General features: G+C 70.5%; 45 protein-coding genes, 4 tRNA genes and 4 pseudogenes (1 of these 53 cut by a window edge). 27 read left to right on the forward strand and 26 right to left on the reverse strand.

Annotated features, from left to right (window positions below):
• The 3 genes from ACT4N7_RS02990 to leuC all read right to left on the reverse strand — a co-directional run.
• On the reverse strand, nucleotides 1-327 hold the beginning of the coding sequence (locus ACT4N7_RS02990; protein ID WP_444826992.1) for an HU family DNA-binding protein. 357 nt of this gene lie to the left of the window's left edge; only the first 327 of its 684 coding nucleotides appear in the window; the start codon lies at nucleotides 325-327; its stop codon lies off the left edge, out of view.
• 249 nt (nucleotides 328-576) lie between these two features.
• Entirely contained in the window at nucleotides 577-1,179 is a 603-nt protein-coding gene (gene leuD / locus ACT4N7_RS02995; protein ID WP_444826993.1) for a 3-isopropylmalate dehydratase small subunit, read from the reverse strand.
• A gap of 14 nt (nucleotides 1,180-1,193) precedes the next feature.
• Nucleotides 1,194-2,606, reverse strand: coding sequence for a 3-isopropylmalate dehydratase large subunit (gene leuC / locus ACT4N7_RS03000; RefSeq protein WP_444826994.1), 1,413 nt, complete (start codon nucleotides 2,604-2,606; stop codon nucleotides 1,194-1,196).
• 64 nt (nucleotides 2,607-2,670) lie between these two features.
• Here leuC and ACT4N7_RS03005 point away from each other — a divergent pair, with 64 nt between their 5' ends.
• A complete protein-coding gene (locus tag ACT4N7_RS03005; protein WP_444826995.1) occupies nucleotides 2,671-3,372 on the forward strand; it encodes an IclR family transcriptional regulator in 702 nt (233 codons plus the stop codon).
• A 70-nt stretch (nucleotides 3,373-3,442) separates the two neighbouring features.
• Here ACT4N7_RS03005 and ACT4N7_RS03010 read toward each other — a convergent pair whose 3' ends face one another.
• From ACT4N7_RS03010 to ACT4N7_RS03030, 5 genes are read right to left on the reverse strand one after another with little or no spacing between them, the layout of a single operon-like run.
• Entirely contained in the window at nucleotides 3,443-4,669 is a 1,227-nt protein-coding gene (locus tag ACT4N7_RS03010) for a M50 family metallopeptidase (RefSeq protein WP_444826996.1), read from the reverse strand.
• On the reverse strand, nucleotides 4,666-5,682 hold the full coding sequence (locus ACT4N7_RS03015) for a thiopeptide-type bacteriocin biosynthesis protein (protein ID WP_444826997.1): 1,017 nt from the start codon (nucleotides 5,680-5,682) through the stop codon (nucleotides 4,666-4,668). Before ACT4N7_RS03015 ends, ACT4N7_RS03010 begins: the two co-directional genes overlap by 4 nt.
• Nucleotides 5,682-8,450: a lantibiotic dehydratase gene (locus ACT4N7_RS03020; protein ID WP_444826998.1), complete on the reverse strand. Its 2,769-nt coding sequence runs from the start codon at nucleotides 8,448-8,450 to the stop codon at nucleotides 5,682-5,684. The genes ACT4N7_RS03015 and ACT4N7_RS03020 overlap by 1 nt, the downstream gene beginning before the upstream one ends.
• Before the next feature lie 16 nt (nucleotides 8,451-8,466).
• Nucleotides 8,467-10,077, reverse strand: coding sequence for a SagB family peptide dehydrogenase (locus ACT4N7_RS03025; RefSeq protein ID WP_444826999.1), 1,611 nt, complete (start codon nucleotides 10,075-10,077; stop codon nucleotides 8,467-8,469).
• A gap of 12 nt (nucleotides 10,078-10,089) precedes the next feature.
• Nucleotides 10,090-12,033: a TOMM precursor leader peptide-binding protein gene (locus ACT4N7_RS03030; RefSeq protein WP_444827000.1), complete on the reverse strand. Its 1,944-nt coding sequence runs from the start codon at nucleotides 12,031-12,033 to the stop codon at nucleotides 10,090-10,092.
• Between ACT4N7_RS03030 and ACT4N7_RS03035 the strand changes: the two genes are divergently transcribed.
• Nucleotides 12,019-12,375, forward strand: coding sequence for a hypothetical protein (locus ACT4N7_RS03035; RefSeq protein ID WP_444827001.1), 357 nt, complete (start codon nucleotides 12,019-12,021; stop codon nucleotides 12,373-12,375). The two genes, ACT4N7_RS03030 and ACT4N7_RS03035, sit on opposite strands and share 15 nt — an antisense overlap.
• Nucleotides 12,376-12,422: 47 nt before the next feature.
• On the opposite strand, the gene ACT4N7_RS03040 is transcribed toward ACT4N7_RS03035, so the two are convergent.
• From ACT4N7_RS03040 to ACT4N7_RS03060, 5 genes are all read right to left on the reverse strand, one after another.
• The gene (locus ACT4N7_RS03040; protein ID WP_444827002.1) at nucleotides 12,423-12,602 is read right to left on the reverse strand and encodes a thiazolylpeptide-type bacteriocin; all 180 of its coding nucleotides are present in this window, start codon (nucleotides 12,600-12,602) and stop codon (nucleotides 12,423-12,425) included.
• A 31-nt stretch (nucleotides 12,603-12,633) separates the two neighbouring features.
• Nucleotides 12,634-12,819, reverse strand: coding sequence for a hypothetical protein (locus tag ACT4N7_RS03045; protein WP_444827003.1), 186 nt, complete (start codon nucleotides 12,817-12,819; stop codon nucleotides 12,634-12,636).
• Nucleotides 12,820-12,824: 5 nt separating this feature from the next.
• Nucleotides 12,825-15,023: a TOMM precursor leader peptide-binding protein gene (locus tag ACT4N7_RS03050; RefSeq protein ID WP_444827004.1), complete on the reverse strand. Its 2,199-nt coding sequence runs from the start codon at nucleotides 15,021-15,023 to the stop codon at nucleotides 12,825-12,827.
• 145 nt (nucleotides 15,024-15,168) lie between these two features.
• The gene (locus ACT4N7_RS03055; protein WP_444827005.1) at nucleotides 15,169-15,453 is read right to left on the reverse strand and encodes a LysR family transcriptional regulator; all 285 of its coding nucleotides are present in this window, start codon (nucleotides 15,451-15,453) and stop codon (nucleotides 15,169-15,171) included.
• 117 nt (nucleotides 15,454-15,570) lie between these two features.
• Nucleotides 15,571-16,650 carry a 1-aminocyclopropane-1-carboxylate deaminase/D-cysteine desulfhydrase gene (locus ACT4N7_RS03060; RefSeq protein WP_444827006.1) on the reverse strand — a complete coding sequence of 360 codons (1,080 nt, stop codon included), beginning with the start codon at nucleotides 16,648-16,650 and terminating at the stop codon, nucleotides 15,571-15,573.
• A gap of 112 nt (nucleotides 16,651-16,762) precedes the next feature.
• On the opposite strand from ACT4N7_RS03060, the gene ACT4N7_RS03065 reads away from it, so the two are divergent.
• Nucleotides 16,763-17,707, forward strand: coding sequence for a LysR family transcriptional regulator (locus ACT4N7_RS03065; RefSeq protein WP_444827007.1), 945 nt, complete (start codon nucleotides 16,763-16,765; stop codon nucleotides 17,705-17,707).
• A gap of 44 nt (nucleotides 17,708-17,751) precedes the next feature.
• Nucleotides 17,752-18,549 carry an SDR family NAD(P)-dependent oxidoreductase gene (locus tag ACT4N7_RS03070; RefSeq protein WP_444827008.1) on the forward strand — a complete coding sequence of 266 codons (798 nt, stop codon included), beginning with the start codon at nucleotides 17,752-17,754 and terminating at the stop codon, nucleotides 18,547-18,549.
• A 31-nt stretch (nucleotides 18,550-18,580) separates the two neighbouring features.
• Here the strand turns inward: ACT4N7_RS03070 and ACT4N7_RS03075 are convergent, their stop codons facing one another.
• Nucleotides 18,581-19,723, reverse strand: coding sequence for a CaiB/BaiF CoA transferase family protein (locus ACT4N7_RS03075; RefSeq protein ID WP_444827009.1), 1,143 nt, complete (start codon nucleotides 19,721-19,723; stop codon nucleotides 18,581-18,583).
• 123 nt (nucleotides 19,724-19,846) lie between these two features.
• Between ACT4N7_RS03075 and ACT4N7_RS03080 the strand changes: the two genes are divergently transcribed.
• The gene (locus tag ACT4N7_RS03080; RefSeq protein WP_444827010.1) at nucleotides 19,847-21,019 is read left to right on the forward strand and encodes an acyl-CoA dehydrogenase family protein; all 1,173 of its coding nucleotides are present in this window, start codon (nucleotides 19,847-19,849) and stop codon (nucleotides 21,017-21,019) included.
• A 21-nt stretch (nucleotides 21,020-21,040) separates the two neighbouring features.
• Here ACT4N7_RS03080 and ACT4N7_RS03085 read toward each other — a convergent pair whose 3' ends face one another.
• Complete coding sequence (locus ACT4N7_RS03085) at nucleotides 21,041-22,210, reverse strand: thiolase family protein (RefSeq protein WP_444827011.1); 1,170 nt, start codon at nucleotides 22,208-22,210, stop codon at nucleotides 21,041-21,043.
• A gap of 100 nt (nucleotides 22,211-22,310) precedes the next feature.
• Between ACT4N7_RS03085 and ACT4N7_RS03090 the strand changes: the two genes are divergently transcribed.
• Complete coding sequence (locus ACT4N7_RS03090) at nucleotides 22,311-22,940, forward strand: TetR/AcrR family transcriptional regulator (protein ID WP_444827012.1); 630 nt, start codon at nucleotides 22,311-22,313, stop codon at nucleotides 22,938-22,940.
• Nucleotides 22,941-22,953: 13 nt separating this feature from the next.
• On the opposite strand, the pseudogene ACT4N7_RS03095 reads toward ACT4N7_RS03090, so the two are convergent.
• Nucleotides 22,954-23,674 (reverse strand): annotated as a pseudogene (locus ACT4N7_RS03095) (hypothetical protein).
• A 98-nt stretch (nucleotides 23,675-23,772) separates the two neighbouring features.
• Here ACT4N7_RS03095 and ACT4N7_RS03100 point away from each other — a divergent pair.
• A complete protein-coding gene (locus ACT4N7_RS03100; protein WP_444827013.1) occupies nucleotides 23,773-24,591 on the forward strand; it encodes an enoyl-CoA hydratase/isomerase family protein in 819 nt (272 codons plus the stop codon).
• Between the two features lie 11 nt (nucleotides 24,592-24,602).
• Here ACT4N7_RS03100 and ACT4N7_RS03105 read toward each other — a convergent pair whose 3' ends face one another.
• Together ACT4N7_RS03105 and ACT4N7_RS03110 are read right to left on the reverse strand one after the other, a co-directional pair.
• A complete protein-coding gene (locus tag ACT4N7_RS03105; RefSeq protein ID WP_444827014.1) occupies nucleotides 24,603-24,902 on the reverse strand; it encodes an AMP-binding enzyme in 300 nt (99 codons plus the stop codon).
• 5 nt (nucleotides 24,903-24,907) lie between these two features.
• Nucleotides 24,908-25,174 carry an AMP-binding protein gene (locus ACT4N7_RS03110; RefSeq protein ID WP_444827015.1) on the reverse strand — a complete coding sequence of 89 codons (267 nt, stop codon included), beginning with the start codon at nucleotides 25,172-25,174 and terminating at the stop codon, nucleotides 24,908-24,910.
• Between the two features lie 140 nt (nucleotides 25,175-25,314).
• Here ACT4N7_RS03110 and ACT4N7_RS03115 point away from each other — a divergent pair, with 140 nt between their 5' ends.
• From ACT4N7_RS03115 to ACT4N7_RS03140, 6 genes are read left to right on the forward strand one after another with little or no spacing between them, the layout of a single operon-like run.
• The gene (locus ACT4N7_RS03115; protein ID WP_444827016.1) at nucleotides 25,315-26,616 is read left to right on the forward strand and encodes an aromatic ring-hydroxylating oxygenase subunit alpha; all 1,302 of its coding nucleotides are present in this window, start codon (nucleotides 25,315-25,317) and stop codon (nucleotides 26,614-26,616) included.
• Nucleotides 26,616-27,128 (forward strand): aromatic-ring-hydroxylating dioxygenase subunit beta, encoded by a 513-nt coding sequence (locus tag ACT4N7_RS03120; protein ID WP_444827017.1) that lies wholly within the window; start codon nucleotides 26,616-26,618, stop codon nucleotides 27,126-27,128. The genes ACT4N7_RS03115 and ACT4N7_RS03120 overlap by 1 nt, the downstream gene beginning before the upstream one ends.
• Before the next feature lies 1 nt (nucleotide 27,129).
• Nucleotides 27,130-27,363 (forward strand): hypothetical protein, encoded by a 234-nt coding sequence (locus ACT4N7_RS03125; RefSeq protein WP_444827018.1) that lies wholly within the window; start codon nucleotides 27,130-27,132, stop codon nucleotides 27,361-27,363.
• Nucleotides 27,360-28,136, forward strand: coding sequence for an enoyl-CoA hydratase/isomerase family protein (locus ACT4N7_RS03130; RefSeq protein WP_444827019.1), 777 nt, complete (start codon nucleotides 27,360-27,362; stop codon nucleotides 28,134-28,136). The genes ACT4N7_RS03125 and ACT4N7_RS03130 overlap by 4 nt, the downstream gene beginning before the upstream one ends.
• 1 nt (nucleotide 28,137) lies before the next feature.
• Nucleotides 28,138-28,941, forward strand: coding sequence for an enoyl-CoA hydratase/isomerase family protein (locus ACT4N7_RS03135; protein ID WP_444827020.1), 804 nt, complete (start codon nucleotides 28,138-28,140; stop codon nucleotides 28,939-28,941).
• 31 nt (nucleotides 28,942-28,972) lie between these two features.
• Nucleotides 28,973-29,836, forward strand: coding sequence for an SDR family NAD(P)-dependent oxidoreductase (locus ACT4N7_RS03140; protein ID WP_444827021.1), 864 nt, complete (start codon nucleotides 28,973-28,975; stop codon nucleotides 29,834-29,836).
• 94 nt (nucleotides 29,837-29,930) lie between these two features.
• Here the strand turns inward: ACT4N7_RS03140 and ACT4N7_RS03145 are convergent.
• The 3 genes and pseudogenes from ACT4N7_RS03145 to ACT4N7_RS03155 all read right to left on the reverse strand — a co-directional run.
• Nucleotides 29,931-30,005 (reverse strand): annotated as a pseudogene (locus tag ACT4N7_RS03145) (K+-transporting ATPase subunit C); the annotation flags it as partial.
• Nucleotides 30,006-30,258 (reverse strand): annotated as a pseudogene (locus ACT4N7_RS03150) (potassium-transporting ATPase subunit KdpA); the annotation flags it as partial.
• Nucleotides 30,259-30,379: 121 nt separating this feature from the next.
• Entirely contained in the window at nucleotides 30,380-30,730 is a 351-nt protein-coding gene (locus ACT4N7_RS03155) for a VOC family protein (protein ID WP_444827022.1), read from the reverse strand.
• Nucleotides 30,731-30,783: 53 nt separating this feature from the next.
• Here ACT4N7_RS03155 and ACT4N7_RS03160 point away from each other — a divergent pair, with 53 nt between their 5' ends.
• The 5 genes from ACT4N7_RS03160 to ACT4N7_RS03180 all read left to right on the forward strand — a co-directional run bounded on the left by ACT4N7_RS03160 (nucleotide 30,784) and on the right by ACT4N7_RS03180 (nucleotide 34,101).
• Nucleotides 30,784-31,299 carry a TetR/AcrR family transcriptional regulator gene (locus ACT4N7_RS03160; protein WP_444827023.1) on the forward strand — a complete coding sequence of 172 codons (516 nt, stop codon included), beginning with the start codon at nucleotides 30,784-30,786 and terminating at the stop codon, nucleotides 31,297-31,299.
• A 271-nt stretch (nucleotides 31,300-31,570) separates the two neighbouring features.
• Nucleotides 31,571-32,488: a hypothetical protein gene (locus ACT4N7_RS03165; protein ID WP_444827024.1), complete on the forward strand. Its 918-nt coding sequence runs from the start codon at nucleotides 31,571-31,573 to the stop codon at nucleotides 32,486-32,488.
• Entirely contained in the window at nucleotides 32,485-33,057 is a 573-nt protein-coding gene (locus tag ACT4N7_RS03170) for a VUT family protein (RefSeq protein ID WP_444827025.1), read from the forward strand. Before ACT4N7_RS03165 ends, ACT4N7_RS03170 begins: the two co-directional genes overlap by 4 nt.
• Entirely contained in the window at nucleotides 33,054-33,716 is a 663-nt protein-coding gene (locus ACT4N7_RS03175; protein WP_444827026.1) for a deazapurine DNA modification protein DpdA family protein, read from the forward strand. Before ACT4N7_RS03170 ends, ACT4N7_RS03175 begins: the two co-directional genes overlap by 4 nt.
• Before the next feature lie 151 nt (nucleotides 33,717-33,867).
• Complete coding sequence (locus ACT4N7_RS03180) at nucleotides 33,868-34,101, forward strand: helix-turn-helix domain-containing protein (protein ID WP_444827027.1); 234 nt, start codon at nucleotides 33,868-33,870, stop codon at nucleotides 34,099-34,101.
• A 436-nt stretch (nucleotides 34,102-34,537) separates the two neighbouring features.
• Here ACT4N7_RS03180 and ACT4N7_RS03185 read toward each other — a convergent pair whose 3' ends face one another.
• Entirely contained in the window at nucleotides 34,538-34,810 is a 273-nt protein-coding gene (locus ACT4N7_RS03185) for a hypothetical protein (RefSeq protein WP_444827028.1), read from the reverse strand.
• A 106-nt stretch (nucleotides 34,811-34,916) separates the two neighbouring features.
• On the opposite strand from ACT4N7_RS03185, the pseudogene ACT4N7_RS03190 reads away from it, so the two are divergent.
• Nucleotides 34,917-35,225, forward strand: a pseudogene (locus tag ACT4N7_RS03190) (tyrosine-type recombinase/integrase); the annotation flags it as partial.
• 101 nt (nucleotides 35,226-35,326) lie between these two features.
• Here ACT4N7_RS03190 and ACT4N7_RS03195 read toward each other — a convergent pair.
• Together ACT4N7_RS03195 and ACT4N7_RS03200 are read right to left on the reverse strand one after the other, a co-directional pair.
• Nucleotides 35,327-35,398, reverse strand: a tRNA-Val gene (locus ACT4N7_RS03195).
• Between the two features lie 49 nt (nucleotides 35,399-35,447).
• The gene (locus ACT4N7_RS03200; RefSeq protein WP_444827029.1) at nucleotides 35,448-35,855 is read right to left on the reverse strand and encodes a TIGR02611 family protein; all 408 of its coding nucleotides are present in this window, start codon (nucleotides 35,853-35,855) and stop codon (nucleotides 35,448-35,450) included.
• Nucleotides 35,856-36,231: 376 nt separating this feature from the next.
• Between ACT4N7_RS03200 and ACT4N7_RS03205 the strand changes: the two genes are divergently transcribed.
• The 4 genes from ACT4N7_RS03205 (at nucleotide 36,232) to ACT4N7_RS03220 (ending at nucleotide 37,041) form a co-directional block, all read left to right on the forward strand.
• Complete coding sequence (locus ACT4N7_RS03205; protein ID WP_018687187.1) at nucleotides 36,232-36,657, forward strand: SsgA family sporulation/cell division regulator; 426 nt, start codon at nucleotides 36,232-36,234, stop codon at nucleotides 36,655-36,657.
• A gap of 110 nt (nucleotides 36,658-36,767) precedes the next feature.
• Nucleotides 36,768-36,839: transfer RNA gene (locus tag ACT4N7_RS03210), tRNA-Gly, on the forward strand.
• 54 nt (nucleotides 36,840-36,893) lie between these two features.
• Nucleotides 36,894-36,965 (forward strand) — tRNA-Cys (locus ACT4N7_RS03215).
• A 1-nt stretch (nucleotide 36,966) separates the two neighbouring features.
• A tRNA-Val gene (locus ACT4N7_RS03220) sits at nucleotides 36,967-37,041 on the forward strand.
• Nucleotides 37,042-37,138: 97 nt separating this feature from the next.
• On the opposite strand, the gene ACT4N7_RS03225 is transcribed toward ACT4N7_RS03220, so the two are convergent.
• A complete protein-coding gene (locus ACT4N7_RS03225; RefSeq protein ID WP_444827030.1) occupies nucleotides 37,139-37,675 on the reverse strand; it encodes a TetR/AcrR family transcriptional regulator in 537 nt (178 codons plus the stop codon).
• 144 nt (nucleotides 37,676-37,819) lie between these two features.
• Between ACT4N7_RS03225 and ACT4N7_RS03230 the strand changes: the two genes are divergently transcribed.
• Both ACT4N7_RS03230 and ACT4N7_RS03235 read left to right on the forward strand, forming a co-directional pair.
• Entirely contained in the window at nucleotides 37,820-38,674 is an 855-nt protein-coding gene (locus ACT4N7_RS03230) for an N-acyl homoserine lactonase family protein (protein ID WP_444827031.1), read from the forward strand.
• On the forward strand, nucleotides 38,671-39,234 hold the full coding sequence (locus ACT4N7_RS03235; protein WP_444827032.1) for a carboxymuconolactone decarboxylase family protein: 564 nt from the start codon (nucleotides 38,671-38,673) through the stop codon (nucleotides 39,232-39,234). Before ACT4N7_RS03230 ends, ACT4N7_RS03235 begins: the two co-directional genes overlap by 4 nt.
• A 77-nt stretch (nucleotides 39,235-39,311) precedes the next feature.
• On the opposite strand, the gene ACT4N7_RS03240 is transcribed toward ACT4N7_RS03235, so the two are convergent.
• A complete protein-coding gene (locus ACT4N7_RS03240; protein ID WP_444827033.1) occupies nucleotides 39,312-42,191 on the reverse strand; it encodes a proprotein convertase P-domain-containing protein in 2,880 nt (959 codons plus the stop codon).
• A 262-nt stretch (nucleotides 42,192-42,453) separates the two neighbouring features.
• Between ACT4N7_RS03240 and ACT4N7_RS03245 the strand changes: the two genes are divergently transcribed.
• Both ACT4N7_RS03245 and ACT4N7_RS03250 read left to right on the forward strand, forming a co-directional pair.
• Entirely contained in the window at nucleotides 42,454-43,266 is an 813-nt protein-coding gene (locus ACT4N7_RS03245; protein WP_444827034.1) for a carbohydrate ABC transporter permease, read from the forward strand.
• Nucleotides 43,263-44,375, forward strand: a complete 1,113-nt coding sequence (locus ACT4N7_RS03250) for an ABC transporter substrate-binding protein (protein ID WP_444827035.1) — start codon at nucleotides 43,263-43,265, stop codon at nucleotides 44,373-44,375. Before ACT4N7_RS03245 ends, ACT4N7_RS03250 begins: the two co-directional genes overlap by 4 nt.
• Nucleotides 44,376-44,435: the final 60 nt, after the last annotated feature.

Below are 44,435 nucleotides of genomic sequence, written 5' to 3' on the forward strand. Positions count from 1 at the left end.
GCCGCGTGCCGCGGCTGCCGCCGGACGCGCCGCCGCCACCTTGGGCAGCTTCTTCGCCCCGCTCACGACCTCCTTGAACATCGTGCCCGCGCGGAACGCGGGAACGTTGGTCTTCTTGACTTTCACCGTCTCGCCGGTACGCGGGTTGCGCGCGGTACGGGCAGCACGGGCGCGCTTCTCGAACACGCCGAAGCCGGTGATGTTGACCTTCTCGCCCTTGTTGACCGTACGAACGATCACGTCGACGAGACCGTCGACCGCAGCGCCTGCGGCCTTCTTGTCGCCAAGGCGCTCGGACAACGCCTCGATGAGTTGGGCCTTGTTCACCCTTCAGTCCTCCGTAAGAGACCACACTGCCGTTTACGGCCGAAACAGGCCGACTTCTCGCCACCGTATGCCTATAGGCGCGTAATTTCCACGCGACGCGCCCGATTTTTCCTTGCATCGTGCGATGTTCGGCCCTTTGGCGGGGGTCGAATCGGGACATTCGGTCGTCGCGCGGCTCCGGCGAGGTCGATTTTCCGGTGCCGCGGCGGGCGCCGGAACCCCTTACGAGAAGGGATTCCGGCCCGCCCATCAGGCCGTCGGCACGGGTGTGGTCACCGGCTTCCACTTGGGCCTGGCCTGCTCGAACTCGGTGACGGCGGTCTCGTGGCGCAGGGTCAGGGCAATGTCGTCGAGCCCTTCGAGCAGCCGCCAGCGGGTGTAGTCGTCGACGAGGAACGGGGCGGTGAAGTCCTTTGCCCGGACGGTCTTCTCCCGAAGGTCCACGGTGACCTCGGTTCCCGGCTCGGCTTCGAGCAACTTCCACAGCAGCTCGACGTCGGACTGCGCGCACTCGGCGGCCACCAGGCCCTGTTTTCCGGCGTTGCCCCGGAAGATGTCGGCGAACCGGGCGGCGACGACGACCCGGAATCCGTAGTCCGACAACGCCCAGACCGCGTGCTCCCGCGAGGATCCGGTGCCGAAGTCGGGGCCCGCGACCAGCACACTGCCCGATCGGTACGGCTCCTGGTTGAGCACGAATTGCTCGTCGGCGCGCCAGGCCGCGAACAGCCCGTCCTCGAACCCGGTGCGGCTGACCCGCTTCAGGTAGACCGCGGGAATGATCTGGTCGGTGTCCACGTTGGACCTGCGCAGGGGTACGCCTACTCCGGTATGCGTGGTGAACGGCTGCATCGGTTGTCAGTCCCTCAGGTCGTCGCGAGCAGGTCTTCAGGCGAGGACAGCGTGCCGCGCACCGCGGTCGCGGCGGCCACCAGCGGGGACACCAGGTGCGTGCGGCCGCCCTTGCCCTGCCTGCCCTCGAAGTTTCGGTTCGATGTGGACGCACTGCGCTCGCCCGCGGCGAGTTGGTCGGGGTTCATGCCAAGGCACATCGAGCAGCCCGCCTGCCGCCATTCCGCGCCCGCGGCGAGGAACACCTGGTCCAGACCCTCGGATTCGGCCTGCGCGCGGACCCGCATCGAGCCGGGCACCACCAGCATTCGCAAGCCGTCGGCCACCTGCCTGCCGCGCAGCACATCCGCGGCGGCGCGCAGGTCCTCGATCCGGCCGTTGGTGCAGGAGCCCAGGAACACGGTGTCGACGCTGATGTCGCGCAGCCGCGTGCCCGGCGCGAGGTCCATGTACGACAGTGCCCGCTCGGCCGCCACCCGCTCGTTCTCGTCGGCGATCTGCTCCGGGTCGGGGATGCTCGCCGACAGCGGCAGTCCCTGGCCGGGATTGGTGCCCCACGTGACGAACGGGGTGAGCGCGGCGGCGTCGATGACCACCTCGGCGTCGAACTCGGCGTCGTCGTCGGTGCGCAGTTCGCGCCACGCGGCGACGGCGTCGTCCCAGTCCACTCCAGACGGCGCGTGTGGACGGCCCTTCAGATAGGCGAAAGTCGTCTCGTCGGGGGCGATCATCCCGGCCCGCGCGCCCGCCTCGATCGACATGTTGCACACCGTCATCCGGGCTTCCATCGACAGTGTCGCGATAGCCGGGCCGCGGTACTCCAGCACGTAGCCCTGCCCGCCGCCGGTGCCGATGCGGGCGATGACGGCGAGGATGACGTCCTTCGCGGTGACCCCTGGGCGAAGTTCGCCATCGACGGTGACGGCCATGGTCTTGAAGGGACGCAGCGGCAGCGTCTGGGTGGCGAGCACGTGCTCGACCTCGGAGGTGCCGATACCGAAGGCCAGCGCGCCGAACGCGCCGTGCGTGGAGGTGTGGCTGTCGCCGCAGACGACCGTCATGCCGGGCTGCGTGAGCCCGAGCTGCGGGCCGACGACGTGCACGATGCCCTGTTCGATGTCACCCATCGGGTGCAGCCGGACACCGAATTCCGCGCAGTTGCGGCGAAGCGTGTCCACCTGAGTGCGCGACACCGGGTCCGCGATTGGGAGATCGATCCCAATTGTCGGAACGTTGTGGTCCTCGGTCGCTATCGTCAGGTCGGGCCTGCGCACCGGCCTGCCACCCGACCGAAGACCGTCGAACGCCTGCGGACTGGTCACCTCGTGCACCAGGTGCAGGTCGATGTAGAGCAAATCAGGTTCGGCGCCGCTGCCGCGCCGCACCACATGCTGCTCCCACACCTTCTCGGCGAGCGTCTGAGCCATCGCTCATCACCATCAGCTTCCCACGGACTGGACTTCCCACATGACGGGAAAGTAGTATCGAGACGTGGGACAGCATAGCGGCATCGGTGTTCTGGACAAGGCAATGGCCGTACTGCAGGCCGTGGCCAAGGAGCCCTGTGGGCTGGCGGAGCTGTGTACCAAGACCGGACTGCCTCGGGCCACGGCCCACCGGTTGGCGGTCGGCCTGGAGGTGCATCGTCTGCTGCGCAGGGGAACCGACGGCAGGTGGCGGCCTGGCGCGGCGCTCGGCGAACTGGCGGGAGGGGCGACCGACCCGCTGCTCGACGCCGCGACCGCCGTGCTGCCGCGGCTTCGCGACCGCACCGGCGAGAGCGTGCAGCTCTACCGCCGCGACGGTCTACACCGGATCTGTGTGTGCTCCGCGGAGCCGCCCAGCGGCCTGCGCGACACCGTCCCGGTCGGCGCGCGCCTGCCGATGACGGCCGGTTCCGGCGCGAAGGTGCTCGCGGCGTGGGCCGATCCGGCGACACAGCGGAGTCTGCTGGTGGACGCGGTGTACGGGGAGCGCGCCCTGCTGGAAGTCCGGCGGCGCGGGTGGGCGCAGAGTGTGGCGGAGCGGGAACCGGGAGTGGCGAGCGTGTCGGCGCCGGTGCGGGACGCGTCCGGGGCGGTGGTCGCGGCGGTGTCGGTGTCCGGGCCCATTGATCGGATGGGGAGGCGACCGGGGGCACGGTGGGCGGCGGACCTGCTGGCGGCGGCCGATGCCCTGCAGAACCGGTTGTAGGGGGCGGCACGGGTGTCCGCCGGGGCGATCAGCGGCGGCGGGGCGAGGTCGACCAGTCCGGGCAGGCGGTTCAGCCGGTCGAGCGCTCGGCGCGGGCGGACCGGACTCGGGCGTAGGCGACGAAAGCCGCGGCGAGACCCACTTCCGCGGTGAGGATCGCCGCGGCGGCGGCCGGTCCCACCCACGAGGTGAGCGTGACGTACCACAGGCCGACCAGGAACCAGGCCAGCGCGGCGAGGAAGACCGCGGTGGCCACGCCGTAGCCGACGTACGCGGCGTGGTCGGCGGCGCGGTAGGACCTGGACTGCCCGCGTCTGCGGTGGACGACAAGCCATGCCCAGTACCGGTAACTCTGCCGCCGCAGGTCATCCATGCCGAGCGCGTGGTTGATCATGTGGTAGCCGTCCATCTGCAGGAACGGGATGAGGTTCATCAGCGCCCCGGCGGTGCCGAACAGAACGATGGACGCCGCCGCGCCGCGCCACCAGCTGTCCGGTTCGGCCGACAGCCACCACAGCGCGAAGGGCACCATCGCCAGCAGGCTGGTGAACACGCCCGCGAACGCGGTGTAGACCCGCTCGCGGCGGCGTGGGAAGAACCTGGTGTCCTCGGTGTTGCAGAACGGCGCGAAGATCGGAAACCGCCACAGCAAGCCGATCTCGCGCACGGTGCCGCCGAAGTGCTTGCAGGCCAGGCCATGCGCGCACTCGTGCAGGGCGATCACCAGCCAGGTCACCGGGAACGACAGCGGCAGCGCCGCCCACCGCCCGCCCGTGGCGAAGTCGGCGACCATGTCCTCGGCGCGCACGGCGACCAGGACCACCAGGGCGACCGCCAGCGCGGCGCCGGGCAGCACGAAGAACGGCGAGAACAGCCAGGACAGTCGTCTCGCCAGTACCGACAGCCACCGGTCCGGGTTCACCAGCACGAACCGGCGCTGCAACAGAGAACTCCGCCTGCTCGCGGTGTCCCCCTCCTGCCGGAGGCGAGCCAACTCCTGCTCATCCACCTCCCCCGCCATGAGCTGCCGCGCGCCCAGCATGGTGAAGATCTGCCGCCAGCTCTGCGGGCCGAGCATGCGCCCGTAGTGATCGGCATAGGCGTGCTCGATGTCGGCGGCGGTGTGCCGTCCGTCCATTCGGGACACGACGAAGAACTCTTTCTCGCCGAGCCGGTACACCCGGTTCGTCCGCCGGTCCTTCACGTGGTGGACGAGCGCGTCATCGCGCCGCTGGGCAGGCCCGAAGATCACCTCTGGACGGAGGGTCGGGCGCGCCGCCGTCCGGGCGTCGGTCACGCCCGCACTGCCGAATCGAGCACGGCCTTGCGGAGGATGTAGGACAGGTACACCTCGTCGGCGATGGTGACGCCGAGCCGGTTGTTGGTCATGTGCAGATACGAACTCAGCAGAATGGCCAGCGCCGAGTCCACATCGGACACCGGCCCGCGGGCGAAGACCAGCTCGCCCCGCTCGGCGAGCACCGTGGTCCTGGCGCGCAGGTCACGCACGTGGTTCAGCCATTCCGTTTCCAGCGCGGTGAGTTCGGCGTCCCGGCCCGCCACCCGATCCCGGATCTCGGCCACCCGGGCGGTCAGCCGCGGCGCCATCCGCGCGTAGCTGGCGTCGAAGACCTCGTAGCGCTTCGGGCTGTCCTCCTGGAAGTTGGTCTCCCAGAACGTCCGGTAGTCGGTCAGGAAACGCGCGACCCGGTCGGCGGTGCGGAGGAACTCGAAGCACAGCACGGCCGCGAGCTGGACGGACTGGCCGAGCAGTACGGTTCGCACGTGCACGTTCGTGGTGCCGAGCAGCCGGAGCACGATGTCGCTGGACTTCTCGAAGTGCCACTCCGACACCTCCAGTCCGGCCGGGCCGCCGTACCGGTCGTACTCCGGTTCGTAGGGGAGGTAGTCGAAGCTGTTGTTCGCCCGGAACGGCATGCCCGCGTCGCCGTAGGTGGCTGCCCAGCTCTGCTCGCCGTACTCGGCCACGTACAGCCTGCGGTACAACACATCCATGCCCGCCCGGTCGGCGTCGTACAGGGCCGGGCGGCGGCGCAGGAACCCGGCCAGCGCGGCCTCCAGTTCGGCGCGGATCACGTCGGGGTCCGCGTCCGGCGCGGGCAGCAGCCGGATTCGGACGTGCGGACCCTCCAGCCAGTAGGTGATGAAGAAGAAGCGGGTGATCAGCCCCCGCTCGCGCAGCCCGGCGACGAGCGGCCGCACGCAGTCGACCAGCATCGGGTTGGCGTTGCTGGCATAGAACACGTGCACGGAGATCCACTGCCGAACCTCGGGCGCGGTGCGGGTCATCACGACTCCCTGCGGACGTGGTCGAGTTCGACGGTCAGTTCGGTCACGTACCGCTTGCCGTCGCGGCGCAACCACAGCTCGCTGTGGTCGGGCGTCATCTCGGTCATCACCAGCCGCGAGTCGGCGCCGCGCGCCATCGCGTCCAGCAGCACCAGCGCGAAGTAGTTGTCGAAGTCCACGTACAGCGGCTTGTGCTCCGGCGGCGCGTCACCCGCGCCAGCGTCACCGTCCACAGCAGACGAACGGCTCGCCGCGTCCGCGGTGACGAACACGTGCCGCGGCACCCCGTTCGCCTCGCGCCACCGGGCCCAGTCGAGGAACCACCGCTCCTCCCCCTGGCCCGCGACCGGGCGCGGCAGGTAGTCCGGGTGCACCTTCCACATTCGCCGCTGCAGCACCACATTCCGGTAGGTGATCCGCGGATAACAGGCGATGGTCTTGCCGGGCAGCGACACGTCGGTGCCGCTCCAGAGGTCGAACTGCGCCATGGACGTGTAGGAGAAGTTGAGCAGCACCTGCTGGACCTCGGGCAGTGCCATCGGCATGAGGAAACCCAGGTACACCGGGATGATCTCCACGCCGAGCCGCCGCGACCGAAGCACCAGCCGGTCCGCGCGCTCGTCGTGCTCGATGTAGAGGTCTTCCACCGGCACCTGCTCGTCCGGCGGCCGGGTGCTCAGCTCGCCGGGGCACACCAGCTCGTAGTCGGTGACCCGCGGGTGCAGGTTGAGGTTGGTGCTGTCGTACCCGCCCTTGAGTTCGGCGAACACCGCGCCGTCGGGCCGCAGGCGGCGCAGCGTCTCGCGCAGCCCGGCGACCATGGACGCGTGTTCCTCGTCCTCGAACAGATGCGCGAACCGGGAGAACAGCAGGGTCAGTCCACTGTAGATCCGGTTGATCACCACGAGCGGCTCGCGCACCCCGTCGTCGGCGACCTGGAGGAAGAACGACAGCGGCCGCAGCGAGCCGAGCGAGTCCGGCATCAGGTCGGCCACGGTATCCACAAAGGACTCGTCGAGCGCCAGCTCGGTGGCCCCGGCGGGCAGCCGCGCGTACCGCTGGTTCATCAGCGCCGCGGTGTGCTCCCGCGCCTCGTCCAGCGCGGCGATCTCGGGCTGCTTGAACCAGTTCTCCTGGCGGACGTACCTGTTGTCCTTGTCGAACGCCCGCCTGCGCATGAGCCTGCCGGTGTAGTGCTCGAAGAAGTCCCGCTGGAACTCGTGGGCGAAGCTCAGGAAGTCGGCGCAGTGACCGCCGGAGCCGTTGCGGGCGACGAAGAATCCCTTGGTGACCAGCCGCCTGCCGAGGTTCAGGTCGAACATCGGCAGGATCCGGCCGAGATCGCGCAGCCCCGGCAGCAGCCGACGCTCCCACAGGTCCCGGTCGCCGACCACCGTGGCGGTCCGCTCGGTGGCATCCTCGTACAGCACGGTCCGCGGCACGGCGACCTGCCCGTGCCCCAGTTCGCCGTGCAACTCGGCCAGCGCGGTGGCGATCTCGCCGAGCAGCGCGCGGCGGCCGTCCGTGGTCGCGGCCGGATAGGCGTCGACCCGGTCCGCCACCTCGGCCAACCCGCTCGCCAGCGAGTGCGACCACGGCCGGTCGAGTTCGCGCAGGCACTCACGGTACCTGGCGAACGGGTCCGGCCGGTGGATGTCCAACTGCAGTTGCGGCACCACGAGCAGGCCGAGGCGCAGCAGGTGGCCGAGATACGCGGCGACGGCCTCGCGGGTCCGGCCCGCACCGTCCCGCGCGTACAGCAGTTCGGCCAACTCGGCCATGCGCAGCTCCCCGCGCTCGCCGAGCAGGTCGAGGGTGTCGGTGAGCAGCGGCCCAGTCGGCAGGTAGAACAGCGTCTCGTGCACCGGCTCCATGGTGACCGCGGCGTCGGGGTCGTCATCGACGGTCCGCTGCCTGCGCAGATAGCGGATCCGGTCGTGGTGCGTCTGCCAACCCGCAGTGGCCCGCACCGGGAGCTGCCACCTGATCGACTCGTCGGCCGCCGCCATTGTGGACAGTCGAGCGAGCACCGCCATGTTCAGCCTGGTCCTGCTGCGCTTGCCGGTGCCGCCGAACTCGACGGCCAGCGGCACCCCCAGACCATCCACATAGGACCCGAGGTTCACCGTGGTGAAGGTGCTGAACGGGCTGGTCTTGCCCGCCGTGCGCAGCAGGTACTCCGTCAGCGACCGCTCGATCCGGCGCGCCCGCTTGCCCAGCCTGCCCGCGGGCGCGTCCAGGTAGGTCGGCAGGTAGGTGTCCAGCGTCGGCGACGACAGCAGAATCCCGTTGCGCAGGTCGGGCGTGCGCGCCAGTTCCCGCAGCCGGGCGCGGCGGGCGAGCAGCTCGGCCGCGAACGTGTCCGGCCCGGCCGCCAGTTCCCGCTGCCAGGCGCCGAAATCGGCGAGCCACGCGCCCAGTTTCGCAAGCGTGTCCCGGTCGAGGGCCCCGGACTCGACGACGGCGTCCGCCCCGCGCGGCCGACGCAGGGCGAACACGTCCCGCCGCAGGTTGATCAACCGCTTGCGCAGTCGGTCGTCGTCAAGGTGGCGCGCGACCGCCTCGCCCAGCAGGCAGGCGAGGATCCGCCCGGTGTCGGTCAGCCCGCGCTCGATGTCCAGCACCAGCCTCGTCCACCGGGCGCTGTCGGTGAAGGCCAGTTCGTCGGCGGCGTCGATGGGCATGCCCGCCGTTCTGAGCATGAAGAACGGCGCCGTCAGCCAGCCGTCCGTGCCCGGGTCGACCCGCTGTTCGTCGATGACGGTCATACGTGCTCCTCGTGGGTCAGACCAGCGGTAGCTCGACGTTGGCCGACTGGGCGGGTTCGCTGCCCAGCAACAGGAACAGGAAGGTCTGCCGGTCGGTGCCCGCGAGCCCGATCAGCTCGTTCATCCCGACGTTGTCGAACCCGAGGACGGCGCCGCAGCCGATGCCCAGCGCGGTCGCGGTGAGGTAGGCGGCCTGGGCGACCGCGCCGACCTCGGAGTTGATCAGTCGCAGACCGCGGTTGCCGTAGTGCGCGAGCATCGGGTCAAGTCGGGCGGAGATGGCCAGCACCGCGCCGACCTCCTCCAGGTTGTAGTTCCGCAGGAAGTAGCTGCCCTGCAAGAACCGGCCGACAGGCTGCGCCACCACGCGTTCGAGGCCGTGGTCGGCCGCGCGGTAGTGGTACGCGCCGGGTGGCAGCGCGTCGATCCGGTTGGCCACCAGGTGCAGCCCGGTGAGCGCGGGGCTGTCGACGTCGGTGACGTCGGACCGGTAGCGGGCGGCTGACGCCATCCTCGCCAGCACGGTGGCCACGTCCGACAACGGCAGCGCGGCGCGGGCGAACGTGCCGAAGCTGGAGTGTCGCTTGTGGAGCAAGTCGGCGAGATCGGTGTCCATCCGCAGGTCGCAGGTCCGCGCGGGCAACGGGATCAGCGCACCCGCCCGCTCATCGGGGTCGAATCTCGGCACCGGTGGCCGGGGCTCGGCGCGCACGACGGCGGCCCGGTGCACCCGCTCGACCTGAGCGAACCGCAGGACCGTGCGGGACCGCTCGAAGCTGGGCCTGCGCGGCGGGCGCGGCGCCGTGTCCGCCAACGATCCGGCCGCGGTCAGCGCCGCACCTCCCCCGGCGGCGGGCGGTGCGGTCCGGGGCAGCGGGACGACGGCGAGCACGCTCTCGTCGTCGGTGTCGAGCCCGAGAACCGCGTCGAGCGCCGGGTCGGCGAACCAGAGCACGCGCTGCCACGGCCAGTCGAGGCCCGCGGCGACGAACTCCCAGCTACCGAGCAGCGCGCCGAGATCCTGGGTGACCACGTGGTAGCAGAAGCTGTTGTACTTGAACGAGTTCTTCCAGAACCGCACCGAGACCAGCAGGTAGTCCGCCGCGCCGCCCGGATGGTCGAGCAGCGCCGCGCGGACCCGGTCGACCGCGTTGCCGGTGGCGAGCCGGTCGAGCGCGTGGTGGGCGGTCGAGTAGTGGTAGACGCCGGGCAGCAGCCCGTCGCGGCCCGCGGTCACCAGGTAGACCTCCAGCGGGTACATGCCGCCGCCGGACGCGGTCCCACGGCCCCAGTTCGTTGTCGGGTAGTGCATCCGGTCGTGCACGTCGTGGTTCCAGTTCACCCGCAGCCGCCGGTCGAGCACCCCATAGGACAGTCCCAACAGGACTGACAGCCCGCCAAGATCCCAGTCCGCGTGCCCAGGGTTCGCCGGGGAATCCCGCAGCGGCCCCAACCGCACGCCCGCGGACCGCGCGAGCGGAATCCGGGCCACCTCGCGGTACACCTTGTGCCGGGACGGCTGGTCGGCCCAGTCCGGTTCGAAGTTCAGCGGCGGCAGGGGTTCGCGGCCACGCCGGAAGACCGCTTCCGCGTAGTCGCGCGCGATCCGGGTGTCGGTGAGGGACATCGCTGGCGGCTCCTACGGGAACGGGTGGGGATGCGGGTTGCGGCCGGTCGGCGTGGCCGGGTGGCCGGGCGCACCGCCCTGACCGAGCCCGCCGTCGAGGAACGCGTGCAGCCGGGGGTGGTGCGGAGCGCGCTGCCGCAGCCAGCCGAAGTCGATCGGCACCAGCCCGGGCGCGATGACACCGACCGTGTGGGCGCCCGCGAGCCGCTGCTCCGGGCAGGTCTGGTCGATGGCGATCACGTCGCTGCCGGTGCCGGCGATCAGCCGCACGAGGTGGCGCACGTCGTCGGCGAGGTCGAGGGTGGCGGGCCGTTCGGCGAGCCACGACCGGTAGAGCTCGTCCATGCCGACCAGCGGCGGGTCCTCGAACAGGTAGTCGGCGTGCCGCGCCATCTCGGGCAGCCCGTACAGGAGTTGGTGGTCTTCCAGTTCGGCGAGTCGCACGTAGTCCTCGGACATCGCGCGCAGGCGCTCGGTGTGCCGTTCCACCCGGTGCGGCAGGCTGGGCACGTACGACGCGACCTCGCACACCGCGGCCCGCACGGCGTCGTCCGGGTCGAAGCTCGCGCCCGCGGACAGGCACAGGGTGCCCGGACCGCCGTCGCGGCGTACCGCGACCGCCAGCACGGCAGGCACCGGCAGGTCGATCCGCATGTCGAACAACCGGATGTCGTACCCGTGCAAACCGACTCTGTCGATCATGAAGTGCACCCGGCGGTCGCGGCAGGTGGCCGGGTCGAGTTCGGCCAGTTTCGCCTTGCCGTACCAGGCAAGCAGGAACGCGTCGCGCTCGACGAGCTCCAGCATCCCGTGCAGCAGCGCCTCCTCGGTGCTGCTGCCGCCCGCGCAGCCGTTCGAGGACTCCTGGACGAACTTCTTCAGCTCCGGCCGGTGGTCGAGGAAGTAGGCGACCTGTTCGGCGACGAGCAGCGGGCGCTGGTCGCGCAGCGAGAAACCCCACACCCAGGGGATGACCGAATCCGACCGGAACGGCTCGTAGAACGCGCTGAGCGACCGGTAGGACTCCGCCGGGTAGGTCGCCCAGCCGGTCGGGTCGAGCACCGGTTCGGCGAGGTTGTCCATCGCGTCGAACACCTCGACGCGCCTGCCGCGCGGCCGTTGCCCCGCGAACCGCTCAAGCCCTTCGAGGACGCCGATCACCTCGCTGTCGCGGTAGTTGCCCGCGTGCCCGCCCCACCCCATGTCGTGCAGCCCGTACTTGCTGCGGACCCGGAAACGGCCGCTCACCGGGGCGGTCGCGGTGTCCTGGTGTACCCGCATCGGCACGGACCCGAGCGCGCCGCACACCGGGTTGGCGTACGGGTTGACCGGCACCGCGAGGTCCCTGGCGCCGATCTCGCGGTAGTCGTCGACCGCGCGCTTGGCCCGCGGCCGCACCTCGATGACCGCCGCTTCGGGCGTGTCGGCGACCGGACGCGCGCACACCGGGCAGTCCGAGTCGGCGACCAGCGCGTGCCTGCTGACCCGCAGCGTGTCCAGCACCAGCGCGTGCACCAGCCCGCGGCCCGCGGGGGCCGGTTCGGCGCGGACGGCGAGGTAGATCCGCCACATCGCCTCCAGCGCGAACGCGGTGAGCTGCGGCACGGGTCCGGCGGCCACCGCCGTGCCGCCGGACTCCAGGGCGTGCCGCTCCTCGACGGGCCGGATCACCTGCCAGCGGCGGTCCAGGCACCGCGGGCAGGGTGCGCCGGGCGGGTCCGACGGCCCGGACGCGGGCCCGAGGATCGCCACGTTGCCGTAGAGCCGAATGGGGAACACCGGCACCGGCGGCCGCTCGGCCGGTCCCGCGCCGAGCAGGTCGGTCAGCCCGAGCAGCCCGACGTCGGGAACCGGGGCCGCCTGGTCCGCGCCGATGCGCTCGGCGAAGTACCGCCGGACGGCCGACACCGTCTGCCGCGGCACGCCGATCAGCCGCAACTCGTGCTGCAACTGCACGGCTGGCTACAGCTACACCAACAACTGCAACTGCAGCTCGCGCCGGGCTCCTCGCTCAGCGCCAGCTCCGCGGTGACGACATCGTGGATCTCGAAGGTCTCCGCTTCGAGCTGGCGCAATTCCGTCGACAACCCCACCATGGTCGGGTTTCCTTTCGCTGATCGCGACGAGACGACAACCTCAGCCGGACGTGCTGCTGCAGCTTGTGCTGCACCCGCAGGTGCTGGAGGTGCTGCAACTGCAGCAGCTCGAACAGCTACCTTCGGCCGGGTCGGCGTTGAGGGCCAGTTCCGCAGCGGACACGTCGTGGATCTCGAAGGTCTCCGCCGCGAGCTGGTGTAATTCGGTCGGCAAAGCCACCATCATGAGCCTCCTTGGCTGTGGGGGTGTCAGCCGCAGCTTGAGGTGCTCGAACAGCTTGTGCTGCAACCACAAGTGCTGGACGTGCTGCAACTGCAGCAGCAGGCTTCGACCGGGTCGGCGTTGAGCGCCAACTCCGCGTCGGACACGTCGTGGATCTCGAAGGTCTCCGCCTCAAGCTGGTGCAGTTCCCTGGCCAGTACCGACATCGTCGGTCTCCTCTCGTTATCGCCGTCTCGTTCAGTAGGAACAGTTCGTGCAGCTATGCGTGAGGCAACTGCAGCCGGAGCAGTAGCAGGCGCAACTGCTGCAGCAGCTACACCAGCCTTCGGCCGGGTCGGTGTTCATGGCCAGCTCCGAATTGACCACATCGTGGATCTCGAAGGTCTCGGCTTCGAGCTGGCGCAACTCCTTCGCCAACGCCACCATCGTCAGTGTCCTTTCTCGGAATGAGCGGGTGTCCACAGCAGAACCATGCCGGTGACGATGGCGTCACTGGCGGCGATGTCCGGCGGGGTGGTGTCGACGAACAGGGCGGTCCGGCCCGCCGCGGCCAACTGGGCGATCATGTCCGCGGCCGTGGTCGCCCGCCGGGGGCCGCGCCCGCCCCGCGCGAAGTCCAGCCCAGGGTCGAGGTCGGCGAACAGCGGATCGCCGAGGTCGGGCCGGGCTCGCTCGAAGTGCTCGACCTGGATCCGGCCGAGCGCGTCGCGCAGGGCGGCGCCGACCGCGCCGTCCCAGGAGGCGCCGGTCCCGATCGTCCACAGTGGAACACCGGCGGCGCTGTCGGTGACCGCGATTGCCGCGTGACCGGGCCGGGCACCGGGCAGCTCGAAGACCTCGACCGCACGGCCGAAGTGGCGGAAAGACTTGAGCAGGAAGGAAAGCCGCTCGACCTCGCACAGGTCGTCCTCGGCGATGTGGCACACCGGCGCGGTCGCGGCACACACCGCGCGCAGCGCGTCGAAGGCGAGCGCGTTGCACAGGCCGTCCAGGATGGCGGCGGCCCGGCCGACTCCGGCGCCGGTCCCCGCCGCCGCCCGCTCGACGAGCAGGTCGTCGTTGGCCGCGGACAACGGGAACGCCGCGGCCAGTGGCACCAGCACCTCGGCGCCCGAGTCCAGCGCACGCGCACCGACCCAACGCAGGTGCCGCCCCGGCGTCCAGGGTGCCGAGCGGGTCGACAACTCGGTCGGCTCGGCCACCCGGTGCCCTGCGCCCGCCAGTTCGGCGGACGTGCCGCCGCGCACTCCCGGGCGTGGTCCGGGCAGCCTGCCCGCGTAACAGGTCGCCGCCCTGCTCAGCAGGGTGATCCGCGCGGCCAGCACATTGTCGATGTCGAACGCGGTCAGCTCGCGGGCGGGCGCGGACCCGACCGGGCCCAGTCGAACCCGGGCGATCTTGAGCGGGATCTGCTCCAGCGCGTCGTCGGCGTACTCGCCGACCACGCCCGCGTGCCTGCCGACCAGCACACCCACGCGCTGGTAGACCTGCTCGTCGTCCAGTTCGGCCACCACGGGGTCGGCCTCGGCGCTGCCGGTGGGCGCGCAGGCCGGGCAGGCCGGGTGCGCCAGCAGTCGCTCCCTTGTGGACTCCAGGGTGTCGGCGTCCTGCACCACCACCGCGCCCGAGGTGTCGGTTTCCAGGCCGCACCGCCGCCGGAAGACCTCGAACGCTGCCGCGCCGCCGATCATGCGCGCCACGTTGCCGCTGTGGATCCGGCGCTCGGCAGCGCCACCGAGCGCCACTTCGCGCCAGGCCGCCGCCGCGTCGGTGGCGGCCGCGTTGACGGTGAGCCGCAGCAGGGCGCAGTGCCAGCAGGGCAGGCCATCGGCGGCGGCCACGGTCGGCCCGAGTACGACCTTGTCGCCGACGACCACGACCGGGATGAAGGCGGTACCGGACCGCAGGCAGCGCTCGTTCAGCTCGGCCGCGGTGCGCAGGTCGCCCGAGTCGCCGCTGTACACCACCACGTCGAAGTCCCCGGTCGGCGCCGTGGCGCCCGCGGGCAGCACCCGCACCTCGGGTGGACACGGCGCGAGCCGCTGGGCCTGGTCGGCCAGCAGCGGCGCGTAGGGCTGCTCGGCGTCGGCCGGAGCGACCGTCAATGCCGCCAAGCCGTTGCGCAGTAGGCCATCCGCCGCTCCGAGCAGCGCTTCGCCGGAGCCGATGAGCAGCACCTGGGTGGTCCGGTACCTGGCGAACCGCGTGGGCCCGTCGCCGTCCGCCATGTGGTCCACGAAGCCGATCTGGTCGCGGAACAGCTCAGCCATCTCGGCGGGCAACCGCTCCGGCGGCGAGTCGGTGGCGCAGTCGCGGGCGACCCCCCGGTCGATCAGGGTCCGCACCAGTTCCACGACCGTGTCCACCTGGGCGTCGTCCAGCCCGTCGCACAGCTCGCCGAGCGTGTGCTCACCGGTCAGGTAGGGCCGCAGCGTGGTGATCCACCGGTACGCGGTCGTGCCCTTGACGAAGAACGACCGGGCCGGGTTGCGGAAGTAGACGCCGTCCACCGATTCGATGAAGACCGTGTCCAGCTTCAACTTCGGCCGCACCGCCGCCATCGCCGACCGCTGGTCCGCTGGTTCCACTATGTCCACTATGGACACCGAGTCGTCCACTATGGACATCGACGCCTCCTCGATGGTGGCCTGCTGGTCACGACGCAGAATGTCGGTCGCGGCACCCCGGCCACCAGACCGGCGACAAATATTTCGATGTGGCGGGTCCGCGTCTCGACGCGGCGATCGGCGGGCGCTAACCTCGCCCGCGCCGTCATCCGGCAGGCTGTTTGCGAGCGTTCTCGGCCGGGCGCGCGCTCACCCGGATGTTGTCCAGCAACAACAGGACGGCCCGCACCGACGGCAGGACGGACAGCCCCGCCGAGGTGAGCCGCATCCCGTTGCAGCTACGCAGGAAGAGCCGCACACCCAGGTCGTGTTCGAGCGACCGGATCTGATAGCTCACCGTCGGCTGCGCGTACCCCAGCTTCAGCGCGGCGAGATCCATCCGGCCCAGATCCGCGGTCACCAGGAACGCGCGCAGTACCCGTTCGTCCACTGGCTCCTCCGCGTTCCTGCCGGGTCGGCGCACCCGAGACAGGAACCCTAGAAACCAGCGCACCCGGTGCGGCCCCGAGCCGGACACGCCCGGACGGCGCCGGACAGCGGTGTCGGATCAGCCTGCCACGTCGCCGACGACCTGGGGGATCTCGAACAGGTTGCCGGTGTCGCCGGTATGCAGGAAAGCGACCTTGCTCGCCTGCTCGACTCGCCCGGTGCGCACGTGGTCGAGCAGGCCGGCGAAGCCCTTGGCGGTGTAGACCGGGCCGAGGAAGACGCCGTCGGACACGGCGAGTTCCCTGATCGCGGCGACTCCCTCGGGAGAGGGCACGGCGTAGTCCTCGCCGATGAACCGTTCGTCCACATCGATCTCGGCGCGGATGGCGTCGTCGGCGGGCACCTCGGCGCCCAGCAGGGTGAGGATGTCCTTGACCCGGTCGACAATCAGGTCCACGTTCATCCAGTCGCCCGGCTGGTAGCCGCAGATCGCGATCGACCGGAACCGCACCGAACTGCCCGTCATCAGCTTCGCCGCGATGAGCCCCGGCAACGCGGTTCCCGTACCCGCCGTGTGATAGACGTAGTCGAGTCGGACGCCGGACGCTTCGGCCTGCTCGATCATCTCCGTGAACGTCAGCGCGTGCCCGACGAACCCGTACGGGTGCGCGCCGCCGGTCGGCACGACGAGCACGGTGTGGCCCCGCGCCTCCAGTTCGGCCTTGCGGGCGCTCATCGCGTCGGCGACCCGCTGCTGCTCCTCGGCCACGTCCCAGTAGGCGCCGCCGCGAGTGGGCAGGTAGTGCACCTCCACGTCCATGATCTTGTTGAGCAGCAGGTTGCCCCGGTACTCGGTGAGTTCGCCGTGGCGGGCCTCGTCGCGGGTGAGGTACAGGATCGGCGTCAGACCGGCGGCTCGGCAGGCCGCGGCGAACTGCATCCCGGAGTTCGTCAGGTAGACGCCCTGGGAGATGACGTGGGTGACGCCGTCGGCCAGGGCCTGCCCCAGGATGAACTCGGCCAGGCGGGTCTTGCTGCCGCTCAGCGTGCCCGGCCCGGCCATGTCCTCGCGCTTGAGGAAGAAGTCGACGCCGTAGGTCGCCGACAGGTTGTCGAGGCGGTGGAACGGCGTCGGGTAGAAACCGATCCGCTTGCGCGGCAGTTTCGCGACCAACCGGTCCAGTTCGGCGCCGTCCATGACAGAACTCCCCGTGTTCGAGTGGCGGTTGGGATGCTGTTCATGCTTCTCGGGACCTCTGCATAAGCACAAGCGAACATCTCTAACAGGAACATTAGGTAGACTGATGTTCATGGCCGGCCGGATCGACCCTCGCCTGCTGCTCACGCTGGAGACCGTGGTCAGGCTGGGCACGTTCGCCGCCGCCGCCGCGGACCTGGGCTACACCCAATCCGCGGTGTCCCAACAGATCGCCGAACTCGAACGCCAGGCCGGACTGCGGCTGCTCGAACGTCGGCCCGCCCGGCCCACCCCCGCCGGGGCGGTCCTGCTGGAAGCCGAGGCGGCGGTCCGCACGGCGATGACCCGCGCGGCCGCCGAACTGACCGCGCTGGACGACGGGCTCGCGGGCGAGGTGCGGCTGAGCGCCTTCGTCTCCGCCGCCGCCGCCATCGTCCCCGCGGCCCTGGCCCGATTCCGCGAGCGGCACCCCGGTGTGCGCGTCACGCTGAGCCAGCAGGAAACCGACGCCTGCTACCAGGGCCTGCTCCGCGGCGACATCGACCTCGCCGTCACCTTCGACTACGACCGGTTCCCCCAGCCCGCACCCCACGGCGTGCGCCGCACACTGATCGGCCGCGATCCCGTCGTGGTCGCGCTGCCCGCCGCGCATCCGTTGGCGGCACTGCCGTCGGTGCGCCTGGCCGACCTGGCCCACGAGGCGTGGATCGGCACCCCCGTCACCGGCACCCAACTCGACCTGCTCGCCGAACTGGCCCGCTCCCCTGGCTTCCGACCACAACTCACCTTCGAAGGCGACGACTTCCGCACCGTGCTGGGCCTCGTCGCCCACCACCACGGCATCGCCCTGCTGCCCGCGCTCGCCCTGACCGACCCGGTCGAGGGCACCGTGGCCCGCCCGATCACCGAGGAACCCCTCGTCCGGTTCCTCCACACCTGCCGGGTCGACACCGCCAGGACCGCGAACATCGTCGCCCGGCTCGAACAATGCCTCGCGGCGACCGCGGCGGGGCTGACCACCGACCATGACTGGACGGACTTTTTGAACCCCGATTAAGGTGCACGCAACACCTAGATGACAGCCAGGTTAGGGGACCCGGGATGGACCTCGGACACGCCGACGCGCGGGTGGTCGTCACCGGCGCGGGCGCCAACATTGGCCGCGGGATCGCCCAGTGCTTCGCCAGGGAGGGCGCCCGCATCCTCGTCGTCGACATCGACGCGGAGCGGGCCGAGGCGGTGGCCGAGGAGGCGCTCGGCCTCGGGGCGGCGGACGCGCGCGCGCACGCCGTCGACCTGACCACAGAGGGCGCGGGCACCGCCGTGATCGCCGCGTGCGTCGAGGCGTGGGGCGGCGTGGACGTCCTGGTGAACAACGCGGGCTGGAGCGAACCGGGGTGGTTCGCCCAGCAGACCGACCGCGGACTCTGGCGCAAGACCGTCGAGGTCAACCTGTTCTCGGCCATCGACTGCACCCAGGCCGCGTTGGGCCCGATGCGCGCGGCGGGCGCCGGGTGCGTGGTCTTCATCTCCAGCGACTCCGCCTTCGGCACGATCCGCCAGGGGATCTACGGGGCGACGAAGGCCGGGATGATCGCGCTGGCCAGAACCGTCGCCCGCGAGCACGGCAGGCACGGGATCCGGTCGAACGTGGTCGCGCCCGGTCTGGTCGTGCCGCCCGACGACGCGCCGGTCGGTGCGCACAGCGTGTGGGCGGCGGGCACGGACGCCCTGTTCACCGCCGACCAGGTCGAGTCGGTGGTGCGGACCCAGGCCCTGCGCAGACTCACCACGCCCGACGACATCGGCCATGCCGTGCTGTGGATCTCCTCACCGGTCGCGGCACGCCAGGTCACGGGCCAGGTGGTGGCGGTCGGCGGCGGCTCGACGATGCCGTGACGACCGCCGCCGGTCGGCCAGGCCGACGACGTCACGCCTGGACCGCGACACCGCCCGCGACCAGTGCCTCGGCGTCGAGTCCGGCCTGCCGGAGCACCTCCATCGTGTGCTGACCCGGCGCAGGCGGCGCGGCGGGCGGCGCGACCGGATGCGCCGAGAACCGCGGGGCGGTCCCCGGCTGCAACACCCCGTCGACCTCGACCAGGCTGCCGCGTTCGGCGATGTGCGGATGCGCGGCGGCTTCCCGCAGACTCAGCACCGGTGCCACGCAGGCGTCGGTGCCGTCGAACAGTCGCGTCCACTCGCCCTGGGTGCGCCTGCCGAACGCCTCGGCCAGCGCGGCACGCAGGGCGGGCCAGTGCTCGGGCACCTGCTGGTCTGCCGGGTCCACGTCGAGTTCGAGCAGGCGGACGAGTTCGGCGTAGAACTTCGGCTCCAGCGCCCCGACGGCCATGTGGCGCCCGTCCGAGGTCTCGTAGACCGCGTAGTACGGGGTGCCGCCGTCGAGCATGTTCGATCCGCGACGGTCGACCCAGCGGTCCGAGCCCAGCAGCGAGTGGATGGCCGCGAGCAGGTGCGCGGCACCGTCGACGATGGCGGCGTCGACGACCTGGCCACGTCCGGTGCGCCCGGCTTCCAGCAGGGCGGCGAGGATGCCCATGACCAGGTAGGTGGAGCCGCCGCCGAAGTCGCCGACGAGGTTCAGCGGGATCCGCGGCGGTCCACCCGCCTCGCCGATGGCACCGAGCGCGCCGGTGATGGCGATGTAGCCGATGTCGTGGCCCGCCGACGACGCCAGCGGCCCGGCCTGGCCCCATCCGGTCATCCGGCCGTATACCAGCTTCGGGTTGTGCGCCCACACCGCATCCGGCCCCACGCCGAGCCGTTCCGCCACGCCGGGACGGAAGCCCTCGACCAGCACGTCGGCGCGCGCCGCGAGCGCGAGCAGCGTCCGCACGGCTTCGGGCCGCTTCAGGTCGAGCACGATCGACCGCTTGCCGCGGTTGAGCACATCCGCCTTCGGGAGACCCGCCGCTGTCGGCCGCTCGACCCGGATGACGTCGGCGCCCATGTCGGCCAGCGCCATGCAGGCGAACGGGCCCGGACCGATCCCGGCGAGCTCGATCACGGTGGTGCCCGCCAAGGGGCCGCGGGCGTTCTGCCGATCCGTCACGAGGCGCTCCCATTTTCATCGAGATTGAACGGCGGCTACCACACCCGCCACAGTAGAGTGCTGGTAAATTCTATCTTCGATTAAGGACGGGGCGCGCCCGGTCGGAGGAAGGGACCCGCGACGATGAGACGCACGCTCTACACCGACGACCACGAGCAGTACCGCGACACAGTCCGCGAGTTCCTCGGCCGCGAGGTCGAGCCGCACTTCCTGCAGTGGGAGGCGGACGCGCTGATCGATCGCAAGGTCTTCCGCGCCGCCGCCGAGCAGGGCGTCTACGCGCTGGCGGTCCCCGAGCGGCACGGCGGGGCGGGCGAGACCGACTACCGGTTCCGGCTGGTCGTCAACGAGGAGATCGCCCGCATCGGTGCCACCTCCTTCGGTATGACCCTCGCCCTGCAGGACGACCTCGTGGTCGCCTACCTGCTCGACCTGACCAGCGAGGAGCAGAAGCAACGGTGGCTGGAGCCGTTCGCGAAGGGCGAACTGCTCGGCGCGGTGGCCATGACCGAGCCCGGCACCGGCAGCGACCTGCAGGGCATCCGCACCACCGCGCGCCGCGCCTGCGACGGGCCGGACGCCGACTGGATCGTCAACGGCTCCAAGACCTTCATCAGCAGCGCCATGAGCGCGGACTTCGTCATCACGGCCGTGCGGACCGACCCAGAGGCGGGCTCACGCGGGTTCAGCCTGCTCGTCATCGAGCGGGACACGCCCGGCTTCACGACCGGCCGCAAGCTGGCGAAGGTCGGCCTGCACGCCCAGGACACCGGCGAGCTGTTCTTCGCGGACGCGCGGGTGCCCGCCGCGAACCTCATCGGCACCGCGGGCCACGGCCTGATGCACCTGATGAGCCACCTGCCCCAGGAGCGGCTCGGGCTCATCGCGTCCGGTTACACGGCGGCGCGCGCGGTCTACCAGAACACCGCGCGGTACTGCTTCGAGCGCAAGGCGTTCGGCCAGGCGATCGGCGACTTCCAGAACACGCGCTTCGTCCTCGCCGAGATCGAGACCGAGCTCGACGTCGCCGAGGCGTTCGTGGACAAGAGCGTGCTGGCGTTCAACGCGGGCGAGCTGACGCCCACCGACGCCGCCAAGGGCAAGTGGTATATCACCGAGCTGCAGAAGCGCGTGGTCGACCGCTGCGTGCAGTTGCACGGCGGCTACGGGTACATGCTCGAATACCCGGTCGCCCGCGCGTACGTCGACAGCCGGATCCAGACGATCTACGGCGGTACCACGGAGATCATGAAGGAGCTGATCGGGCGCGACATCGCCAAGCGCAACCAGCCGTGAGCCCGCGGCCGGGAGCGGTCCTCAGAGCCGCTCGATGACGGTCGCGTTCGCCATGCCGCCCGCCTCGCACATGGTCTGCAGGCCGTACCGACCGCCGGTGGCCTCAAGGTGGTGCAGCAGCGTGACGAGCAGCCGGGTGCCGGACGAGCCGAGGGCGTGCCCCAGTGCGATCGCCCCGCCGCGCGGGTTGAGCTTCGCCGGGTCGGCACCGAACTCGCGCGCCCAGGCCAGCGGCACGCACGCGAACGCCTCGTTCACCTCGTAGGCGTCCAAGTCGTCGAGGGACAGGCAGGCGCGCGCCAGGATCTTGCGGGTGGCCGGGATGGGGCCGGTCAGCATGAGCAGCGGGTCGTCGCCGACCACGGAGAAGGCGCGGAACCGCGCCCTGGGGCGCAGCCCCAGGGCGGCGGCCCTGGACTCGCTCATGATCAGCACCGCGGAGGCGCCGTCGGTGAGCGGGGAGGAGTTGCCCGGCGTGATCTTCCAGTCGAGGTCGGGGAACCTGGCCGCCAGCTCGTCGGTTCGGAAGGCGGGCTTGAGCCCGGCCAGGGCGTCGGCCGTCGTTCCCGCGCGGACGGTCTCGTCGGTCGTCAGCTCGGGCGCCTCGCCGACCGGCACGACCTCGGCCGCGAAGTCGCCAGCGGCCCAGGCCGCCGCCGCCCGGCGATGCGACTCGGCGGCGAAGGCGTCGAGCTCGTCGCGGCCGAGCTTCCAGCGCTGGGCGACGAGTTCTGCGGACACGCCCTGGTTGACCAGGCCCGCCGGGTAGCGGGCGGCGGTGCGCGTTCCCCGGCTCGTCGGGCGGGAGCTGCCGATCGGGACCGCGCTCATCGACTCGACGCCCGCCGCGACGACGATGTCGTACGCGCCTGCCATGATCCCCTGCGCCCCGAACGCGACGGCCTGCTGGCTCGACCCGCACTGCCGGTTGATCGTCGTGCCGGGCACGGACTCGGGGAAGCCCGCGGCCAGCGCGGCGTTGTGGCCGATGTTGCCCGACTGCTCCCCCACCTGCTGGGCGCACCCGGTGATGACGTCCTCGATCAGCGCCGGATCGAGGCCGGTCCGCTCGACGAGCGCGGCGAGCGTCCCGGCGAGCAGATCGATCGGGTGGACCGTCGACAGTCCGCCACCGGGCTTGCCCTTGCCGACCGGTGTGCGAACCGCGTCGACGATCACCGCGTGCGCCACGACGCCTCCCTCGACCGAGTGATGAATTTAACAACGATTAAATCACGGCCCCGCGGTGACCCACCACCCGCGACGCCACCGCGCGCCTAGAATCCGCGTCGTGGCCAGAAGGACGACCGGCGAGCCTGTCGAACTGGAGAGTTCGGGATCGAAGTCGGCGCGCACCCGGGAGCGGTTGCTCGACGCCGCGGCCCGGGTCCTGAGCCGCAAGGGCTTCGCGGGCGCCCGGCTTTCCGACATCGCGGAAGAGGCGCACGTCCAGGCACCGGCGATCTACTACTACTACCCGTCCCGCGAGGACCTCATCGAGGAGGTCATGTACGTCGGGGCGGCCGCGATGCGGGAACACCTCGTGCGGACCCTCGACGGCCTGTCGGCCGGGACGACACCGTCGGACCGCATCGCGGCGGCGGTCGAGACGCATCTGCGCCACGAACTGGAGATCTCCGACTACGCCAAGGCGATGATCCGCAACGTCAACCAGCTCCCGGAGCCGATCAGCCGCCGGGCGCTCGCCGAGGTCGGCCTCTACAACGACCTCTGGCGGTCGCTGATCGCCGAGCTCGACGCCGCGGGCCAGCTTCGCGCCGACGTCGATCCCGCCGTCGCCAGGATGATCGTCCTGGGCGCCCTCAACTGGGCCGCGGAGTGGTGGAACCCCGAGCGGGGGCCCATCGATGAGGTCATCTCCACCGCCCAGTCCATGGTCCTGCACAGCCTGCGTCCCTGATCGGCGACCTGGGTCAGAGGCGTTCGATGATGGTGACGTTCGCCTGGCCGCCGCCCTCGCACATAGTCTGGAAGCCGTACCGGCCACCGGTGCGCTCCAACTCGTGGAGCATGGTGATGAACAGCCGCGCCCCCGAGGCCCCGAGCGGGTGGCCGAGCGCGATCGCGCCGCCGTTGGGGGTGACCTTCGCCGGATCGGCGCCCGTCTCCTTGAGCCAGGCCTGCACGACCGACGCGAACGCCTCGTTGATCTCGATGACGTCGAAGTCGCCGATGTTCAGGCCGGTCTTCGCGAGGGCGCGTTCCGTGGCAGGGATCGGCGCGGTGAGCACCCAGGTCGGGTCGGCACCGAGCGCCGAGATGTGGTGGATGCGGGCACGCGGGGTGAGCCCGTGGTCCCGCACGGCCTGCGCCGAGGCCACCATGACCGCCGCGGCACCGTCGGAGATCTGGCTGGACACTGGACCCGCACTGCCGGTCGACCGTGGTGCCGGGAACCGACTCCGGGAGCCCGGCGACCAGCGCGCACGTGCGCGCGATGTCGCCCGCCTGCGCCCCGATCGTGTCCAGGCAGCCGTAGATGACGTCCTCGATGGCCGCGGGATCGATACCCGTGCGCGCCACGAGGTGCCTGATCGGGTGCGGGCCGAGGTCGGCCGGGTGCGCACCGGAAAGGCCGCCCTTGCGCCTGCCGACCGGTGCCCGGACGGCGTCGACGATGTACGCCTCGCCCATGATTGGTCCTTTCTGGAGGCGGAACTTATTTGAACATAAAGTAAAGGGCCGTGCCGGGGCGGTCAACGCGGCGACCTCCGCCAGTCGAAGGAGACTCAATGGCAACCCCAACCTCCGACCCGACCGCGCTCTACTCCGACATTCGGTACACGGTGACCGGCGCCGTCGGACACATCGAGCTGCACCGGCCCGACGCGCTGAACGCGTGGACGCCCGGCATGGGCCGGGAACTGCTGGACGCGACGCGCCGGGCGTCGAGCGACGACACCGTGCGCGCGGTGCTGGTGACGGGCGCGGGCCGAGCGTTCTGCGCGGGCGCCGACGTCAAGAACGCCCGGGAGCTCACCCCGGACGGGCATCCCGACCTCTCGACCCGCCTGCGGGAGATCTACAACCCGATCGTCGCGGCGATCCGCGCCGCCCCGAAGCCGTTCGTCGCGGGCGTCCACGGCGCGTGCGCCGGGCTCGGGGTGTCGCTGGCGCTCGCGTGCGACCTGGTCGTCGCCGCCGAGGACGCCTACCTCCAGTTGGCGTTCGTCCGGCTGGGGGTGATGCCCGACGGCGGGACCACCGCGTTCCTCGCCGAGCGCGTCGGGCTGGCGCGGGCAGCGGAGCTCTGCATGCTCGGCGAGCGGCTGCCCGCGGCGAAGGCCCTCGACTGGGGGCTCGTCACCGCGGTGCACCCCGTCGACGAGTTCGCCGCGGCGGCGCGCGCGCTGGCGGATCGGCTCGCCGCCGGTCCCACGACAGCGCTCGCGAGCATCAAGCAAGCCCTGGTGTCCGCCGCGCAGGCCGCCCTCGCCGATCAGCTCGACCTGGAGGCCGGTCTGCAACAGCGGCACGGGTCGACGGCCGACTACGCGGAAGGCCGCGCCGCGTTCGCGCAGAAGCGGCACGCCCGCTTCACCGGACGCTGACCCGCGCCCGCTCAGCGGAGTTCGGCGCGCAGCTCCGCCTTCAGGATCTTGCCCGCGGCCGAGACGGGCAGCGCGTCGCGGAACTCCACGCTGCGCGGTGCCTTGAACACCGCGATCCGAGCCCGGCAGTGGGCGATGACCTCCTCGGCCGTGACCGACTCGCCCGGAGCCACGACGACGACGGCGTGCACCTGCTCACCCCACTGCTCGTGCGGGAGGCCGATCACCGCCGCGGACGCGACCGCCGGGTGCGCCACCAGGACGTTCTCGACCTCAAGGGAGTAGACGTTCTCGCCGCCGGTGATGATCATGTCCTTCAGCCGGTCGACCAGGTGGACGCGACGGCACCTGCCCAGAGCGCGCCGAAGATCGTCTCGACCACGCGGTCGGAGTTCAGCGCGATGATCGAGATCCGGTCGTCGGCGCGGACCCCCGATCGGGTGAACGCGCCTGCCAACCGGGCTACCCGGTCCGCGAACCGGTCGTTCGACGTTCGGCGGTCGCCGAAGACCAGGCACGTCTGGTCGGGCAGGCAGCGGGCGCCGCGGTGCACGATCTGGGTGAGGTAGGGCTGAGTCGGCATGGCACTCCTCCGGGACCTGGCGAGCTGTCGCGACCCTAATCGAAGCGAAATTAAAAGGGAACGACCCCCGACTCGACTTCGGACCCCGGTGGCGATATTCTTTAATCCAAGTTAAGAACCCTTCGAGGAAGGAGTCCGGCGTGACGCTGACCGACATCCCGTCAGGAGCGTCCACGGCGGACGGGCCGCGCGACCCCGCCGCGCCGTACGACCGGCTGATCCAACCGGAGCGCGTGCACGGCTCCCTGTACACCTCGCCGGAGGTCTTCGCCGACGAGTTGGCGCAGATCTGGTACCGCACCTGGGTCTACGTCGGCCACGTGAGTGAGATCGCCCAGCCCAACGACTACGTCCGGAAGAACATCGGACCGCAGGACGTCATCCTGACCCGGTCGGCCGACGGCGAGGTCCACCTGTTGGTCAACCGCTGCGCCCACCGCGGCAACCTGGTGTGCACGGCGCCCACCGGCAACTCAAGCACGTTCCGCTGCCCGTACCACGGCTGGACCTTCCGCAACACCGGAGACCTGCTCGGCTACCCGTTCCACCAGGGCTACGGCGGCCGGGGACAAATCGAACTCGGGCTGGGCCGCGTCCCCCGGGTCGCGGTCCACCAGGGATTCGTGTTCGGCAGCTTCGCCATGGATGGCCCGTCGCTCGACGAGCACCTGGGCGAGGCCAAGGGCGAGATCGACCGGCTGGTGCGGCTCTCGCCCGCCGGGGAGATCCAGTTGACCGCGGGCTTCGTCAGGCACCGGGCGCGCGCCAACTGGAAACTCCTGGCGGAGAACGAGACCGACGGGTACCACCCCCAGTTCGTGCACGCCTCGATCTTCAGCGTGGCCAACAGCGGCATCGGCGCCCTGTACGGCGAGAAGTCGACCGCCGTCACCCGCGCGTTGGGCAACGGGCACAGCGAGAACGATCTCCGCCCGGAGTTCCGCAAGCTCGGGGTCCCGCTGGGCTGGTTCGGGACCACGGAGGCGAAGGTCCCCGACTACGTCGCGAAGATGCGCGCGTTGCACGGCGCCGCGGCGCAGGAGATCCTGGTCGAGGGCGCCCCGCACGTCATGATCTTCCCGAACCTCTTCATCGCGGAGATCCAACTGTTCACCATCCAGCCGCTGGCGGCCGACGACACGGTCCAGCACGTCACCGCCGTGCAACTCAAGGACGCCCCCGAGATGAACGGGCGCATGCTCCAGCAGAGCATCGGTTCGGTCGGGCCCGCCGGCCTCCTGCTCGCCGACGACACCGAGATGTACGAGCGCAACCAGGCGGGCGTCGCCGGGCTGCGACCCGAATGGGTCGACCTCCGGCGCGGAGTGCGACGCGAGGAGATCGACGACCGCGGACTCACGATCGGCGGGGCGACGGACGAGGTGGGGATGCGCGGGTTCTGGGCGCACTACAAGCACCTGATGACCGACGGGCGGCGGTGATGACGGGCACCCTGGACAGCGGGCGGGACGCGGATCGCGAGGTCGACGCCCGCCGGATCGAACAGTTCCTGTACCGGGAGGCGCGGCTCGCCGACGAGCACGACTACACCGGCTGGGAGTCGCTCTGGACCGACGACGGCCTGTACTGGGTGCCTGCCAACGGCGACGACACCGACCGGATGACCCAGATGTCGATCATCCACGACAACCGCAACCGCATCTCCACCCGGATCAAGCAGTTCAGCACCGGCCGCAGGCTCTCGCAGGTGCCCGCGTCCCGGCTGCGCAGAGTGGTGTCGAACGTCGAGGTCCTGGGGATCGAGGAGAACGGCGACACCACGGTCGAGGCCAACTTCGTGCTTGTCGAGTCGCGCGAGCGCGGCAAGGAGCTCTGGGCCGGTCGCTACACCTACCGCCTGCGGACCGTCGACGACGAGCTGCGGATGAGCTACAAGAAGGTCGCCCTCGTCGACAACGACAGGGTCATCCCGACCCTGTCGTTCCTGATCTGACATGCCTGCTCGACCGCACCTGCCGCCCGATGTCGTCGGCAACGAGTTCGCCGAGGTGTCGGTGCGGATCGACGCGACCGCGAACAGCCGCAGGGTGCGGATCGAGGACCTCAAGTCCGGCCGGGTCCGCTACCTCGACGCGCTCGAACTGGAGACCCTGGTCTGGCTGCCCGAGGGGAATCTGCGGACGCTGCTCGACCCGTCCGCCGACCGCTGGCGGGAGGACCGGGCATGACCGCGGACGACCCGGTGCTGAGCAGCGTCGAGGAGCGCGGCGGCGCGCGCGTCGCCCACCTCGTGCTCAACCGCCCGGGAGCGCGCAACGCGATCACGATCGCGTTGGCCCAGGGCCTGCGCGACGCGCTGGCGGTCGCGGCCGACCAGGCCGACGTCGTGGTGATCCGCGGGTCGGGCGGGCACTTCTGCGCGGGCGGCGACTTCCACGAGGTCTCCCGGCTGCGCGCGGAGGGGCCCGCCGCGCTGCGGACGCTGTTCGAGTCCTTCATCGGCGCGTGCGACCTGATCGCCGAGTTGCCCGTCCCGGTGGTCGCGGCGGTCGAGGGATACGCGATGGCGGGCGGGTTCGAGCTGGTCCAGTCCGTGGACATCGCGCTCGTGCGCGACGACGCGGTGCTGGCCGACAACCACGCCAACTTCGGGATGATCCCCGGCGGCGGCGGATCGCAGCGGCTGCCGCGGATCGTCGGGGTGCCGCGCGCGCTGGGGCACATCCTGACCGGCGACCGGCTCACCGGCGCGCAGGCGGCCGAGTGGGGGATCGCCTACCGATCGGTGCCCGCCGCCTCGTTCGAGGCCGAACTCGACGGCCTCGTCGCGAACCTGGCAGGCAAGGACCGCGAGGCGCTCGCCCGGATCAAGGCGCTCGTGCGGGGCGGCGTGCGCGGCTCGCTCGCCGACGGACTCGCCACCGAGGTCGAAAACTCGCTCGCGCACCTCGCCGGGGAACGCGCGGGCATCAGCCGGTTCACCGACCGGGACAGGGGATGACGTGAAGCTGATCGAGACCGGCCCCGCGCTGCTCGACCTGGACGAGGACGGGGTCGCCCACCTGCGGCTCAACCGCCCCGAGGCCGCGAACGGGATGGACGTGCCCTTCCTGCGCGCGCTCTACGACGCGATCATGACCGCCCACGGCCAGGCGGGCTTGCGCGTGCTGGTGCTCACGGGCGAGGGCCCGCACTTCTGCGCGGGCGGTGACGTCAAGACGTTCCTCGGCAAGGGCGAGGCCCTGCCCGACTACCTGCGCGAGGCCACGGCCTGGCTGCAGAACGTCGCCCAGGGCCTGCTGGCGCTGCGGGCACCGGTGATCGCGGCCGTGCAGGGGTTCGCGGCCGGTGGCGGCGGGTTCGGGCTCGTGTGCGCGTCCGACATCGTGATCGCCGCGGCGTCGGCGAAGTTCATGTCCGGCGCCGCCCGCGCCGGGATGGCCCCGGACGCCGGTTCGTCGGTGACGCTGGCCCAGATCGTCGGTGTCCGCAAGGCGATGGAGATCTTCCTGGAGAACCCGACCCTGACGGCCGCCGAGGCCGAGCGGATCGGTCTGGTCACCCGGGTCGTGCCCGACGACCAACTGCGCGAGGCCGCCTTCGCCGCGGCGAGGAAGCTCGCCGCCGGCGCGCCGCTCGCGCTCGGCGCCACTAAGCGGCTCGTCTGGTCGGGGCTGGGCAACAGGGTCGAGGCCCAGTTGCCCGAAGAGGCGCGGACGGTCGCGGAACTGTCGGGCACCGCCGACGCGCGCGAGGGACTGGCCGCGGTCATCGAGCGCAGGAAGCCGACTTTCATCGGTCGCTGAGAACGTCAACCCGAAGGAGCTCGCGAAGATCATGGCAGGTGTCGAAGGACGGGTCGTCGCGGTCACCGGGGCCGGGAACGGGCTCGGCCGCGAGTACGCGCTCGTGCTCGCGAAGGCAGGCGCGAAGATCGTCGTCAACGATCTCGGCGGTGCCCGCGACGGCACCGGCGCGGGCTCGGCCGCCGCCGACGCCGTCGTCGCCGAGATCCGCGCCGCGGGCGGCGAGGCCGTCGCGAACCACCACAGCGTCGCGACCGAGGCGGGTGGCGCGGCGGTCGTGCGCACCGCGATCGACGCGTTCGGCCGCATCGACGGCGTCGTCGCCAACGCGGGCATCCTGCGCGACGCGTCGTTCCAGAAGATGACCGCCGCCGACTGGGACGCCGTCCAGCAGGTCCACCTGTACGGCGCCTTCTACGTCGTGCACGCCGCGTGGCCGCACTTCCGCGAGCAGCGGCACGGCCGGATCGTCGTGGCCACCTCGACGTCGGGGATCTACGGCAACTTCGGCCAGGCGAACTACGGCGCGGCCAAGGGCGGCCTGATCGGACTGATCAACACCCTCGCCATCGAGGGGAAGAAGAACAACGTCCTGGCCAACGCGATCGCGCCCATGGCGGCGACCAGGATGACCGAGGACGCCGCTCCGTCGGAGGCCCTCGCGAAGCTGGCGCCCGAGCACGTCGCCCCCGTCGTCGGATACCTGCTCACCGACGAGAGCACCACTACCGGCAATGTCTACGTCGTCGGCGGCGGTCAGGTGCACCGGGTCCGGCAGTTCCAGAGCACGGGCGTCGCCTTCGCGGCGGTGCCCACAATCGACCAGGTCGCGGACCGTTGGGCCGAGATCGACGACCTCGCGGGCGCTGTTCCCGGCACGAACCCTGTCGGCTGACGGCGGGGCCTCGCGGGGTGTCACTTGGCGGCTGGACGGCGAGGTTGAGCGTGAGCACGGTTACCGCGGGGTCGCCGAGGACGCCGAGCCCTCGGCCCGTGGTGTTGTCCTTGACCAGCTCGCGCACCTTGTCCTCGGACAGTCCGTGCACCTTGGCCACCCGCGCCACCTGCAGGCGTTGCAGCAGGTACAGCAGCGCGACCGAGACGAAGGAGAAACCGGGCACGGACAAGGCGTTGGTGCCCCAGCGCTGCCCGGAATCGGGGTTCACCCGGACCACCCGGTACACCGCGGTCTCCACTGTGGAGTGCTTCGTCGCGGTGAACCACGCGGGCCATGTAGTCGCCCAACGGCTTGTACACCGCCGCAAGGGCAGCGATGAGCAGGCCGACCTGCGGCAGGCCTGCCAGAGTCGATGGCATCAGAAGCCAAGTCCCCACGAGTCGAGGAACCTCGTGACGCCGGTGGCAGAGCCCATGGGCTCCGGCTCCGGCTGCGGCTAGTCCTTTGTGGATGAATGGTGGCCCGTCAAACCACGGAGCGCTATTCGGGTCCGGCGGTGCTCTGGTCGAACAGGTGGACAGCGTTGCCGCTCGGGTCCAGGAAGGTCGCACCCTTGCCGCCCGGCATGTCGATCTCGCCCCGCCAGTCGAGCTCTGGATGTGCCTGCCGGAAGGCGTCCACGCTGTCGACGGCGTAGAAGCCGCCCGCTCCCCATCGCGGCCCGGTGTCCGGTGGCACATCGAGCATCAGCTCGACCTCCGAACCCGGGATCGTGAACGCGACGGTCGACTCACCCTCCCGCCAGGACTCCTCGAATCCGAGCGTGTCGCGGTAGAAGGCGAGCGACTCCCCGAGGTCCTTCACCGGCTGGTACAGGAACGTCAGTCTCATGCGGATGACCGTAAACCGATTACGTATCGGCGTCAACCAGTTATGCTCGCGTCATGCGCGAATGGGTCCCGATCCCGGGCTCGGCCAAGGGCAGGCTCATCGAGGCGGCCATCCATCAGTTCGAACTCACCGGCTACGAAGCCGTCAACGTCGTCGACCTTGCAGGCAAGGCGAGCGTCACCACTGGCGCGCTGTACCACCACTTCGGCTCGAAACTCGGCCTGTACCTGACCGTCCGCGAAGACATGGAGAAACGGATCGTCGAACGAATGGAAGGAGCCGCCGCCGCGGCGGGGAACCGCGGACAGCCCGCGGTGCGCGCCGCGCTCCTGGTGGCCTTCGACGCCGCCGTCCGGTTCACCGTCTGCCGAATCCTCGGCGAGCCGCCACCGGTAGAGCGCGACGACCCGGTCGCCACCACACTGCGACCGCTCCTGACCAAACACAAGGCACCCGCCGCAGACCTACTGGCCGCAGCCTGGCGAGCCGCACTCCTGGCCGTCGCCACAGGCGCCTCCTCCACGGCAACCCGGGCATCCCTGGTCTACGTCCTCGACCCCGGCAGGTAAGCCCATGCCAACGCCCCATGATCGTTTCGGCGCGGACCACTTGTGCTTCTGTCGCCAGGTCTGTGCCACGCGGGCCGCAGTCGCGTTCCGGGTGTGCCGCAGCTGCCTGCGCTGATGTGCGGGACCGCGTCAGCTCCGTCGAGGATTTTCCTGGTCCAGACGGAAGTAGCCCTGTTGCGGGGTGGGGTCGGTGCAGCACGTGGATGGCTTTGGCGCGTCGGCCTGCGCGGCGTGGGCAGCGCCCCAGCCACGGGCAGGAGGCGAACGCGGCATGACCAGCCCAACGTCCACTCACGACACCGGCCCCGCATTGAGGTGCCTCTCGCTCGGCGCCGAAATCCAGAGCACCGCCGTGCTGTTGCCGGCGTGCGAAGGCGTGATCCCGCGTTTCGACGTCGCGCTGTTCGCCGACACCGGGTGGGAACCCAAGCAGGTGTATGTGAACCTCGCCCGGCTCCGCGAACACGCCGCCCAGCACGGTATCCCGGTGCGCACCGTGTCGGCGGGCAACATCCGCGCCGACGCGCTCGACCCTGCCCACCGGTTCGTGTCCATGCCAAATAACCCGGACGGCACCCGAGGGCTCGCACGCAGGCAATGCACCGGCGAGTACAAGATTTCCCCGCTCAAGAAGGCGGCGCGTGAACTACTCGGCCACCCGCACCCCCGGCGAGTTCCGCGCGGGCTCTACATCGAGCAGGCCATCGGGATCAGCACCGACGAATTCGCGCGCGCCAAGGACTCCGGCGTCCGCTACCTGCGCAACGTGTTCCCGCTGCTCGACCTCGGCTGGGACCGCGCCCGCTGCGTCGACCACCTCGCCGAACGCGGCTTCGCCGGCACCGTGAAATCCGCTTGTGTCGGGTGTCCTTTCCACGGTCGCGCGGGCTGGAAGTGGCTCCACGACAACGATCCCGACGGCTGGGCCGACGCTGTCGCGTTCGACCGGGCGATCCGCCACGGCCACCCACACGCCACGGCACAAGGACAACCCTTGCGCGGTCGGTACTTCCTGCACCGCTCGTGCCGGCCCCTCGACCAAGTCGACCTCGACCCGCCCGTTCCCGCGAAGCGGCACCTGCGGCTGATCACCGCCTCGGCGGCAGCCGAGGAGGACGGCGACCCGGACGGCTGCTCGCCGTGGTCCTGCCGCTCCGGCACCCCGGTCACCGCGGAGCGTGCGGCATGACGACACGCAATCGCGCGCCCGAGGCAGCGCATCGAGATCATCCCGGTGCTCCCGCCCACCGGCTCGTCTGGTCTGGACTGGTGTCGGCCGCCTCCGTCGGCTCGGTCGTGCTGGCGAACTGGGCCTCCACCCACTGGTCGGCCCTGCTCGTCGGGTCGCTGATCGTGCCCGCGGGCACAGTGTGGGCCGGCGTGACGCTGACCTTGCGGGACCTGCTGCACGAGACCCTGGGCACCCGCGGTGTTCTCCTCGCGATCGTGGCGGGGGCAGGGCTGTCCTGGTCGCCGGCCTCACCGCACATCGCCATGGCCAGCATCGTCGCGTTCGCCGTGTCCGAACTGGCCGACTCGGTCGTCTACGCCCGGCTCCGTGTCCGGTCGCGGCTGGGCGCGGTCCTCGGCTCGAACCTGGTCGGGCTGCTGACCGACAGCGTGCTGTTCATGCCGCTGGCATTCGGGTCCTTCGCTGTCCTACCCGGCCAGATCCTCGGCAAGACCGCCGCGACAGCGGCCACGGTCGCGGTGCTGCTGATCGCGAGAACCACCCGGCCTCCGGTGGTGCGGCGATGACGTTCTATCTCGGCACCCACCAACCTGCCTGGCTCGCCAGGGACCTCGGTGTCCCGCTGCTGGTCTCGCATCGGCGACTGGCCGGGCGCGCCAGCCTGCCGCGAGCAACCGGGCCATGGGCGTGTGACTCCGGCGGCTTCACCGAACTCTCCTTGCACGGCCGGTGGCGCACCACCGAACTGGCACCCGAGTTGCCGATCATCCCGGTCCTGCAGGGACAGTCGATCTCGGACTACCACCGATGCGCCGACCTGTACGAGAAACACGGCATAGACCTCGCGGCCCTGCTGCTGGTCGGGGTGGGCAGCGTGTGCCGGCGCCAACACACCATCGAGGTCGAACACATCGTCCGCTCACTGGCCGCCCGCAACCTTCGACTGCACACCTTCGGCGCCAAGATCCTCGGCCTGAGTCGATTCGCCGACGTGATCGCCTCCAGCGACTCGGCCTCCTGGAGTCGGCGCGGCCGCTACGTCCCCGGCTGCTCACCCAGCCACGCCACCGAATCCAACTGCCCGCGCTTCGCCCTGGACTGGTACTCCCGGTTGCCGACGAGTCCGACCGACGAACCGGGACAACACTCGGCCCGGCCCGAAGGTTCGCGCCGCGCGACGATGGGCGCGCCACGGGGTGGAGCAACGCAGCGGAGGGCCGCGTGATGGACCCGTCGCTCGACAACCCGGTGGGGACAGCACATCCGGCGCCGACTCCGGCTTCGCCCACGCCACACGCACACGACGTTCCGGGTGGGAATAATCCGAGCCCCGGTCCGGGTCGGGTACGACCGGACTGGCGCCCGGTCCGGCCCAATTGCTGTTCACGCCATGTCAGGCCGCGTCGGCATTGCAGGTGCGGGAGTCCTGGCTACGTCGGCGTGCCGCGGCCCGCCAGGTTCCGTGCACGTTCCTCGGCAAGCATCTGCGCTTCTCGCGAACGGACCTGGAGAAGATCACCGCCGACGCCGCGCAACCGGCGCGGCCACACCCGATCGGTGCGGGACCCCGCAGGCGTCGGCACCCGCGACGCGACGACATGCCCGGGTAGGCATTCCGGGGCGACCACATTTCGCTTGCATTTTCCGCGAAATGGAGCGCAAATATTGCCGCCCGTTTCACGCGACAACTCTCGAAAGGCGGCCGACATGGCTTGGGTTGAGACAAGAAAAGACGGTTTCCGCGTCCGTTATCGCCTTCCCGACGGGGAACTCCATACGGAGAACGGATTCGCCACACGGGAGGACGCGGACAACCGTGCCGCCGACATCGAGTCCGACCAGCGGCGGAGCCGGTTCATCGATCCCCGGCTGGCACAGACCACTGTCGACGAGTGGATCCGGGTCTGGTCCGACGCCCATCACGTGAGCACGACAACGTGGAGCACCTACGACTCCCACCTCCGCAACCACATCCTCCCGAGGTGGACCGGTACCGCACTCGGCGACGTCCAACGCATGCCGGTCAAAAGTTGGGCGAACAAGACACTACGTGCCTCGCTGGCCGACAAGAGCGTGCAGGACATCATCATCCTGTTCTCCATGATCCTCGGCGAAGCCGACGACGAGGGACTCATCGGCGCCAACCCATGCCGCAAACTCCGCCTCAATTTCGCCGGCAGCCCCGAACGCCCACACGCCGGCAGCGACGAAGTCGACGCCATCGCGAGTCGAATGCCACCCACCGCCGCGCTGATGACCATCACCGCCGCCTACACCGGACTGCGCTGGGGCGAATTGGCCGGACTGCAATGGCGCCACACCCACACTCGACAGCGATCCCCGGATCGAGATCGACCCCCAAACCGGGGCACTGCACGAAACCCGCACAACATTGGAACTCGGACCCCCCAAGACACCCGCGAGCGTGCGGACAGCCCACCTGCCCCCATTCCTCGTCGACCTTCTCGCCGAGCACCACGAACACGACCCCCACTCCCGATTCGTGTTCGCCGGACGCGACGGCGCACCACAACGACGGTCCAACTTCCGGCGACGCTTCTGGCTGCCCGCCCTCACCGGCGACAAGGAACTCGGATGGGCACCCATCCAACCCACCATGCACTTCCACGACCTACGCCACACCCACAAGACCTGGCTCATCGAAGACGGCGTCCCCCGAGTCGTGCAACTACAACGCCTGGGCCACAAACCCAAAGACGCCTCGGACCGCTACTCCCACGTCACCCGACCCCTGCTCCCCACCTGCTCCCCACAACAGCGAACGGCCCACCAGCGAAGATCACCGGCAGGCCGTCTAGCTGCAAAAACACAGTGTGGGCGATACTGGGATCGAACCAGTGACCCCTTCGGTGTGAACGAAGTGCTCTCCCGCTGAGCTAATCGCCCGGCGCGGCTGGGCCGCGTCGACGGGGTGAACCATACAGGATCACTGGGGTCAGGTGAAAAACGGGGATCTGAGCCAGGGCCAGTCGATGCCGAACCAGCCGCCGATCAGGGCGAATCCGTTGAGCAGCCAGATGGTGGCTACGACGATGAGGCCGGTGACGGCGAGGACCAGCAGCCGGACGGCGAGGTTCTGGCGTTTGAGCCAGCCGGTCCAGGTGTCGTATTTGCCGCGGGCGTAGTCGAGGACGCGGCGGGCCCAGGGGAACTCGATGGCGAGGATGGCGAGGCCCGCGAAGACGACGAGCCAGCCGGGGCCTGGGTAGGGGATCATCACGATCCCGGCCGCGAGCACCGCTCCGCCGACGACGGCGACGCCGATCCGCCAGACGGCGCGTGTGGTGGCGTTCCGGTCCACCCAGTCCGGTCGCAGGCGTTTCTCGTGGGTTTCGCTGGTCACCGGCCATGCCTTCCCTGCTCGGCGTCGGATTCCGCCGTCGGCGGACGGTATCAGGAGCGGGGGTGACCTGCGTGAACGTGGCTCTGACCACAGCGGGGGCGGCGTTGCCCAGGTCAGCGCCGACTTAGCCGTTTCGTGACATATCAGCCTGCGAACATTCGCCCTAGGGGCGCTACCAACCGGGCGGAAAACCGGCCAGTATGAGAGGGCCTCTGAGCATGTTCGTAACCGAGCGAAGCGGCACGACTGCCCTGCGCAGGCGATGGTGGCCCAGATGGGTGACAAAGCTCCATCCGGCGTCCTAATCGCGTCGCTGGTGCGTCACATGACTGGTACTCAGTCGTTTGGCTGGGAAGGGAGCAGAAGGGTAGCGACGATGCGAAACGATCACGTCACGCTTCGGTCGACGGCAGTGTTCGACCTGTTGGCGCCGAGGACTCCCGCGGTCCCGGTGAAGGTCGAGCTGCGCTATGACACGCGTGACCCGTACGCCGTAGTCGCCGCCTTCCGCACCGGCCGCGCGGGATGGGTCGAGTGGGTGTTCGCCCGAGACCTGCTCGCCGACGGCCTCATCGCCGAAGCGGGCGACGGCGATGTCCGCATCCGCCCGGCGGTGGACGATCCCGAGGTGGTGGTGATCGAGCTGAGTTCGCCGTCAGGCCACGCCGTGTTCGAGGCGTCGGCCCAGGAGCTCGCGGACTTCCTCGACCGCACCTACGATGTCGTGGTCCCGGGCAACGAGCATCTCTGGGTCGACGTGGACGAGGCGCTGACGCACTTGATCTCCACCGACCTGACCTGAGCGAACTTCACCCGCCGACCCCGATTTGGAGCGGCGAACGGGCGTCCGATAGAGTTCCGCTCGCACCACGGCAGAGGGAACACCGCTCCGGCGCCCCGAAACAGTGGCTTGCGGACGTGGCGCAGTGGTAGCGCATCACCTTGCCAAGGTGAGGGTCGCGGGTTCGAATCCCGTCGTCCGCTCGGAAGCGGTTCGGCCTCTGCGCCGGCCCCCTTGGAGGCTGGCCTCCGGGACATGGCGGAGTGGCCGAGTGGCTTAGGCAAGGGCCTGCAAAGCCCTGTACGCGGGTTCGATTCCCGCCTCCGCCTCGGGCGATTAGCTCAGTGGGAGAGCACTACCTTGACACGGTAGGGGTCACTGGTTCAATCCCAGTATCGCCCACCACGGAAGTGGTGATCAGGGGCCTTCTCGGTTGATTCCGAGGAGGCCCTTTGAGCATTTTCACGGCGGGATCCGCGCGGGAGACCATGGCTGGACGAACTCATCGTCCTGACGGCTGGGAGCTGAGTGCGCCGACGACGCAGCGGTGGACGAACTCGCCGTCCACCCGCTCACCGGTGACCAGCGCGCGGAAGTAGACCGGCGCGACGAGTTGTTCGATCACCGCGTGCTGGTCGGTTCCCGGCGGGAGTTCTCCTCGGTCGACGCCACGGGTGACCATGGCCTCCGCGTCCTCGAAGCGCGCCTGCCAGAAGGCCCGGAGGGTCTCGCCGAGATCGGCGTCGGCGTCGGCGTTGGCCGCGGAGAGCGCGTGGAACAGCCGCAGCAGCCTGGGATCGGCGAAGGTGGCGGCGATGGCGTTCAGGAATGTCTCCAGATCGCTGGACAGGCTGCCGGTGTCGGGCACCGGCACCGCGACCCTGGCGATCTCCAGCAGCGCGTCTGCGGCCAGGCGGGGGCGGGTCGGCCAGCGCCGGTAGACGGTCGCCGGATCGACCCCGGCGCGGCGGGCCACCGCTCGGTGCGAGAGGGCTGCGTACCCGCTGTCGAGCAGCTCCGCGCGGACGGCATCGAGCACGAGGGCTCTGGTGCGTGCGCTACGGCCCCCGGACCTGACACGAACCAGGTCAAGGGTGGGGCTGGGGCTTGGCGGCTCGGTGGTCAACGATCCCATGATAACCACCGCTTGCTAACGCGTCATCTATTGCGTTAACGTCCGGCCATGGTGCAGATCACCGCCGTCCAGACCGGCGAGGTCCAGATCAAGTCGCGGCACGTCGAGGCCAGGTTTCGGGCCCGTCCGGCGCGGGTGGCCGATGTGCTCGCCGACCGCCGCTGGTCGCCCCGCCTGCCGATCCTGTGTTTTGTGGTCGAGCACCCCGAGGGCCAGATCGTGGTCGACACCGGCGAGAGCTCACACGCCAACGACCCCGGCTACCACCCGTGGTGGCACCCGTTCACCCGGACCAGTGAGCGCCGGTGGGTCGAGCCGGAGGAGGAGGTCGGACCGCAACTCCGCGCGCTCGGCGTCGAGCCGGACGGGGTCCGCTGGCTGGTGATGACCCACATGCACGGCGACCACTCGGGCGGGCTCGAACACTTCCCGAACGCGGAGGTCGTGCTGAGCGCCAAGGAGGCCGCGATGGCCTTCGGGCGCACCGGGCCGGTCAACGGCTACTTCAACTCCCACTACCCCGCCGCACTCAAGCCGCGCGTGGTGCGGTTCGACAGCGACCCGTGGGAGGTCTTCGACGCGACGGTCCCGCTGACCCGCGACGGGACCGTGCGGCTGGTGCCGACCCCCGGCCACACCCAAGGTCACATGTCGGTCGTGGTCGAGCAGTCGGACCATCTCGTCCTGCTCACCGGCGACGCGGCCTACTCCGAGCGCGCGCTGCTGGCAGGCGTGGTGGACGGCGTCGCGCAGAGCGCGCGCAGGCACCGCGGCACCACCGCCAAGCTGATCGAGCTGTGCCGTCGTCGCCGGGTGGTCGTCGTGCCGAGCCACGACCCGGAGGGCAAGGCCCGCCTGACCCAGTCCACCTTCACCAACCCAGACGCGAGGAGCGCCCGATGAGCCGGGTCCCCTATCCCCCCGACGCCGAGATCGACGAGGCCGCCCACGCGGTCCTCGCCACCCTGCCGCCGCTGAACGTGGTGCGGATGTTCGCGGGCGCGCCAGCCGCGCTGCTGCCGCTGACCGACCTCGGCCAGGCGATCCTGCTGCGCGCGGGGCTCGATCCCAAGCTGCGCCAGATCGCCATCCTCACGGTGGCGCGGGTGACCGAGTCGGCGTACGAGCGCGCCCAGCACGAGCAGTTGAGCCGGATGGTCGGCCTGACCGAGGACGAGATCCGCGCCGCCTCGGCGGGCGACCTCGACGCGCTGGACGACGACAGCAGGCTGGTCGCGCGCTTCGCCGCCGAGATCACCCGTGACGTGCGGGCAGGCGACGAGACCACCGCCGCGGTACTCGACCGCCTCGGCCGCCAATCCACCACCGAGCTAGTGATCTGCTGCGCGTACTACTGCGCCGTCGCCCGGATCATCGCCACCTGCGGGGTCGAACTGGAGGCCGAACTCCCCACCGCCAACACCACCCTCGAAGACTGGACCCCGAACTCGACCAGAGCCTGACCTCACCCTGCTCAGCGCGTCACCTGGTCCGGTGGCCGCGGCCGGTACCCCGAGGTCGGGGTACCGGCCGCGGGCGGTCACAGGGTGAGCGTCCAGGTGTCGAGGGTGCCGACGTCAGCGGTCGCCGCGTCCTGCACCCGCAGGGTCCACGTGCCGTTGCGGGCCTCGCCGGAGAGGTTCACGGTGTAGACCTTGTCGATGTTGTCCGTACTGCCTCCGGCCCGGTTGTGCAGGACGTAGGCGGTGCCGTCCGGCGCGATGAGGCTGACCACCAGGTCACCGATGTAGGTGTGCCGCAGGTGCACCTCGGCGGTCGAGGTCGCCGAGGCGTTGCCGGTGCACCCGGAGATCGCGATGGTCGAGTTCACCGTGGCGTTGTCCGGGATGGCCACGTCCGTGCCGTTGGTGCCCGCGCAGCCGCCGACCGCGGTCACGGTCAGGGTGAAGGTGGTGCTCCTGGTCGCCGACGCGGCGCCGCCGGTGATGGTCACCGGGTAGGTGCCCGCCGGGGTCGACGCGGCGGTGGTGATCGTCGCGGTGGACGAACCGCCCGCGGTGACCGACGCCGGGCTGAACGACGCGGTCGTGCCCGCGGGCAGCCCGGTCGCGCTGAGCGTCACGGATTCCGCCGTGCCGGACAACACCGACGTGCTGACCGTGGTGGTCGCCGACGATCCCTGGCTGACCGTGGCGGCGGACGGTGCCGCGGCGATGGCGAAGTCGTTGCTGGGCGTGCCAGCGGGCCGGATCTGGTAGATGCCGAGCCCGTAGGTGGCCGCGGTGATCACCGTCTGCCCCGTCGACACCGAGGTTTCCAGGTCGGTCACCGGGACCAGCGGCATGCCGGTGCCGATCGGCGCCCAGTTCGCGCCGCCGTTGGTGGAGGTGAACGCCCCGACGTCGGTGCCGACGTAGAGGGTGGTCCGGTTCTGCGGGTCGAGCACGATGTCGTTGACCGGGGCGTCGGGCAGGTTGCCGGAAATCGTCTGGTACGTCGCGCCGCCGTTGGTGGTGCGGAATACCTGCGCGGCGCTGGAACCGTTGCGGTAGCCGGAAACCGTGACATAGGCGAGGTTGGCGTCGGTCGGGTCGACGGTCACCCTGGTGACGTACCTGGTGGGCAGGCCGGCGGTGACGTCGGTCCAGGTCGTGCCGGTGTTGCGGGTCACCCAGAGCTTGCCGTCGTCAGTACCAGCGTAGATGACCCGAGCGTCCGATTTGGACACTCCGATGGCGCTGATGGTGCCCCAGGTGGTGCTGGTGAGGTCGGGGCTGATCACCGTGAACCCGGCCGCCGAGTTGGTCGAGCGGTTCACCCGGTTGCCGCCGTAGTAGACGATCGCCGGGTTGGTCGGGTCGAGCACCACCGGGGTCAGCCAGTTGCGGCGGTCCGAGGTGGTGGCGCCGAACGACGACATCGTGTTGCCGCCGTTGGTGGAGCGGCCGCAGTTTCCGTTCTGCGAGCAGGCGTAGACCTTGAGGTGGTTGCTCGGGTCGATCAGGTTCGCCAGGCCGTCGCCGCCGTAGTACGAGCCCCAGCCCGCCCAGGACCGCACCGATCCGTTGTCCTGCAAGCCGCCGTTGATCCGGGTGGAGTCCTGTTGGGACACTCCGACGGTGTAGAACTGCATGTTGGACAGGTTGGTGCTCTTGGTCCACGAGCCGCTGAGCGAGCCGTTCTGGGTGGAGCGGTAGATCCCGCCGTCGTTGCCGAAGTAGACCTTGTTGGCCACCGACGGGTCGAAGGCGACCGCGTGCTGGTCGACGTGGAACGACGAGCTGTTGCTGGTCCAGCTTCCGCCCGCGTTGCTCGACTCCAGCATCGGCACGCCGGGCACCCAGATGTGTTGCGCGGCAACGGGATCCACGAAGATCCGGCCGAACCACCAGCCGAAGGTGGACTGTGAGCTGCTCAGCGCGCTGGTACTGGTGATCGCGGTCCAGGTGCTGCCCGCGTTCGTCGAGGTCCAGAAACCGAGGAAGTCGCCCGAGGTGTTCGCGGCGATGGCGTACAGGCGGTTCGGGTCGCTCTTGGCCACCGCGACGCCCATCCGGCCCAGGTTCGAGCTGACCGCGGGCAGCCCGCCCGCGAGCCGGGTCCAGGTGGCGCCGCCGTCGGTGGACTTGTGGATGCCCGAGCCGGTGCCGCCGTACACGCGGCCCGCGGGCGTGCGGGTGTGGTCCCACATCGCGGTGTAGACCGTGTTGGGGTTGCCGGGGCTGAGCGACACGTCGATGGCGCCGGTGGTCTGGTTGGCGCCCGCGAGCACCTGGGTCCAGGTGCTGCCACCGTCTTCGGTGCGGTACAGCCCGCGCGCGCCGCCCGGCTGGTAGAGCTTGCCCGCGGCCGCGACGAAGAGCCGGTTGGAGTTGGTCGGGTCGATCGAGATCCGGCCGATCCGGTCGGTGCCGGTCAGCCCGACCGACTGCCACGTGGCGGCGCCGTCGGTCGACTTGTAGACCCCGTTGCCCGGGAAGGAGTACGACGCCGAGCCCGGGTTGCCCTCACCGGTGCCGACGTAGATCGTGCCGTTGGCCGCCACCGCGACCGCCCCGACGCCCTGCGGCAGGGTGGGTCCCCATGAGTAGCTGAACGAGGCGCCGCCGTCGGTGCTCTTCCACAGCCCGCCGGACGCGGCCGCGGCGTAGACGGTGTTCGCCCTGGTCGGGTCGGGCGCGAGGTCCGAGACGCGGCCGCCGAGACCGGGGCCCAGCGACTGCCACGCCACGGCGGCTTGCACTGAGGCGCGGTTATGGCCTGCCTGAAGGGTTTTCGCGTGCCCCTGGGCGCGGGACAGGTTCCCGGCCAGGTCGACCGAGGGGTCGGGGAACAGCCGCTGTCGGGCGAACCACTCGTCCGCGCCGACCGGGCCGGTGGCGAGGTCAGGATCGACCGCCGCGACGCCGATCACCCGGTCCGCCTCGTTCGGCGTGGCCGCCGCGGGTAACACCGTCATTCCCATTACCAGTAACAGGAACACCGATCTCTTGGAGAGTCTCATGAACGCCCTTCCCTCGCGGCACCGGCGCAGAAAGGACGCCGGCGCCATGTTCGGGCACCGCGGGTGTCGTTGAATAGGGCTGATACGGGGGTTCCGGGGTCGGGTTTTTCCCGGTGTTGCCATTGTGTTCGGCCCGGGCGGTGTGCCACCGTTCCCCGGGCCACGGCCGCGGTGCACCCATCGCGGCCTACTTTCGTTGTCGGGAGCGGTACTCGCGATGCACACCAGGACGCTCGGACGCGCCGTCGGCGCGGTCGCGGTGGTCGCGGTGTTCGGCGGGTTGCTGCTGCTGCTGGTGTCCGGGTCGCTGCACGTGCCCGGGCGGCCACCGCCGGTAACCCCCGACCTGGTGCCCGATCCGGTGTCCACACAGGGATATCGGCAGTCGGTCGCGCTCGGCGGGCTCGTGCGGGCGACGATCAACTCGGTGTTGGTGTGCGTGATCGCGGTGCCACTGAGCGTGTTCGTCGCGGCCACCGCCGGATTCGCGCTCACCCAGGTGTCGGCCAGGACCTCGCGCGTGGTAATCGGGCTGTCCCTGGTGGCGCTGATGGTGCCCGCGATCGCCTTGCTGGTGCCCAGATTCGCGCTGTTCCGGGCGCTCGACCTGACCGGCACGCTCGCGCCGCTGGTCGCGCCCGCGCTGATCGCCACCTCGCCGCTGTACCCGCTGGTCTACTACCTGGCGTTTCGGGCCGTGCCCGCCGAGTTGTACGACGCGTGCAGGCTGGAGGACATGTCGCCGCTGCGGATCTGGTGGCGGGTCGGCATGCCGCTGGTGCGTCCGGTGACCGCCGGGGTCGCGGCGTTGACCTTTGTGCTCACGTGGTCGAATTTCCTCGACCCGCTGGTGTTCCTCTATGAGCGGGACACCTTCACGCTGCCGCTCGCGCTGCGCTCGCTGGCCACGCTCGATCCGACCGACTTCCCGGTTTTCCTCGCGGGCGCGGTGCTGGCCACCGCACCCGCGCTGCTGGTTTTCGCCGTGGCACAACGGGGTCTGCGGCTGAGGAAGGGACATCGGGAATGAGATTCGTGCGCTCGCTGGCGCTCGTCACGGCCGTCGCCGCACTCGCCTCGGGCTGCGCGGCGGACGAGGTGCGGGCGGGAGCGGCGGGTCCGGTGAGCCTGCTGGTGTTCGGCGACCCGAACGAACTCGCCGCGTACCGCGAACTCGAAGCCGCCTACGAGCGCGCGGTCCCCGGCGCGGACCTCCGGCTGATCGAGGCGAGCGACCGCAAGGACCTGATCACCAGGCTGTCCACGTCGATCGCGGGCGGGAAGCCACCGGACCTGTTCCTGATGAACTACCGCTTCTACGGCCAGTTCGCGACCCGCGACGCGATCGAGCCGGTGCAGGAACTGTTGGACCGCTCGCCTGCCATCCACGCCGGAGACTTCTACCCGCAGGCGCTCGCGGCGTTCCAGGTGGACGGTCGGCAGCTCTGCATGCCGCAGAACATGTCCAGCCTCGTCGTCTACTACAACCGCACCCTGTTCGCCGAGCACGGCATCGCGGAACCGAAGCCGGGCTGGGGCTGGCACGACATGGTGGCCACCGCCGCGGGCCTGACCCGCGACGCCAACGGCGACGTGGCCAAGGGCGCCGACCCGGACGCCGCGCCGGGAACCCCCGCGCCCGCGGGCCCTGCCCCGGTCTCCTACGGCCTCGGCGTCTCCCCCGAGATCATCCGGCTCGCGCCGTTCGTGTGGTCCAACGGCGGCACCTTGGTCGACGACGAGCGGCGGCCGACCCGGTTCGCCCTCGACGAGCCCGCGATCGAGGCGCTGTCGGACTTCCTCGACCTGCGCGGCCGCCACGGCGTGGTGCCCACCGACCAGGAGGTGGAGAGCGAGGACGACGAGGCCAGGTTCGCCGCGGGCCGACTCGGCATGCTGATGTCGTCGCGCCGCTCCACCACCACGTTCCGCACGATCACCGGGTTCGAGTGGGACGTGGCGCCGCTGCCGGTGCACCGCACGCCCGCCACCGTCCTGCACAGCGACGCGTACTGCGTTACCAAGGCGGCGGCCAACAAGTCGGGGGCGTGGCGGTTCGTGGAGTTCGCCCGCGGCGCCGCGGGCGCGCCGATCATGGCGGCGACCGGCCGGACCCGTCCGTCCAAAGTGGAGGTTTGAAGGTCCCCCCCGGTCCTCCCCCCCACCAAGGCCCCCCGCAACCCCGAGGTGTTACGCGAC

Origin of the sequence: Actinokineospora sp., from assembly GCF_052390155.1 — a bacterium.
In the GTDB taxonomy this organism is placed as follows: Bacteria; Actinomycetota; Actinomycetes; order Mycobacteriales; family Pseudonocardiaceae; genus Actinokineospora.

What these genes read in the sequence shown, in the direction of transcription:
- leuD (WP_444826993.1), bottom strand. Translation starts at nt 1,179, where the DNA reads ATGCAGCCGTTCACCACGCATACCGGAGTAGGCGTACCCCTGCGCAGG.
- leuC (WP_444826994.1), bottom strand. Translation starts at nt 2,606, where the DNA reads ATGGCTCAGACGCTCGCCGAGAAGGTGTGGGAGCAGCATGTGGTGCGG.
- ACT4N7_RS03015 (WP_444826997.1), bottom strand. Translation starts at nt 5,682, where the DNA reads ATGACCCGCACCGCGCCCGAGGTTCGGCAGTGGATCTCCGTGCACGTG.
- ACT4N7_RS03020 (WP_444826998.1), bottom strand. Translation starts at nt 8,450, where the DNA reads ATGACCGTCATCGACGAACAGCGGGTCGACCCGGGCACGGACGGCTGG.
- ACT4N7_RS03025 (WP_444826999.1), bottom strand. Translation starts at nt 10,077, where the DNA reads ATGTCCCTCACCGACACCCGGATCGCGCGCGACTACGCGGAAGCGGTC.
- ACT4N7_RS03040 (WP_444827002.1), bottom strand. Translation starts at nt 12,602, where the DNA reads ATGTCGGTACTGGCCAGGGAACTGCACCAGCTTGAGGCGGAGACCTTC.
- ACT4N7_RS03050 (WP_444827004.1), bottom strand. Translation starts at nt 15,023, where the DNA reads ATGTCCATAGTGGACGACTCGGTGTCCATAGTGGACATAGTGGAACCA.
- ACT4N7_RS03060 (WP_444827006.1), bottom strand. Translation starts at nt 16,650, where the DNA reads ATGGACGGCGCCGAACTGGACCGGTTGGTCGCGAAACTGCCGCGCAAG.
- ACT4N7_RS03065 (WP_444827007.1), top strand. Translation starts at nt 16,763, where the DNA reads ATGGCCGGCCGGATCGACCCTCGCCTGCTGCTCACGCTGGAGACCGTG.
- ACT4N7_RS03070 (WP_444827008.1), top strand. Translation starts at nt 17,752, where the DNA reads ATGGACCTCGGACACGCCGACGCGCGGGTGGTCGTCACCGGCGCGGGC.
- ACT4N7_RS03080 (WP_444827010.1), top strand. Translation starts at nt 19,847, where the DNA reads ATGAGACGCACGCTCTACACCGACGACCACGAGCAGTACCGCGACACA.
- ACT4N7_RS03100 (WP_444827013.1), top strand. Translation starts at nt 23,773, where the DNA reads ATGGCAACCCCAACCTCCGACCCGACCGCGCTCTACTCCGACATTCGG.
- ACT4N7_RS03105 (WP_444827014.1), bottom strand. Translation starts at nt 24,902, where the DNA reads ATGATCATCACCGGCGGCGAGAACGTCTACTCCCTTGAGGTCGAGAAC.
- ACT4N7_RS03110 (WP_444827015.1), bottom strand. Translation starts at nt 25,174, where the DNA reads ATGCCGACTCAGCCCTACCTCACCCAGATCGTGCACCGCGGCGCCCGC.
- ACT4N7_RS03120 (WP_444827017.1), top strand. Translation starts at nt 26,616, where the DNA reads ATGACGGGCACCCTGGACAGCGGGCGGGACGCGGATCGCGAGGTCGAC.
- ACT4N7_RS03125 (WP_444827018.1), top strand. Translation starts at nt 27,130, where the DNA reads ATGCCTGCTCGACCGCACCTGCCGCCCGATGTCGTCGGCAACGAGTTC.
- ACT4N7_RS03130 (WP_444827019.1), top strand. Translation starts at nt 27,360, where the DNA reads ATGACCGCGGACGACCCGGTGCTGAGCAGCGTCGAGGAGCGCGGCGGC.
- ACT4N7_RS03140 (WP_444827021.1), top strand. Translation starts at nt 28,973, where the DNA reads ATGGCAGGTGTCGAAGGACGGGTCGTCGCGGTCACCGGGGCCGGGAAC.
- ACT4N7_RS03155 (WP_444827022.1), bottom strand. Translation starts at nt 30,730, where the DNA reads ATGAGACTGACGTTCCTGTACCAGCCGGTGAAGGACCTCGGGGAGTCG.
- ACT4N7_RS03160 (WP_444827023.1), top strand. Translation starts at nt 30,784, where the DNA reads ATGCGCGAATGGGTCCCGATCCCGGGCTCGGCCAAGGGCAGGCTCATC.
- ACT4N7_RS03165 (WP_444827024.1), top strand. Translation starts at nt 31,571, where the DNA reads ATGACCAGCCCAACGTCCACTCACGACACCGGCCCCGCATTGAGGTGC.
- ACT4N7_RS03170 (WP_444827025.1), top strand. Translation starts at nt 32,485, where the DNA reads ATGACGACACGCAATCGCGCGCCCGAGGCAGCGCATCGAGATCATCCC.
- ACT4N7_RS03175 (WP_444827026.1), top strand. Translation starts at nt 33,054, where the DNA reads ATGACGTTCTATCTCGGCACCCACCAACCTGCCTGGCTCGCCAGGGAC.
- ACT4N7_RS03205 (WP_018687187.1), top strand. Translation starts at nt 36,232, where the DNA reads ATGCGAAACGATCACGTCACGCTTCGGTCGACGGCAGTGTTCGACCTG.
- ACT4N7_RS03230 (WP_444827031.1), top strand. Translation starts at nt 37,820, where the DNA reads ATGGTGCAGATCACCGCCGTCCAGACCGGCGAGGTCCAGATCAAGTCG.
- ACT4N7_RS03235 (WP_444827032.1), top strand. Translation starts at nt 38,671, where the DNA reads ATGAGCCGGGTCCCCTATCCCCCCGACGCCGAGATCGACGAGGCCGCC.
- ACT4N7_RS03240 (WP_444827033.1), bottom strand. Translation starts at nt 42,191, where the DNA reads ATGACGGTGTTACCCGCGGCGGCCACGCCGAACGAGGCGGACCGGGTG.
- ACT4N7_RS03245 (WP_444827034.1), top strand. Translation starts at nt 42,454, where the DNA reads ATGCACACCAGGACGCTCGGACGCGCCGTCGGCGCGGTCGCGGTGGTC.
- ACT4N7_RS03250 (WP_444827035.1), top strand. Translation starts at nt 43,263, where the DNA reads ATGAGATTCGTGCGCTCGCTGGCGCTCGTCACGGCCGTCGCCGCACTC.